General features: G+C 66.7%; 54 protein-coding genes and 1 tRNA gene (1 of these 55 only partly in view). 29 read left to right on the forward strand and 26 right to left on the reverse strand.

All coding sequences use genetic code 11. The features are described from left to right. The 4 genes from ABQ039_RS10755 to ABQ039_RS10770 form a co-directional block, all read right to left on the reverse strand. On the reverse strand, positions 1-1562 hold the 5' portion of the coding sequence (locus tag ABQ039_RS10755) for a TonB-dependent receptor (RefSeq protein ID WP_349777772.1). The gene continues 1417 nt to the left of window position 1, outside the view; 1562 of the gene's 2979 nt are visible here — the first part of the coding sequence; its start codon is at positions 1560-1562; its stop codon lies beyond the left edge, outside the window. A 121-nt stretch (positions 1563-1683) separates the two neighbouring features. Further along, positions 1684-2706: a LacI family DNA-binding transcriptional regulator gene (locus tag ABQ039_RS10760; RefSeq protein ID WP_184378248.1), complete on the reverse strand. Its 1023-nt coding sequence runs from the start codon at positions 2704-2706 to the stop codon at positions 1684-1686. A gap of 327 nt (positions 2707-3033) precedes the next feature. Then, a complete protein-coding gene (locus ABQ039_RS10765; protein ID WP_039521812.1) occupies positions 3034-3303 on the reverse strand; it encodes a BolA family transcriptional regulator in 270 nt (89 codons plus the stop codon). Then, positions 3300-3599, reverse strand: coding sequence for a YciI family protein (locus tag ABQ039_RS10770; protein ID WP_016904541.1), 300 nt, complete (start codon positions 3597-3599; stop codon positions 3300-3302). Before ABQ039_RS10770 ends, ABQ039_RS10765 begins: the two co-directional genes overlap by 4 nt. 350 nt (positions 3600-3949) lie before the next feature. Here ABQ039_RS10770 and ABQ039_RS10775 point away from each other — a divergent pair, with 350 nt between their 5' ends. Genes ABQ039_RS10775 through ABQ039_RS10785 form a run of 3 tightly spaced genes read left to right on the forward strand, consistent with a single transcriptional unit; the run spans position 3950 to position 7725 of the window. Continuing rightward, positions 3950-4855 carry a ScpA family protein gene (locus ABQ039_RS10775; RefSeq protein ID WP_024940608.1) on the forward strand — a complete coding sequence of 302 codons (906 nt, stop codon included), beginning with the start codon at positions 3950-3952 and terminating at the stop codon, positions 4853-4855. After that, positions 4833-6104 (forward strand): SMC-Scp complex subunit ScpB, encoded by a 1272-nt coding sequence (scpB, locus tag ABQ039_RS10780; RefSeq protein ID WP_349777771.1) that lies wholly within the window; start codon positions 4833-4835, stop codon positions 6102-6104. The genes ABQ039_RS10775 and scpB overlap by 23 nt, the downstream gene beginning before the upstream one ends. Beyond that, positions 6097-7725, forward strand: coding sequence for a pseudouridine synthase (locus ABQ039_RS10785; protein ID WP_102251915.1), 1629 nt, complete (start codon positions 6097-6099; stop codon positions 7723-7725). The genes scpB and ABQ039_RS10785 overlap by 8 nt, the downstream gene beginning before the upstream one ends. A 201-nt stretch (positions 7726-7926) precedes the next feature. On the opposite strand, the gene ABQ039_RS10790 is transcribed toward ABQ039_RS10785, so the two are convergent. Next, a complete protein-coding gene (locus tag ABQ039_RS10790) occupies positions 7927-8364 on the reverse strand; it encodes a hypothetical protein (RefSeq protein ID WP_016904973.1) in 438 nt (145 codons plus the stop codon). 165 nt (positions 8365-8529) lie between these two features. On the opposite strand from ABQ039_RS10790, the gene ABQ039_RS10795 reads away from it, so the two are divergent. After that, a complete protein-coding gene (locus tag ABQ039_RS10795) occupies positions 8530-9300 on the forward strand; it encodes a glutaminyl-peptide cyclotransferase (RefSeq protein WP_349777770.1) in 771 nt (256 codons plus the stop codon). Positions 9301-9386: 86 nt separating this feature from the next. Here the strand turns inward: ABQ039_RS10795 and ABQ039_RS10800 are convergent, their stop codons facing one another. Further along, positions 9387-10187 carry an amidohydrolase gene (locus tag ABQ039_RS10800; protein WP_024939977.1) on the reverse strand — a complete coding sequence of 267 codons (801 nt, stop codon included), beginning with the start codon at positions 10185-10187 and terminating at the stop codon, positions 9387-9389. Positions 10188-10332: 145 nt separating this feature from the next. Continuing rightward, positions 10333-11481 carry a pyridoxal phosphate-dependent aminotransferase gene (locus ABQ039_RS10805; RefSeq protein WP_102251913.1) on the reverse strand — a complete coding sequence of 383 codons (1149 nt, stop codon included), beginning with the start codon at positions 11479-11481 and terminating at the stop codon, positions 10333-10335. Between the two features lie 249 nt (positions 11482-11730). Between ABQ039_RS10805 and ccmA the strand changes: the two genes are divergently transcribed. From ccmA to ABQ039_RS10860, 11 genes are all read left to right on the forward strand, one after another. Then, positions 11731-12375: a heme ABC exporter ATP-binding protein CcmA gene (gene ccmA / locus ABQ039_RS10810; RefSeq protein ID WP_349777769.1), complete on the forward strand. Its 645-nt coding sequence runs from the start codon at positions 11731-11733 to the stop codon at positions 12373-12375. Continuing rightward, positions 12372-13067 carry a heme exporter protein CcmB gene (ccmB, locus tag ABQ039_RS10815; protein WP_054591972.1) on the forward strand — a complete coding sequence of 232 codons (696 nt, stop codon included), beginning with the start codon at positions 12372-12374 and terminating at the stop codon, positions 13065-13067. Before ccmA ends, ccmB begins: the two co-directional genes overlap by 4 nt. Positions 13068-13161: 94 nt before the next feature. Then, positions 13162-13914, forward strand: coding sequence for a heme ABC transporter permease CcmC (ccmC, locus tag ABQ039_RS10820; RefSeq protein WP_349777768.1), 753 nt, complete (start codon positions 13162-13164; stop codon positions 13912-13914). After that, positions 13911-14081 carry a heme exporter protein CcmD gene (locus ABQ039_RS10825; protein WP_349777767.1) on the forward strand — a complete coding sequence of 57 codons (171 nt, stop codon included), beginning with the start codon at positions 13911-13913 and terminating at the stop codon, positions 14079-14081. The genes ccmC and ABQ039_RS10825 overlap by 4 nt, the downstream gene beginning before the upstream one ends. Next, complete coding sequence (gene ccmE, locus ABQ039_RS10830) at positions 14078-14548, forward strand: cytochrome c maturation protein CcmE (protein WP_039515161.1); 471 nt, start codon at positions 14078-14080, stop codon at positions 14546-14548. Before ABQ039_RS10825 ends, ccmE begins: the two co-directional genes overlap by 4 nt. A 171-nt stretch (positions 14549-14719) precedes the next feature. Further along, the gene (locus tag ABQ039_RS10835; protein ID WP_349777766.1) at positions 14720-16657 is read left to right on the forward strand and encodes a heme lyase CcmF/NrfE family subunit; all 1938 of its coding nucleotides are present in this window, start codon (positions 14720-14722) and stop codon (positions 16655-16657) included. Continuing rightward, entirely contained in the window at positions 16650-17252 is a 603-nt protein-coding gene (locus tag ABQ039_RS10840) for a DsbE family thiol:disulfide interchange protein (RefSeq protein ID WP_024939984.1), read from the forward strand. Before ABQ039_RS10835 ends, ABQ039_RS10840 begins: the two co-directional genes overlap by 8 nt. After that, complete coding sequence (locus ABQ039_RS10845) at positions 17249-17683, forward strand: cytochrome c-type biogenesis protein (RefSeq protein WP_024939985.1); 435 nt, start codon at positions 17249-17251, stop codon at positions 17681-17683. The genes ABQ039_RS10840 and ABQ039_RS10845 overlap by 4 nt, the downstream gene beginning before the upstream one ends. Continuing rightward, entirely contained in the window at positions 17683-18696 is a 1014-nt protein-coding gene (locus ABQ039_RS10850; protein ID WP_349777765.1) for a tetratricopeptide repeat protein, read from the forward strand. Before ABQ039_RS10845 ends, ABQ039_RS10850 begins: the two co-directional genes overlap by 1 nt. Positions 18697-19036: 340 nt before the next feature. After that, a complete protein-coding gene (locus tag ABQ039_RS10855) occupies positions 19037-20239 on the forward strand; it encodes a homoserine O-acetyltransferase (protein WP_349777764.1) in 1203 nt (400 codons plus the stop codon). A gap of 152 nt (positions 20240-20391) precedes the next feature. Next, the gene (locus ABQ039_RS10860; protein ID WP_258071409.1) at positions 20392-20655 is read left to right on the forward strand and encodes a DUF1294 domain-containing protein; all 264 of its coding nucleotides are present in this window, start codon (positions 20392-20394) and stop codon (positions 20653-20655) included. A 74-nt stretch (positions 20656-20729) separates the two neighbouring features. Here ABQ039_RS10860 and ABQ039_RS10865 read toward each other — a convergent pair whose 3' ends face one another. The 3 genes from ABQ039_RS10865 to cydD form a co-directional block, all read right to left on the reverse strand. Beyond that, positions 20730-21491, reverse strand: a complete 762-nt coding sequence (locus tag ABQ039_RS10865) for a hypothetical protein (protein WP_349777763.1) — start codon at positions 21489-21491, stop codon at positions 20730-20732. A 63-nt stretch (positions 21492-21554) separates the two neighbouring features. After that, positions 21555-23231 (reverse strand): thiol reductant ABC exporter subunit CydC, encoded by a 1677-nt coding sequence (gene cydC, locus ABQ039_RS10870; RefSeq protein ID WP_349777762.1) that lies wholly within the window; start codon positions 23229-23231, stop codon positions 21555-21557. Next, positions 23228-24973 carry a thiol reductant ABC exporter subunit CydD gene (cydD, locus tag ABQ039_RS10875; RefSeq protein ID WP_349777916.1) on the reverse strand — a complete coding sequence of 582 codons (1746 nt, stop codon included), beginning with the start codon at positions 24971-24973 and terminating at the stop codon, positions 23228-23230. The genes cydC and cydD overlap by 4 nt, the downstream gene beginning before the upstream one ends. A 148-nt stretch (positions 24974-25121) precedes the next feature. On the opposite strand from cydD, the gene ABQ039_RS10880 reads away from it, so the two are divergent. The 5 genes from ABQ039_RS10880 to ABQ039_RS10900 all read left to right on the forward strand — a co-directional run bounded on the left by ABQ039_RS10880 (position 25122) and on the right by ABQ039_RS10900 (position 29602). Next, positions 25122-26744 carry a cytochrome ubiquinol oxidase subunit I gene (locus ABQ039_RS10880; RefSeq protein ID WP_349777761.1) on the forward strand — a complete coding sequence of 541 codons (1623 nt, stop codon included), beginning with the start codon at positions 25122-25124 and terminating at the stop codon, positions 26742-26744. A 16-nt stretch (positions 26745-26760) separates the two neighbouring features. Further along, the gene (cydB, locus tag ABQ039_RS10885; protein WP_349777760.1) at positions 26761-27912 is read left to right on the forward strand and encodes a cytochrome d ubiquinol oxidase subunit II; all 1152 of its coding nucleotides are present in this window, start codon (positions 26761-26763) and stop codon (positions 27910-27912) included. A 92-nt stretch (positions 27913-28004) separates the two neighbouring features. Further along, positions 28005-28115: a cytochrome bd-I oxidase subunit CydX gene (gene cydX, locus ABQ039_RS10890; RefSeq protein ID WP_024939993.1), complete on the forward strand. Its 111-nt coding sequence runs from the start codon at positions 28005-28007 to the stop codon at positions 28113-28115. A 60-nt stretch (positions 28116-28175) separates the two neighbouring features. Further along, positions 28176-28252 (forward strand) — tRNA-Pro (locus ABQ039_RS10895). A gap of 123 nt (positions 28253-28375) precedes the next feature. Continuing rightward, complete coding sequence (locus tag ABQ039_RS10900; protein WP_024939994.1) at positions 28376-29602, forward strand: MFS transporter; 1227 nt, start codon at positions 28376-28378, stop codon at positions 29600-29602. Here the strand turns inward: ABQ039_RS10900 and ABQ039_RS10905 are convergent. From ABQ039_RS10905 to ABQ039_RS10965, 13 genes are all read right to left on the reverse strand, one after another. Beyond that, positions 29583-31496 carry a CocE/NonD family hydrolase gene (locus ABQ039_RS10905; RefSeq protein ID WP_184609395.1) on the reverse strand — a complete coding sequence of 638 codons (1914 nt, stop codon included), beginning with the start codon at positions 31494-31496 and terminating at the stop codon, positions 29583-29585. The two genes, ABQ039_RS10900 and ABQ039_RS10905, sit on opposite strands and share 20 nt — an antisense overlap. Positions 31497-31623: 127 nt before the next feature. Next, complete coding sequence (locus ABQ039_RS10910) at positions 31624-32868, reverse strand: glutamate-5-semialdehyde dehydrogenase (protein WP_184609393.1); 1245 nt, start codon at positions 32866-32868, stop codon at positions 31624-31626. A gap of 158 nt (positions 32869-33026) precedes the next feature. Then, on the reverse strand, positions 33027-34181 hold the full coding sequence (gene proB / locus ABQ039_RS10915; protein ID WP_184518934.1) for a glutamate 5-kinase: 1155 nt from the start codon (positions 34179-34181) through the stop codon (positions 33027-33029). Between the two features lie 13 nt (positions 34182-34194). After that, positions 34195-34455 carry a YciI family protein gene (locus tag ABQ039_RS10920; RefSeq protein ID WP_043087828.1) on the reverse strand — a complete coding sequence of 87 codons (261 nt, stop codon included), beginning with the start codon at positions 34453-34455 and terminating at the stop codon, positions 34195-34197. Then, entirely contained in the window at positions 34455-34808 is a 354-nt protein-coding gene (locus ABQ039_RS10925) for a cupin domain-containing protein (RefSeq protein WP_016903209.1), read from the reverse strand. Before ABQ039_RS10925 ends, ABQ039_RS10920 begins: the two co-directional genes overlap by 1 nt. Further along, entirely contained in the window at positions 34808-36103 is a 1296-nt protein-coding gene (gene argH / locus ABQ039_RS10930) for an argininosuccinate lyase (RefSeq protein WP_184518930.1), read from the reverse strand. The genes ABQ039_RS10925 and argH overlap by 1 nt, the downstream gene beginning before the upstream one ends. A 176-nt stretch (positions 36104-36279) precedes the next feature. After that, positions 36280-37230, reverse strand: a complete 951-nt coding sequence (gene argC, locus ABQ039_RS10935; RefSeq protein ID WP_349777759.1) for an N-acetyl-gamma-glutamyl-phosphate reductase — start codon at positions 37228-37230, stop codon at positions 36280-36282. Then, positions 37227-37838 (reverse strand): GNAT family N-acetyltransferase, encoded by a 612-nt coding sequence (locus ABQ039_RS10940; protein ID WP_184431254.1) that lies wholly within the window; start codon positions 37836-37838, stop codon positions 37227-37229. The genes argC and ABQ039_RS10940 overlap by 4 nt, the downstream gene beginning before the upstream one ends. 5 nt (positions 37839-37843) lie before the next feature. Further along, positions 37844-39187, reverse strand: coding sequence for an acetylglutamate kinase (locus ABQ039_RS10945; RefSeq protein WP_024940003.1), 1344 nt, complete (start codon positions 39185-39187; stop codon positions 37844-37846). Positions 39188-39236: 49 nt separating this feature from the next. Further along, on the reverse strand, positions 39237-40337 hold the full coding sequence (locus ABQ039_RS10950; protein WP_349777758.1) for an acetylornithine deacetylase: 1101 nt from the start codon (positions 40335-40337) through the stop codon (positions 39237-39239). Between the two features lie 311 nt (positions 40338-40648). After that, on the reverse strand, positions 40649-41893 hold the full coding sequence (locus ABQ039_RS10955; protein WP_349777757.1) for an argininosuccinate synthase: 1245 nt from the start codon (positions 41891-41893) through the stop codon (positions 40649-40651). Positions 41894-41964: 71 nt separating this feature from the next. Next, positions 41965-42990 (reverse strand): N-acetylornithine carbamoyltransferase, encoded by a 1026-nt coding sequence (locus ABQ039_RS10960; RefSeq protein WP_104569960.1) that lies wholly within the window; start codon positions 42988-42990, stop codon positions 41965-41967. A gap of 312 nt (positions 42991-43302) precedes the next feature. Beyond that, positions 43303-43800, reverse strand: a complete 498-nt coding sequence (locus tag ABQ039_RS10965; RefSeq protein WP_024940007.1) for a hypothetical protein — start codon at positions 43798-43800, stop codon at positions 43303-43305. A 186-nt stretch (positions 43801-43986) separates the two neighbouring features. On the opposite strand from ABQ039_RS10965, the gene cysS reads away from it, so the two are divergent. From cysS to ABQ039_RS10980, 3 genes are all read left to right on the forward strand, one after another. After that, positions 43987-45411 carry a cysteine--tRNA ligase gene (gene cysS / locus ABQ039_RS10970; protein WP_164738903.1) on the forward strand — a complete coding sequence of 475 codons (1425 nt, stop codon included), beginning with the start codon at positions 43987-43989 and terminating at the stop codon, positions 45409-45411. Between the two features lie 301 nt (positions 45412-45712). Next, positions 45713-46150 carry a SufE family protein gene (locus tag ABQ039_RS10975; protein ID WP_349777756.1) on the forward strand — a complete coding sequence of 146 codons (438 nt, stop codon included), beginning with the start codon at positions 45713-45715 and terminating at the stop codon, positions 46148-46150. Beyond that, positions 46147-47397, forward strand: coding sequence for an MFS transporter (locus ABQ039_RS10980; RefSeq protein ID WP_039521872.1), 1251 nt, complete (start codon positions 46147-46149; stop codon positions 47395-47397). The genes ABQ039_RS10975 and ABQ039_RS10980 overlap by 4 nt, the downstream gene beginning before the upstream one ends. 187 nt (positions 47398-47584) lie before the next feature. Here ABQ039_RS10980 and dksA read toward each other — a convergent pair whose 3' ends face one another. Further along, positions 47585-48628: an RNA polymerase-binding protein DksA gene (gene dksA / locus ABQ039_RS10985; RefSeq protein WP_102251895.1), complete on the reverse strand. Its 1044-nt coding sequence runs from the start codon at positions 48626-48628 to the stop codon at positions 47585-47587. Positions 48629-48718: 90 nt separating this feature from the next. Between dksA and yidD the strand changes: the two genes are divergently transcribed. The 6 genes from yidD (at position 48719) to eutC (ending at position 55019) form a co-directional block, all read left to right on the forward strand. Next, positions 48719-49006 (forward strand): membrane protein insertion efficiency factor YidD, encoded by a 288-nt coding sequence (yidD, locus tag ABQ039_RS10990; RefSeq protein ID WP_054591576.1) that lies wholly within the window; start codon positions 48719-48721, stop codon positions 49004-49006. Beyond that, positions 49003-50352 (forward strand): dihydroorotase, encoded by a 1350-nt coding sequence (locus ABQ039_RS10995; RefSeq protein ID WP_104644345.1) that lies wholly within the window; start codon positions 49003-49005, stop codon positions 50350-50352. Before yidD ends, ABQ039_RS10995 begins: the two co-directional genes overlap by 4 nt. Continuing rightward, entirely contained in the window at positions 50352-51191 is an 840-nt protein-coding gene (locus tag ABQ039_RS11000; RefSeq protein WP_184431260.1) for a M23 family metallopeptidase, read from the forward strand. The genes ABQ039_RS10995 and ABQ039_RS11000 overlap by 1 nt, the downstream gene beginning before the upstream one ends. A 209-nt stretch (positions 51192-51400) precedes the next feature. Then, positions 51401-52765: an ethanolamine permease gene (gene eat, locus ABQ039_RS11005; RefSeq protein ID WP_024940405.1), complete on the forward strand. Its 1365-nt coding sequence runs from the start codon at positions 51401-51403 to the stop codon at positions 52763-52765. After that, positions 52762-54171 (forward strand): ethanolamine ammonia-lyase subunit EutB, encoded by a 1410-nt coding sequence (locus ABQ039_RS11010; RefSeq protein ID WP_039521883.1) that lies wholly within the window; start codon positions 52762-52764, stop codon positions 54169-54171. Before eat ends, ABQ039_RS11010 begins: the two co-directional genes overlap by 4 nt. After that, on the forward strand, positions 54168-55019 hold the full coding sequence (gene eutC, locus ABQ039_RS11015) for an ethanolamine ammonia-lyase subunit EutC (protein ID WP_349777755.1): 852 nt from the start codon (positions 54168-54170) through the stop codon (positions 55017-55019). Before ABQ039_RS11010 ends, eutC begins: the two co-directional genes overlap by 4 nt. Positions 55020-55028: 9 nt before the next feature. On the opposite strand, the gene ABQ039_RS11020 is transcribed toward eutC, so the two are convergent. Then, positions 55029-55319 carry a hypothetical protein gene (locus tag ABQ039_RS11020; RefSeq protein ID WP_016903771.1) on the reverse strand — a complete coding sequence of 97 codons (291 nt, stop codon included), beginning with the start codon at positions 55317-55319 and terminating at the stop codon, positions 55029-55031. A 176-nt stretch (positions 55320-55495) separates the two neighbouring features. Beyond that, on the reverse strand, positions 55496-55984 hold the full coding sequence (locus tag ABQ039_RS11025) for a pyridoxamine 5'-phosphate oxidase family protein (protein WP_024940409.1): 489 nt from the start codon (positions 55982-55984) through the stop codon (positions 55496-55498). Positions 55985-56011 lie beyond the last annotated feature (27 nt).

Consider the following 56011-nt stretch of genomic DNA (forward strand, 5'->3'; position numbering starts at 1 on the left):
TAGTACTGCGGGTTGGCCGGGTTGAACTGGGTGGAATCCAGATCGATGCTCTTGAACTTCACGCCCATCTTGACGGTGTGCGCGCCGTGCCATTCCAGGCTGTTCAGGGTCAAATCGTCCTGGAAGGTCCAGCCCTTCTGACCCTTGCGCTGGAAGCTGCTGCCGGCACCTGCGGCAAGCACGTCGGTCTCGTTACCGCGGTTGGGCGTATAGCTGAGGATGTAGCCGTTGCCGTTGTTGATCGGCGCCTGGTTCCAGAACGCGCTCTCGTAGCTGAGGTTGGCTTCGTTGAGGAAGTTGGCACCGCTGTACTGCCAACGCAGGTTGGCGCGCTTTTCTTCCTGGCCGTTGATGCTGCCGTGCTCCAGGGTCGAGGTGCCGCCGACGTCGTTGAGCTCGTCTTCCTTGCGGTACTTGCCGCTCAGCTCGAACAGGCTGTTGTCGCCGATGGTCCAGTCGATCTTGGCGAAGTACAGGTCTTCCTTGAACGGCGTGCTGTAGGTGGCGACCAGCGGCTGCAACTGCGTGGGCAGCTGATCGACGCGGTCCGAATAGATCGAACCGGGGATCACCACGTTCGGGGTGGTGTATTCCTTGGCTTCATAGGCGACGAAGAAATGCGCCTTGTCCTTGAGGATCGGGCCGCTGAAGGTGGCGCCGTACTGGGTTTCCTCGAAGTCGTCACGCACGCCGGCGCGCTTTTCCAGCGGGCTTTCTTCGCGCCAGCTGTCGTTGCTGGTATCCCAGAAGAAGCTGCCGTGGAAATCGTTGGTACCGGACTTGGACGAGGCCACGATGGCCGCGCCGCTGACCTGGTCGAACTCGGCCTTGTAGTTGGAGGTGATGACCTTGTATTCGCCGATCGCCGACTGCGGGAACGGGTTGCCGCGGCTGGAATCCTGGCCGCTGACGCCGCCGGTCAGCACGTAGTTCTTCTGGCTCACGCCGTCGATGTAGACGTTGGTGCCTTCGGCCGAGGTAGCGCCCGAGCGCACCTTGGTGGTGCCGTTGGCCTCGCGGGTGAACTGCACGTTCGGCACGGTGTCGGCCAGTTCCAGAAAGTTGCGCGTGGCACGCGGCAGGTTCTGGATCTGCACGTTGGAGATATAGGTGGCGTTCTCGGAGGTACGGGTTTCCACCAGTACCGGCGGGGCCTTGACCTGCACCGCGTCCAGCGTGGTGGCGTTACCACCGTCAGCCGTGGCCGGTTCGCCGCCGACGCCCAGGTTCAGGGTCGCGGTCTGGCCGACCTGCACGGTGACGTTCTGCGAGGTGGTCTGGCCGTTGGCGGTGACGTCCAGGCGGTACGAACCCGGCGGCAGGCCGCCGAGCGAGTAGCCGCCGTTGCTGACCTGCACGGTGCGGGTCAGGCCGGTGGCGAGATTGGTCGCGGTGACCTGGGCCTGGCTGGCAGGCGCCGAGTCGACGGTGACCTGGCCGCGGATGGTCGCCGCAGCACTCTGCGCAAAGGCCGGTGCGGCACCAAGCAGCAGGCAACTGGCCAGGGCGCAGCTGAGCAGCTTGCGCGCCGGACTGGCGGAATGGGGGTAGTGGTGGCGCATTGGTCCCTCCAGGGATCGGTACAGATTGTTGTTGTGGCGTTGCGACTTGCAGGAACGACCGCTGCGGGGGGCAGCGGGAGCGGACAGAACGTCCGCGAAAAGGGTCAGCGGGCAGGAAACCTCAGGGGCCGGGCTCGCCGGCGCCGCAGGAGGCGCGGATCACCAGCTCGGGCGTGAGCAGTTGGCGGATGCCGTCGTCGCGGCCGGGCTGGTCCACCAGCCGCATCAGCCTGGACATCGCCTGCTCGCCCAGGCGCGCGATGCTGACCCGCATCGTGGTCAGCGCCGGATGGACGAAACGGGCCAGCGGAATATCGTCGAAACCGGCCAGTGCCACATCGCCGGGCACCGAGACATCGGCCTGGACAAACGCGTACAGGCAGCCCAGCGCGGTCATGTCGTTGGCGGCGAAGACCGCGTCGGGCAGCGTGCCGCCGGCCAGCATCGCCTGGCCGGCGCGGTGGCCGGAGGCCTCGTCGAAGTCGCCGGTGAATTCGATGCCCTGCGCGGTATCGCCGTGGGCGGCGATCGCATCGCGGAAGCCACGCAGGCGTTCGCGCGCATCGAAATTCAGCGCTGGCCCGCCGATGAAGGCGATGCGCCGATGTCCGGCCGACAACAGATGTTCGGTCATCGCCATCGCGCCGGCATGGTCGTCGATGCTCAGCACCGGATAGGCGTCGCCGGGAACGTGCGCGTTGATCAATACCGTGGGCAGCGCCTGCGGCAGGTTGTCGGTGAGGAACCCGGGCTGCTCGGCATACGGCGACAGCACCAGCAGACCATCCACGCGCCCGCGCATGGACTGCAGTGCCCTGCCCTGCGCCTCCGGGTCGCCGTGGTAACTGGACACCAGCAGATGCTGGCCGGCGGCACGCGCTGCACCATCGATTCCGCGGATCAGCTCGGAAAAGAATTCGCCATACAGATCGGGCAGCACCACGCCCAGGGTCTGGGTGCGTCGGCTGCTGAGGCTGCGGGCTGCCGCATGCGGGCTGTAGCGCAGCCGCGCGGCCACGTCCTGCACCAGCTGGCGCACCGGCCCGGCGACGTTGTCATGCCCATTGAGCGCACGCGACACCGTTGCAACGGAGACCTGTGCTTCCCTGGCGACATCTTTGATGGTGACCGCACCCTTGGCCATTCGTGTCGCCCTCCGCGACCGAGTTCCCAAAACTGGCGCGGACTGTAAGCGTTTTCATGCGAAGGCGTAAACCCCTGTCTTCACGCCCGTGAAAACGCTTACAGATCAAGCATCTGCAAGTGATGAATACGTGAAGCGATGTGTTGCGACGCAACAAATATCGCTCATGTGTCCACGGATGAAGGTCGACGGCGATCACGGTTGGGCGGTTTGGCGCTCCGGAGGGAACGGTCCCTCGCGTAGGAGCGCACCCGCGCGCGACGGTGGCTATGGGATAAGGCAGTCGCGCCCGGGTGCGCTCCTACGACGGCTGGTTGAGTGGCCCGGTTATCCCGCCTCGCCGGGCGCGATCGCCTCGATCGACAGCGCGTGGATATCGGTCTGCATCATCTCGCCCACCGCGGCATAGACCGCGCGGTGCCGCGCCAGCGGCGGCTTGCCGGCGAAGGCGGCGCTGACCACGCGCACATTGAAATGCCCACGCCCGTCGCGCGCGCCGGCATGCCCGGCATGGCGATGGCTGTCGTCCACCACGTCCAGTTCGGTCGGCGCCAGCGCCGCCTGCAGCGCGGTGCGGATCCGCTCGACCCGGCTCATGGCAGCACCCGGCGGAACGGACGCACCTCGGTGCGCACGTACACGCCCGCCTCGACATACGGATCGGCATCGGCCCAGGCGCGGGCGTCATCCAGCGCGTCGAATTCGGCGATGACCACGCTGCCGCTGAAACCGGCCGGGCCCGGATCCTCGGCATCGATCGCCGGACATGGCCCGGCCACCAGCAGGCGCCCTGCCGCCGCCAGCGCCTGCAAACGGGCCAGATGCGCCGGTCGCGCCTGCTGCCGGGCCGCCAGTGCGTCGGCCCGGTCATACCCCTCGATTACGTACCACATAGGCCACCTCGCCCAAGACGTGAAGAACAGCCCCGTGATTCTAGCCGCCTCGGCGCTGGACACCGCCCCCGCGCACGCATTACCCTTGCCACCACTGCACACGCAATCGGACGCAGCGGCCCGTCGGCCCAGGCCCCACGCCTCCTCGACGACCGATTCGCTGCCCACCGCCGACCCGCGTAGACGACCTCCTCGCTGTTCCGTCGCCGCATGCCACGCGGCGCACGTTGTATGTGGATTTGTAGGATCGTGCCGGCACGGGCACGACATTGATCGCAATAACTCAAGGCAAAGCCCTGCAGGCGCGGCTCCGACCGTGGCCGGCGACCGTAAGACCCGATGTCGACCTGATGAATTCCGAACTCGCGCACGACGCGAATCCGCCAGCCACGAGCGCGCCGCCACAGCAGCAGGAAATGCGGCTGGCGGTGGTGCATGGGCAAGCGGTGCTGCAGATCCCGCAGGATCTGTATATTCCGCCGGACGCGCTGGAAGTCATCCTGGATGCCTTCGAAGGTCCGCTGGACCTGCTGCTGTATCTGATCCGCCGCCAGAATCTGGACATCCTGGATATCCCCGTCGCCGAGATCACCCGGCAGTACGTGGATTACATCAACGTGATGCAGGAGCTGCGCTTCGAACTGGCGGCGGAATATCTGGTGATGGCCGCGATCCTGGCCGAGATCAAGTCGCGCATGCTGTTGCCGCGCCCGCCCAGCGAGGAAGGCGAAGAAAACGATCCGCGCGCCGAGCTGGTGCGCCGGCTGCAGGAATACGAACGCTTCAAGCAGGCTGCCGAGGATCTGGACACGCTGCCGCGCATGGGCCGCGACAGCGCGCCGGTGCAGGCGCATCTGCCCGAGCGCGCCGCGGTCAAGCTGCCGCCGCCGGTGGAACTGAAAGAAATGCTGATGGCGCTGTACGACGTGCTCAAACGCGCAGAACTGTTCACCGGCCATGCGATCAAGCGCGAGGCGCTGAGCGTGCGCCAGCGCATGGGCGATGTGCTGAGCCGGCTGGACGATGGCAGGTTCTACCGTTTCGAATCGCTGTTCACTGCCGAAGAAGGCAAGCTCGGCGTGCTGGTCACCTTCCTGGCGCTGCTCGAACTGGCCAAGGAGCAATTGCTGGACATCGTGCAGGAGGCGCCGCTGGCGCCGATCTACGTGAAGTCGCTGGCCTTGGGCAATACCAATGCGCCGCTGCAATTCTCCAGCGAATTCGACGACAGCGATGCCGCCAACGAACCCCTCTGAAGCCGATCACCGAATGGATCAAGCGTTGATCACCCGCATTATCGAAGCCGCCCTGCTGGCGAGCAGCCAGCCGCTGACGCTGGCGCAGCTGCAGGGCGTGTTTCCCGAAGAAGAACCGGCGCCGCCCGGCAGCGTCGAGCGCGCGCTGGAACTGCTGCGCGACGGCTGCGCCGAGCGCGGCGTGGAGCTGGTCGAGGTGGCCTCCGGGTTCCGCTTCCAGGTCAAGGCGGACGTGCATGGCTGGGTCGCCCGGCTGTGGACCGAGCGCCGCACCAAGTACACCCGCGCCACGCTGGAAACCCTGGCGCTGATCGCCTACCGCCAGCCGATCACCCGCGGCGAGATCGAGCAGGTGCGCGGCGTGGCGGTCAGCAGCAACATCATCCAGGCGCTGGAAGAACGCGAGTGGATCCGCGTGGTCGGCCACCGCGACGTGCCCGGCAAGCCGGCCCTGTTCGGTACCACCAAGGGCTTCCTGGATTACTTCGGGCTCAAGCGATTGGACGAGCTGCCGCCATTGTCTGAGTTGAAGGACATTGCCGAGCTGGAACCGCAGCTGCCGCTGGACCGCGACGGCCAACTGGATGGCGCGGTGCCGGCGTCGGCGGCGATGGGTACGGAGCATGCTGAAGCGGGTCCGGATACGGATCCAGACCCGGATAGGGCGGATGCAGACGGCGCCGGCGCCGATGCGGCGATTGCCGCCCGGACTGACGCGGCGGCGGATGCAGATGCTGACGTGGATGCCGACCCGGGCGACGCCGCGCAGGAACAGCGCGATGCCGAGAAGGTGCTGCCGGCATCGGACAGCACCACCGACGCAACCAGCGACAGCGACGACGCAACGCACGCCGATGCCGATGCCGAGCTGGCCGTTGATGCCGATGGCGATGGCGATGGCGATACCGATGTTGATGTAGACAACAGCGACCAGATCGCCAGCCCAGGCACTGCAGTCGACGACGAACACGAACACCACGCCGACGCGGTCGATGACCAGGCCAGCGCCGATGAATCGAGTAACGACACACCGCAACACCCCGAGCATGCCTCGGCGCAGGACCCAAAACCGTTGAACCCAGATGACGCCCGTGAGGGCGACCCCGACACCGCGCCGGGAACGCGCGCGGATGCAGTGAACGAAGACGAAGACAACGCCGTCGCGACGACGACCGTGGCTGTTGACGAAGCCGATTCCGAACCAGAGGCCGACCCAGAACGCGTCGGCCGGAGCCAGACACATGAGTGACACCCCCCGCAAGCTGTCGTTGAACAAGCTTTCCCTCAAGCGCGACAGCGCGCCCGAAGCGCCCAAGCTGGAAGAGCGCCTGCACAAGGTGCTGGCCCAAGCCGGACTGGGGTCGCGCCGCGCGCTGGAACAGCGCATTGCCGATGGCCTGATCAAGGTCAATGGCGCCGTCGCGCAGACCGGCATGTCGGTGCGCAGCGGCGACAAGATCGAGCTGGATGGCCGCAGTTTCGTGGCCAGCGCGCTGACAGAGCCCTCGCGCGTGCTGATCTACAACAAGCCCGAAGGCGAAGTGACCACCCGCGAAGACCCCGAAGGCCGCCCGACCGTGTTCGAGTCGCTGCCGGCATTGAAGGGCTCGCGCTGGATCGCCATCGGCCGCCTGGACATCAACACCACCGGCCTGCTGCTGCTGACCACCGACGGTGAGCTGGCCAACGCGATGATGCATCCCTCCTACGAGGTCGAGCGCGAATACGTGGTGCGCGTACGCGCCCCGGAAGGCGAGGACAAGGTCTCCGACGCCATCATCGAGCGCCTGTCGCGCGGTGTGCTGCTGGAAGACGGCGGCGCCAAGTTCGACGAGATCGAACGCATCGGCGGCACCGACTCGCACGACTGGTTCCGCGTGGTGGTCAAGGAAGGCCGCAACCGCGAAGTGCGTCGCCTGTGGGAGTCGCAGGGCTGCCAGGTCAGTCGCCTCAAGCGCAGCCGCTACGGCAAGATCTCGCTGCCGCGCGAATTGCTGCGTGGGCAGTCCATCGAAGTGGCGCAGGACAAGGTCGACAGCCTGCGCGCCGAACTCAAGCTGGAAGAAGGCGCGCCGTCGGCGCTGACGCTGCAGCCGGTGATCGGCCAGCGCCGCGCCGCCAAATCCACCGTTCACGTCTCGCGCGATGGCCGCAGCAATGCGTACGTCAACGGCCAGACCTCCGGCGCCGACGAAGGACGCGAACTGCGCCGCTTCGACAACCCGCGCGAAGATCGCGGCGGCCGTGGCCGTGGCAAGCCGGGCGGTTTCCGCGGCGGCCTCACCGTCAGCGGCGAAGCGGCAGCCAAGCAGTCGCAGCAGCGCCCATTCAAGCAACGCGCCCCCGCCAAGGGCGACCGCGGCCTTCCGGACGGCAACCCGGCCGCGTTCCGCAGCTGGTACGTGCCCGATGGCGTGAGCACCGGCCCGAGCGGCCACCGCAATGCCGGCCCCGGTGGCCCTGGCACCGGCCAGGCGCGCCCGTACGCGAAGAAGGGTCCGGGCGGTGCACGCCCTGGTGGCGGCGCGGGCAATGCACGCCCTGGCGCGGGCGGCGCGGGACGTGGCGGCGCCGGTAGCGGACAGGGCCAGTCGCAGGGCCAGGGTCAGCGCAAGCACCCGTACGGTCATCCGGGCAATGCGCCGAGCTTTCCGTCCGATCACGCCAACCCGGGTTTCAGCCCGTATGGCGCGGCACGTCCGGCGGCCGGTCGCCCGACCGGCGCACGCGCGGGTGGCCCCGGTGGCAACCGTGGTCCGGGCGGCAATCGCGGTCCGGGTGGTCCGGGCGGCGCGCCGCGTGGACCGGGTGGTCGCCCGCCGGGTGGCGGCAATCGTCGTCCGCCAGGCGGCGGTAATCGCGGTCGCTAGGCTGCGACGCGCGCAATAAAAAACGGCCCTGCAAAGGGCCGTTTTTTATTGGTGTTTCCGTTCGCGCCCGGCATCGCAGTTGCTGGAAACAGCAGCGACACCGAGTTCGTACAGCAACAGCGCAGAGCCCACTGTCTGGGGGCGCTGCGCGTTCACGCAGGCGTCGACCATTGGCGACGCTTGCGCTGCATGCACAGCGTCTTACTTGCGACGCTCGATGACGAAGTTGCCCACCGCCACGCCCAGATCGACGCCCTCGCCCGTGCCGGCCAGGGCCAGCGAAATGTCGCCCTTGGTGACCACCTGTGCCGTGCTGGACTTGACCACGCCGGCATGCGCTTCGGCCGCCGCGTAGGTGCCGAACAGATCATTGAGGCTGTAGGCGCCGGAGAAGGTGCCGCGGCCGCCGACGATCTTGGACTTGCCGACGGTCAGGCCGCCGCCCTTGCTGGAGATCTTGACCGGGATCACCGCGCCGTTGTCGCACTTGATGGTGCCGGTGCCGCTGGCGGTCTTGTAGAACACCGACCAGCCCGACAGGTTGAACGACAGCTGGCAGTCGATGTTGCCGGCGGCCTGCGCCTGCGGTGCGAGCGTTGCGGCGCCCAGCAGCGCGAAGAGGGAAAGGGACTTGATCATGCGGGCATTCCGGTTGGTGAACGTGGCGCCGAGCCTAGCAGCGCCGATGTGGCAACCGCGACAACATGCCGGCACCGCGCATGCGACCGTTCAGCGAATCATTATTTCGCCGGCCGGCGGCCTGCGCAGCCATAGTCTGCGATGGCGGCATGGGATGATTGCGGCATGCCACGCACCGCCTACAGCCTGCTCTTCGCCGCCCTGCTGCTGCCCACCCTCGCCCACTGCGGCGAGACCATCCCGACCCAGGGCTATACCGTCGTGCGCACCTATCCGCACGACACCGCCGCCTTTACCGAAGGCCTGTTCTATCTCGACGGCTACCTGTACGAGAGCACCGGCGAACTGGGCCAGTCCAGCGTGCGCAAGGTCGAGCTGGAGACCGGCCGCGTCCTGCAGCAGGCCTCGACACCGGCGCCGTTTTTCGGCGAAGGCATCGTGGCCTGGCACGACCGCCTGATCCAGCTGACATGGCGCAACCAGCGCGGGTTTGTCTACGACCTGGCCACGCTGACGCCGCGCACGCAGTTCAGTTATTCCGGCGAGGGCTGGGCGCTGACCCGCGACGACAGCAGCCTGTACATGAGCGATGGCACTGCCCGCATTCGACGGCTGGATCCGCAGACGCTGCAGCAGGTCGGCAGCATCAAGGTCACTGCCGGCGGCAGGGCGCTGGACAATCTCAACGAGCTGGAATGGGTCAACGGCGAGCTGTTGGCGAACGTCTGGTTGACCACCCGCATCGCACGCATCGACCCGGCCAGCGGCAAGGTGATCGCCTGGATCGACTTGAAGGCGCTGGTGCCGGACGCCGACACCCTGAGCGACCCAAGCAACGATGTACTCAACGGCATCGCCTACGACGCCGAGCACGATCGCCTGTTCGTCACCGGCAAGCGGTGGCCGAAGATCTACGAGATCAAATTGGGTGAGTAGCCGGGATTGGGGATTCGGGATTGGGGATTCGCAACGGCGGGCAAGCAAAGAGCTGTGCCTTGCCTGCTTGCACCAATCCCTAATCCCTAATCCCTAATCACAAATTCATCCGCATCCAGCATCGCCGGGAAGCGTGCGCGGTGTTCGGCCAGGGCGGCAGCGCTGAGGGTGGTGGTGACCACCTGTGGCTGCTCGCGGATCTCCACCTGCGGCTGGCCGAGGAAATCGATCACGGCGCTGTCGCCGGCGTAGTGCAGCTGATTGCCGTCGACGCCGACGCGGTTGACCGCTGCCACAAAGCACAGGTTCTCGATCGCGCGTGCGCGCAGCAACGTCTTCCAGGCATAGGCGCGCGCGGACGGCCAGTTGGCGACGAACAGTTGCAGATCAAAATCCAGCTGGCCCGGCCGCTCGACATCGAAGCGATTGCGGCAGAACACCGGAAAGCGCAGGTCGTAGCAGACCTGCGGATTGATCCGCCAGCCCTTCCACTCCACCGTCAGGCGATCGCGCCCGGCCGCGTAGCGCAGGTGCTCGTTGCCGAAGCGGAACAGATGGCGCTTGTCGTAATACTGCAGCGCCCCGTCCGGCGTGGCCCACAGCAGCCGGTTGAACACGCCTTCGGGCGTGCGCAATTGCACGCTACCGGTGACGGCAGCATCCAGCCGCGCCGCCTGCGCACGCACCCAGGCCACGGTCGGCCCGTGCATGTCCTCGGCCTTGTCGATGGCGTCGTTGGAGAACCCGCTGGTGAAGGTCTCCGGCAGGATCACCAGATCGGTCTGCCCGGCCAACGGCTCCAGCAACGCACCGTAATAGTCGCGATTGCCGGCCGGGTCATGCCAGCGGGTGTCGCCTTGGATCAGGGAGATGCGCAGGTCGTGCATTAAAGGCTCGGGATTCGGGAGTGGGGATTTGGGATTCGAACGGCGGGTTTCGGGTGGCTTCCTGTCATCGGCATTCTGCGAACTCGTCAACAAACGACCAACCGCTTTTACGATTCCCGAATCCCCATTCCCGATTCCCAGCTCTTCAGAGCTGCTGCAACCGCGCGATCGCCGCATCCAGGGTTGCATCGTTCTTGGCGAAGCACAGCCGCGCCAGTCGTTGCCCTTGTGGCGCGGTCTCGTAGAACGGCGACAGCGGAATCGCGGCCACGCCCTTTTCCACCGTCAGCCACTTCACGAACTCGGTGTCGGGCAGGTCGCTGATCGCCGAATAGTCGACCAGCTGGAAATAGCCACCGGGCACTGGCAACGGCTTCAGGCGCGTGGTCAGCAACTGTTCGCGGAAACGGTCGCGCTTGGCCTGGTAGAACGCGCCGAGGTGTTCGTCATGTTCGGGTTCGTCGCGAATCATCGCGGCGAACGCGTGCTGGGCCGGACCGAAGCTGGTGAAGGTGTTGTACTGGTGCACCTTGCGGAACTCGGCGCTCAGTGCCGGCGGCGCGATGGCGTAGCCGATCTTCCAGCCGGTGCAGTGATAGGTCTTGCCGAAGCTGGAAATCACGAACGCGCGCTCGCGCAGTTCCGGCCAGCGCAACACCGATTCGTGGCGGCGGCCGTCGAACACGATGTGTTCGTACACCTCGTCCGAGAGCAGGAAGATGTCGCTGCCGCGCAACAGCTCGGTCAAGCGCTGCATGTCATCGGCAGACAGCATCGCGCCGGACGGATTGTGCGGCGAGTTGATCATCAGCAGGCGCGTCTTCGGCGTGATCGCCGCGCGCAGCGCCGGCCAATCGATGGCGAAGGTCTGCGGGTCCAGCGCCACGTGCACGGCGCGCGCGCCGGCCAGGTCGATCGCCGGCTCGTAGCAGTCGTAGGCCGGGTCCAGCACGATGACCTCCTCGCCTGCGCGCACCACCGCGTGGATGGCGTTGAAGATCGCCTCGGTGGCACCGCTGGTGACGGTGATCTCGCTGTCGGCATCGACCTGCGCGCCGTAACAGCGCTGCGCCTTGCCGGCGATGGCCTGGCGCAAGGCCGCAACGCCGGTCATCGGCGGGTACTGGTTGTGGCCGGCCGCCATGGCCTTGGCCAGTTCATCGACCAGCCGCTGCGGCACCGCGAAATCGGGAAAACCCTGGCCCAGATTCACCGCGCCGTGTTCGGCCGCCAACTGCGACATGACGGTGAAGATGGTGGTGCCCACCTTGGGCAGCTTGGTCGTGAGGGGCATCGGGCCTGTCCGGGCAACAAACGGGGGGGACCGCGAGTGTACGCAAAGCCGCCAGGCGGTTGCGCCCAGGCGATGCAAAACAGCGTTCCCGGACACATCACGCCGCCGAACGCGCCCCCGGCAGCGCGCCATCGTCGCTACAATGCGCGCCCTGCCTCACAGCGTGTCGTGCCGGCTGCCTCATGGCGATGGCATGACACCCGCTCGCCTCCACCCCATGCCGTCCTGCGACGGGAGCCCGCTGCGCCGATGATCGAACCGCTGCACACTGCGCCACCGCTGCTGTCGGCGCGCGCGCTGGCTTTCAGCCGCAACGAGGAGCCCGTGTTCGGCCCGCTGGATTTCCATGTCGATGCCGGCGAGGCGCTGCTGGTGCAAGGCGACAACGGCGCCGGCAAGACCACGCTGCTGCGGGTGCTGGCCGGGCTGCTGCATGTGGAGCGCGGGCAGATCCAGATCGACGGCAAGACCGCGCGGCGCGGCGACCGCAGCCGCTTCATGGCCTATCTGGGCCATTTGCCGGGGCTGAAGGCCGATCTCAGCACGCTGGAGAACCTGCACTTCCTGTGCGGCCTGCATGGCCGCCGCGCCAAGCAGATGCCGGGCAGCGCGCTGGCCATCGTCGGCCTGGCCGGCTACGAGGATGCACTGGTGCGGCAGCTGTCGGCCGGCCAGCGCAAGCGCCTGGCGCTGGCGCGGCTGTGGTTGTCGCCGGCCCCGCTGTGGCTGCTGGACGAGCCCTACGCCAACCTGGACCTGGACGGCATCACCCTGGTCAACCGGATGATCTCCGCGCACCTGCGCGGCGGTGGCGCGGCGCTGGTCACCACCCACGGCGCCTATGCGGCGCCGCCGGTGCGCACGCGCATGCTCACGCTGGAGGCGGCGGCATGAGCCTGCATTCGCCACAACCCTCGCTGTGGCAGGCCGCGCGCGCGCTGCTCAGCCGCGACCTGCAGCTGCTGTGGCGCCGTCGCAGCGATGCCTTGCAGCCGGCGCTGTTCGCGCTGCTGATCGTGGTGTTGTTCGCGCTGGGCCTGGGCGGTCGCCCGGACCTGCTGGCGCAGGCCGCACCGGCGGTGCTGTGGCTGTCTGTGCTGCTGGCCGGCCTGCTGTCGCTGGATGCGTTGTTCCGCAGCGACGTGGAAGACGGCTCGATGGAGCAATGGTTGCTGGCGCCGGTGCCGTTGGCGTGGCTGATCGCGGTGCGCGTGCTACTGCACTGGGCGACCAGCGCGCTGCCGTTGATCGCGGTGACGCCGCTGCTGGGCGAATTGCTGCACCTGCCACATGACCTACTACCGGTGCTGCTGGCATCGTTGGCGCTGGGCACACCGCTTCTGAGTCTGCTTGGTGCCGTGGTCGCGGCGCTGACGGTGACGATGAAACGCTCTGGTATTCTCGTGGCGTTGCTGGCGTTGCCGTTGTACGTGCCGGTGCTGGTGTTCGGTGCCGGCAGTGTCGCGGCCAGCGGACAAGGGCAGGATGCGGTGGGTGCGTTGTTGTTGCTGGGCGCCGGATTGGTGATCGGCGTGGTGCTGGCACCGCTGGCTGCGGCTGCCGCAATCCGGATTTCCTTGAGTTGAGCCCTGCGGTCGATGCGCTGTCGACAAGACGCTCCACTCATTGCGTTGTTGCTGTTTCGAGAGCCAATGCCATTCCAAAGGCTGCTGCCATCGCATGAACGTCGTCGCCCGCTGGTTCCACCAACTCGCCTCGCCTCCGATCTTCGACCGTTTCACTGCGCGCTGGGCGCCGTGGTGCTACGCGCTGGCCGCGGTGTTGCTGGGCGTGGGCATCTGGCAGGCCTTGTTTGCGGTCCCGGCCGACTACCAGCAGGGCGATAGCTTCCGCATTCTGTATATCCATGTGCCGAGCGCGTGGATGAGCCTGTTCGTGTTCGGGCTGATGGCGGTGTACGCGGCGATCGCGCTGATCTGGCGCATCAAGATCTGCGAAATCCTGGCCATGGCCTGCGCGCCGATCGGCGCGGCGTTCACCGTGATCACCCTGCTGACCGGCAGCATCTGGGGCAAGCCGATGTGGGGCGCCTGGTGGGATTGGGACCCGCGCCTGACCACCGAGCTGATCCTGCTGTTCCTGTATCTGGGCGTGATCGGTCTGTACCAGGCCATCGACGATCGCCGTCAGGCCGCGCGCGCGGCCGCCTTGCTGGCGATCGTCGGCGTGGCATTGCTGCCGGTGATCCGCTATTCGGTGGTATGGTGGAACTCGCTGCATCAGGGCCAGAGCATCCGCCTGCTCGGCCCCTCCAGCATCGATGCAAGCATGCTGCTGCCGCTGTGGCTGATGGTGATCGGCACCAAGTTCTGGTTCGCCGGTTCGCTGCTGACGCGTGCGCGCGCCGACAACCTGCGCCGCGAGGCCGGCAAGGCCTGGATCCTGCGCGATGCGCCGGAGCGCGCGGCATGAGCTACCTGCCCTACGTCATCGCCGCCTATGCGGTATTCGTGCTGGTGCTGCTGTGGGACCTGATCGCCGGCCGCTGGCAGCTGCGCCGCGCGTTGAAGATCGCGCAGGCGCGGCGTTTGCGCGAGCGCAAGCGCGCGGTGCCCAGCGATGCGGAGCTGATCCAGTGAACCCGCAACGGCGCCGCCGGATCTGGCTGGTGATCGCGCTGGTGCTGGCCGGTGGCCTGGCGACCGCGCTGGTGGCGATGGCACTGCAGCGCAATGTGGCCTACCTGTACACACCGTCGGAAGTGCTGCGCGGCGACGCCGGCGAGCATGCGCGCTTCCGGCTCGGCGGTATGGTGGAGAAAGGCTCGTTTCAACGTGCGTCCGGTTCGCTGGAAGCGCAGTTCCGCGTCACCGATGGCGATGCACAGTTGCCGGTGCGCTACGACCGCATCCTGCCGGACCTGTTTCGCGAGGGACAGGCGGTGGTGGCGACCGGGCGCATGCAGAACGGCGTCTTCGTTGCCGAAGATGTGCTGGCCAAGCACGACGAGACCTACATGCCGAAGGAAGTCGCCGACAAGATGGGCAGCGCACACCGCAAGCACGATGTGCCGGCGGCCGCAGACCAGGCCGGAGCGCTGCGTTGATGGCAGGGGTCAAAACGTTCGCCTTGCTGCGCTGTGATCGCTTGCAGCTCGCTTGCGTGGCCGACGATGTCGCGATGCCTGGGCAGGCGCATGCAGACGCTGCCCGGATGCCGCCCCTGCATTGCGCCGGCAAGCGTCGCACCACTGCCTGCCCGCCAACGCGCCAACCCGATGCTGCCTGAGCTCGGCACCTTCCTGCTGATTCTGGCCTTGCTGGTGGCCCTGGTGCAGGCCGCGCTACCGCTGGCCGGTGCGCAGCGTGGACGCAGCAGCTGGATGGCGGTCGCGCGGCCGGCCGCGTTGCTGCAGCTGGGCCTGATCGCAGCGGCCTTCGCGCTGCTGACGCATGCCTTCCTGGTGCAGGATTTTTCGGTGCGCTATGTCGCCGAGAATTCCAACAGCCTGCTGCCGGTGATGTATCGCTACTCGGCGGTATGGGGTGCGCACGAAGGCTCACTATTGCTGTGGACGCTGGTGCTGGCGCTGTGGACCGGGGCGGTGGCGCTGTGGTCGCGGCAGTTGCCCGCGCAGGTGGTGGCGCGCGTGCTGGGGGTAATGGCGCTGGTCAGCATCGGCTTCCTGGCGTTTTTGCTGTTCACCTCCAATCCGTTCGCGCGCTTGTTGCCGGTGCCGCTGGAAGGCGCCGACCTGAATCCGCTATTGCAGGACCCGGGGCTGATCATCCATCCGCCGATGCTGTATTGCGGCTATGTCGGCTTTGCGGTGCCGTTCGCCTTCGCCATCGCTGCGTTGCTGGAAGGTCGCATGGATGCGCGCTGGCTGCGCTGGACGCGGCCGTGGACCAATGTGGCCTGGGCCATGCTCACCGTCGGCATCGCACTCGGCAGCTGGTGGGCGTATTACGAGCTGGGCTGGGGCGGCTGGTGGTTCTGGGACCCGGTGGAAAACGCCAGTTTCATGCCATGGCTGGTGGGCACCGCCTTGCTGCATTCGCAGGCGGTCACCGAAAAGCGCGGCAGCTTCGCCAGCTGGACCTTGCTGCTGGCGATCGCCGCCTTTTCGCTGTCGCTGCTGGGCACCTTCCTGGTGCGCTCGGGCGTGCTGACCAGCGTGCATGCGTTTGCGGCCGACCCGTCGCGCGGCCTGTTCATCCTGGTGTTCCTGCTGGCGGTGGTCGGTGGTTCGCTGCTGCTGTACGCGTTGCGTGCGCCGCGCCTGTCGCTGGTCGATGACCCGCGCCGCGCGTTCGCCGGCAGCTCGCGCGAAACCTTGCTGCTGTTGAACAACCTGCTGCTCGCCTGCGCCTGCGCAATGGTGTTGCTGGGCACGCTGTATCCGCTGCTGGCCGACGCCTTGGGCCTGGGCAAGCTGTCGGTGGGGCCGCCTTACTTCGGCACCTTGTTCATGGTACTGATGGCGCCGCTGGTGGCGCTGTTGCCGTTCGGCCCGCTCACCCGCTGGCAGCGCGAGCAGGCCTCGCGTCCGCTGGCGATGCTCGCACCATGGGCAGGCCTGGCGGTTGCCGCAGGCGTGCTGGCCTGGTTCGCCGCGCCGCAGGGCCAGTGGAAGGCGGCACTCGGCGTGGCCGGCGCGGCCTGGGTGCTGCTGGGCACGCTGCGCTTCCTGTGGACGCGGCGCGCAGCCAAGGGCCGGAAGCTCACCGCCGAAATGCTGGGCATGCTGCTGGCGCACCTGGGCGTGGCGGTGTTCCTGGCCGGTGCGTTGCTGGTGGAATCACTGAGCCTGCAGCGCGAGGTCGCACTGGCGCCCGGGCAGCAGATGCAGATCGGCCGCTACGCGCTGCACTTCGATAATGTCGAAGAGCTGCGCGGGCCCAATTACGTCTCCGACCGTGCCAATCTGCAGGTGTTCAAGGACGATGCGCCGGTCGGCCTGCTGCATGCGGAAAAACGCCGCTACGCCAGCGGCGGGCAGACCTTGACCGAGGCGGCGATCCGTCCCGGCCCGTTCGGCGACCTGTATGTCGCGCTTGGCGAACCCCTGGGCAATCAGGCCTGGGCGGTCCGCGTCCACCTCAAACCGTTCGTCCGCTGGATCTGGCTGGGGGCGCTGCTGATGGCGCTTGGCGGCCTGGTCACCGCGGCCGACCGGCGTTTTCGTCGTTCTCCGGAGATCCAAGATGGTTGAGTCACGTTCACCCCGCCTGCCTACTGCGGTTCTGGTAGGTGCCATCGTGCTGCTGCTCGCGCTGGCAGCGCTGCTGGTCTATGCGGTGGTGCGCTCCGGTCAGGACGATCGCGATGCCCTGCCCTCTGCGTTGATCGGCAAGCCGGCGCCGGAGTTCGCGCTGCCGCTGCTGCACGACCCCAGCATCGTGGTGCATGCGCGCGAACTGCGCGGCGCGCCGTACATCATCAACGTGTGGGGCAGTTGGTGCCCGGCCTGCCGCGAGGAGCACCCGGTGCTGAGCCGCTTTGCGCTGACCAAGCGCGTGCGCGTGATCGGCTACAACTGGAAGGACGAGCGCAACGATGCGCTACGCTGGCTCGAACAGCTGGGCAATCCCTACCTGCTGGTGGTCGCCGACAAAGACGGCCGTACCGCGATCGACTTCGGCATCGCTGCGGCACCGGAGACCTTTCTGGTCGACGGGCGCGGCGTGGTGCGCTGGAAGTACAGCGGCATGCTCACCCAATCCATCATCGACACGCAGCTGATTCCGGTACTGAGCAAGATCGAGCGCTCGCCCAGTGCCGCTCCGGACCTACACGCCAAACAATGATGCGCGCCTGGCTGCTGACGCTGCTGCTGTTGCCCTGGCTGGCCCTGGCCCAGCCGGTCGGCGACCCGGCGCCGCTGCGCTATGCCTCGGCCGAAGAAGAAGCGCGCTTCCATGCGCTCACCGCCGAGCTGCGCTGCGTGCAGTGCCAGAACCAGTCGCTGGCCGACTCCAATGCGCAGATCGCCCAGGACCTGCGCCGCGAAGTGCTGGCGCTGATGCACGCAGGCCGCAGCGATGCGCAGATCCGCCAGTTCCTGGTCGCGCGCTATGGCGAGTTCGTGCTGTACCGCCCGCGCGTGGAATCGCGCACCTGGCTGCTGTGGTTCGGCCCGCTGCTGGTGTTGCTGCTGGGTGCTGGCGCCATTGTGCTGCTGGTGCGCCGACGCAGCGTGGCTGCGCCCGCCCTGCCCGCCGATGAGCAGGAGTGGTGATGGTCAGCTTCGTCAGTGCGGTGGTGGTGCTGACCCTGCTCGTCTTCGGCGTGGCGCTGCGGCCGCTGTGGCGCGAAGCGCGCGGGCTGACCGCCAGCATCGCGGTGTTGCTGCTGGCGGCGAGCGCGGCGCTGTACTGGCTGGTCGGTACGCCGAGCGCGATTCAGGCGCCGGCCGAGCGGCCGGCCACGCCACGCTCGCTGGATGAGGCCATCGTGCAACTGCGCGCCGCGTTGGCGCGCAATCCCGATCAGGCCGAAGGCTGGGTATTGCTGGGACGCTCGCTGTCCAGCCAACAGAAATTCGCCGAAGCGCGCGATGCGTTTGCGCGCGCGGCCGCGCTGCGTCCGGACGAGCCGGATGTGCTGGTAGCTGCCGCGCAGTCGCGCATGCTCGCCGACGACAGCGGGCGCCCGGATCCGCAGGCCATGCGCCTGCTGGAACATGCGCTGGCGGTGCAACCGGACCATCAACGCGCACGCTGGTTCCTGGGCGTGGTGCAGCGCCAGGCCGGTCAGCCGGCCAAGGCCAGCGAGACCTGGGAGCCGTTGCTGCGCGTGGTGGATGCCTCTACCCGCCCCGGCCTGCTGGAACAGATCAACGCCGCGCGCCAGGAAGCCAGGCTGGCGCCGATCCAGACGCCGGCTACGCCTGCCGCCGATGCAGCCAGCGGCAAACGCATCCAGGTACGCGTGACGCTGGATGCCGAGTTCGCCAAACGCGCCGGGTTGCCGGGCGACACCAGCGTCTTCGTGATTGCGCGCGCCGCCGACACGCCGATGCCGGTGGCGGTGGAAAAACACGCGCTGCGCGAGCTGCCGTTGACCATCACCCTGGACGACGGCGACAGCCCGATGCCGACGCGCCGGCTGTCGTCGCTGGACACCGTGCAGGTGCTGGCACGGCTATCGCGCAGCGGCAACGCAATGCGCCAGGCCGATGACGTCGAAAGCGTGCCGTTGATGGTGGAACTGCCCACTGCCGCGCCGGTGGAGCTGGTAATCGGTCGCTGATTGCCCGCCACGTGTCGACGCGACGCAATCAACGATGACGCCGCACCGGAGTGAGTCGGCCGCGGTGTTGAAAACCATGCACACCCAACATCTCCACTGGTCCTTGCCCGCCCATCGTCGCGGGACCTTACGCGGCATGGATGCCGCGTAAGAGCCTACACGGACGTACTTGCGGCGTGTCCTGCGATGGTGGGCGGGCAAGGGCCCTGCAACCAAACCGCAGATCCGCCGCTCTGCAGAGTGGCATCACACAGAGCAACGACTCAAACCGATTCCCAATTCCCGAATCCCCATTCCCATCCTGCCCCCCGGCACCTGCCATGGCAGATAGAATTGCTGCATGACCGAATTCATTCCCCCCGGCACGCTGTTCCACGCGCTGCCCTCGCCGTTTCCGATGAAGCGCGGTGGTGTGCTGCTGCAGGCGCGTGTCGCCTACGAAACCTGGGGCACGCTGGCAGCCGATCGCAGCAATGCGGTGTTGATCGTCACCGGTCTGTCGCCGAATGCGCATGCCGCGGCAAATCCGGCCAATCCCGAGCCGGGCTGGTGGGAAGCAATGCTCGGGCCTGGCAAGCCGATCGATACCGAACGCTGGTTCGTGGTCTGCGTCAATTCGTTGGGCAGCTGCAAGGGCTCGACCGGCCCGGCGTCGATCGACCCTGCCACCGGCACGCGGTATCGCCTGGGTTTCCCGGAACTGTCGATCGAAGATGTGGCCGATGCCGCAGCCGACGTGGTGCGCGCGTTGGGCATCGAACAACTGGCCTGCCTGATCGGCAACTCGATGGGCGGCATGACCGCACTGGCGTTGTTGCTGCGCCACCCCGGCATCGCGCGCAGCCATATCAATATCTCCGGCAGTGCGCAGGCGCTGCCGTTCTCGATCGCGATCCGCTCTTTGCAGCGCGAAGCCATCCGCCTGGACCCGCACTGGAACGGCGGCCATTACGACGACACGCATTACCCGGAATCGGGCATGCGCATGGCGCGCAAGCTCGGCGTGATCACCTACCGCTCGGCACTGGAATGGGACGGCCGCTTCGGCCGCGTGCGGCTGGATTCCGAACAGGCCGCCGACGATCCGTTCGGCCTGGAATTCCAGGTCGAAAGTTATCTGGAAGGCCATGCGCGCCGCTTCGTGCGCTTCTTCGATCCCAACTGCTACCTGTATCTGAGCCGCTCGATGGATTGGTTCGATCTGGCCGAGTATGTCGACAACAGCCCGGCCATCGACGCACGGGGCGATGGCACGCAAGCCGACAACGCCGCGGTCGCCGCCAGGCCGGATACAGGCATCTCGACCGACGCCACGGTGCTGGCCGGACTGGCGCAGATCCGCATCGCGCGGGCGCTGGCGATCGGTGCCAACACCGACATCCTGTTCCCGGTGCAGCAACAGGAACAGATCGCCGAAGGCCTGCGCGCCGGCGGTGCCGAGGCACACTTCATCGGGCTGGATTCGCCACAAGGCCACGATGCCTTCCTGGTCGATTTTGCGCGCTTCGGGCCGGCGGTACGCAACTTCCTGGACGCTTGCTGATTTCCAGACCTGCGCAACGGCGTCGCGGCACGTCCCAGCAGCAGAGCCTGCCGCGCAAGACGCTGGCGCTGCTGTTTGTAATCGGCATGGCAACGATGGTGGTTGCAGGTCGCCTGCCGGCGCTGCTGGCGCTGTGGTACGCGGCTGCAAGCATGCTGGCGATGCTGGTCTACCGGCTCGACAAGAGCGCGGCCCAACGCGGCCGGCAACGCACACCGGAAGCCACCCTGCACCTCATCGCACTACTCGGCGGCTGGCCGGGCGCGTTGCTGGCGCAGGCGCTGTTCCGGCATAAATCCAGCAAGGCAGCCTTCCAGCTGCGGTTCTGGATCACTGTCGTAGCGAACGTCGCCGCCTTGTATTGGGCATGCCGCCAACCTGCGCTGATGGCTGCGTTGGACGCACTGCCTGATTAAAAGCAACACACGCGACAAACCATAACCGAGCGTTGCCCGCATTCATCAGCATTGCCTCGCTCGGTTGGCCACGACTAGCCCCTGGGCAGAAGCTTTATCGGCGAGTCCACTACCACGGTCTGGTCTGCGGTGTCTCCAAGCGCCTGGAGGCATTCCGGCGACAACGCCTGCCGCGTCAGCTCCAACGAGCGCTGGTTGTTGAGATCGCGCGGAGTGGTCGGGCCGCCAGACAAGGTGATATTCGTCTGCATGCGGGTGGACACCGGCACATTGTTCAACTGCTCGGGTTTGAAACGCTGCGCCCTGACCCATTGCGCCGCCATTCCCTCCAACCAGCGCGCCCCGCGTGCGTCGGTCGGACTGCTGATGTGAACCTGCTCGAACGTTGCGTGCCCGTTCGCCAGCACGTTGTAGTCAATTGTCAGCTGCAACGCCGTGGCGGACAGCAGGCCCGGTGGTGGAGCTGATCTGGGCTGGAACTGCACAAGTGTCGGCCGGTAAGGACCATTGCCTGCATTGGCGATCGCCAGATTGACTGCATCTTGTTTCGGCACCAGACATGCTGCGACCTGCACATAAGTGACCGCTGAGACTGGCTTGCCTTGCTCGGTTGGCGGTGAGAATGTCCACGCGCCGACTCGACGCTCAATGGAGTCCCGCAATTTTTCGTGCAGGCCCTTATCGGCCTGCGCCGAAACGATGGAACCATCGGGGCCGACCTCGACCCTGACCTGTGTCATGAACGCCGAAGGCTTGCCGACCTCGGCCACTGCGGCCTGCGACAGGCAAGCAGCCACACAGAGCACTCCCTTCATCCATCCTTGCATGTGCTGCATCATCGATTCCTGTCGAAGTGGTTACACGATCCTCGCTGATGGCAGCCGCCCAGGCAAGGCCATCTAGGCCAACGGCTCCAGCGCACCGGCCCGCAGGCGATAACGCCGCTGCACCACGCCATCGGGCACGCTGTCGTGGGTGATCATCACCAGGCTGCGCTCGCCCAGCGCGGCCGATAGATCCAGCAGCAAGGCGTGCGCGGTATCCACGTCCAGGCCGTCGGTGGGTTCGTCCAGCAGCAGGATCGGCGCGTCGCGCAGCAAGGCGCGCGCCAGCGCCAGCCGGCGCGCCTGGCCGGCCGAGAGCGTGGCGCCGTTTTCGCCGACCCAGGTGTCCAGGCCGTTCTGCGCGGTGGCCCAGGCGCGCAGGCGCACCTGGTCCAGCGCGTTCCACATGGCCGCATCGCCTGCGCCGACGTCGCCGATGAGCAGGTTGTCGCGCACCGTGCCGGCAAACACCGGGGCATTCTGCGGCAGCCAGGCGATGCGTTGATGCCATTGCGCCTGCGCGAAGTGGCACAGGTCGATATCGGCGTAGCTCACCTGCCCGGCCTGCGGGTCCCACAGCCGCAACAGCACTGCGGACAAGCTGCTCTTGCCGCTGCCGCTGTCGCCGCTGATGGCGATGCGCTCGCCAGGCGCCAGGCTCAGATCGAGCGCCTGCAGCAGCGGGCGTCCACTGCCCGGCCACGCAAAACTGACCTGCTGCAGGCGCAGCGTGCCGCTGCGCGGCGCATCCACTGGCTGCGACGGATCGACGACCGACGGCGCCTGGTCGACGATGGACTGCAGGCGCCTGGCCGCAACGCGCGCGCTCTGCAGCGCCTGCAAGGCGAGCCCGGCGCCGGCCCAGACCTCCAGCAATGCCATGGTCAGGAACACCAGCCCGGCCGCCATTTCCGCAGCAATCAATCCGCGTTCTGCCGCGCTCAACCCAAGCCACAACATGCCGGCCAGACCAATACCGCCGCAGACCGCATGCAGCAGATTGCCGCCGATCAGGCGACGGCGTTGCAGGCGATCGCCATCGACCACCGCCGCCGCCGTTGCATCGACCTGATGCAGCCAGGCACCTTGCGCATCCACCGCAGCGAGATCGGCCGCACCTTCCAGCCCCTCGAACGCCTGCGTGCGCAAGGCGGTGCGTTGCCGGGCGCGCAGCTGTTCGCGCTGCGCACCGCCGCGCGCCACCTGCCACGGCACCATGCCGCCGATGACCACGCCCAGCACCACCAGCAACACGCCAGCCGGCGGATAGATCAGCGCCGCTGCCACCACGCCGGCCACCCAGATGCCGAGCAATGCGCTCAACGGCGCCAACGCGCGCACGCTCACGCCATCGACCTCGCCGATGTCGGACATCAGCCGCGCCAGCAGATCGCCGGTACGCGTGGCCGACAGGCGGCCCGGCGCCAGCGGCAACGCGCGGCGGAAGAACCACACGCGCAGATCGCGGGCGATGCGCAGCGTGGCGTCGTGGCCGATCATTTTTTCGCCATAACGCGAGACGATACGCGCGAAGGTCAGCGCGCGAATGCCGGCCGAGGGCGAAAAGAAATTGAAGCCGCTGCCCATGCCGGCGACACCGGCCAAAGCAGCGGCGGTCAGGAAACTGCCGGACAGGCCGAGCAAGCCCACGCCGGCCAGCATGGTGACAAGCACCAACAGCGCCGACAGCAGCAGGCGCCAGGCATGCCGGCGAAACACATCGCGCAGACGGTCGGGCTGTGTGCCGTTCATGGCAGCTCCGCTGTGACGGTGGCGCCGCGCAGGTCGATCACCGTGTCGGCCCAGCGCATCACCGCGGCGCTGTGCGTGGCCAGCACCACCGCGCGGCCGCGTGCGAACACACCCAAGGTGCGAAGCAACTCCGCTTCGGTGTCCGGATCGAGGAAGGCAGTGGGTTCGTCCAGCAGCAACAGGTCCGGCTCGCGCAGCAACAGCCGCGCCAGGGCCACGCGCCGCGCTTCGCCACCAGACAGCCCGAAGCCGCGTTCGCCGATCTGCGTGTCCAGGCCTGCAGGCAGCTGCGCGGCAAAGCGCAGCACCTGTGCGGCGTCGGCCACTGCATGCAGGCGCGCAGCGCCGGCCTGCGGATCGGCCAGGCGCAGGTTATCGGCAATGCTGCCGTGAAACAGATACGGCCGCTGCGTGGCATAGCCGATGCGGGTTCCCGGCCGCAGCACCACGCTGCCGGCCTCCGGCGCCAGCCAGCCGGCCAGGCCCTCCAGCAAGGTGCTCTTGCCGCTGCCGCTGGCACCGATCACCGCCACGCGCTGCCCGGGCTGCAAGGTCAGCGAAAAATGCGCGACCACCGTGTGCGGCGCGCCCGGCGGCCGTAGCGCAAGATCGCGCGCCTGCAGCAGCGGGGCGTGTGCCTGGGCCGGTTCCAGTGCGCGCAAGGGCGGCACCGTCACCGCTGGCGTTGCCGATGGCGGTGCGAATCCTTCCAGCAGGCGCTCGGCTTCGGCCACCGCCGCCAGCGCATTGGCACGGTCGTGGTAATGCGCCGCCAGCCGCCGCAACGGCGCAAAGAATTCCGGCGCCAGCAGCAGGCAGAACATGCCCGCGCCCAGCGTCGGCAAGCCGTGCAGATCCAGCATGCCCAGATAGGTCAGGCCGAAGTACAGCGCCACGATCGCCACGCTCACCGAGGCGAAGAATTCCAGCACCGTGGACGACAGGAAGGCGATGCGCAGCACCTTGAGTGAGCGCTCGCGCACGCCTTCGGCCGCGGCGGCAATGCCGCTCAACTCGGCCTTGCCGCGGCCATACACGCGCAGCAGGCCCAGGCCCTTGAGGCGATCGGCAAAGTGCCCGCCCATGCGTGCCAGTTCGCTCAGCTGGTCGCGCCCGGCGGCTTCGGCGCCCCAACCCACCAGCATCATGAAGAACGGAATCAGCGGTGCGGTCAGCAGCAGCACCAGGCCCACCACCCAGTCGACCGAAAACACCGCGACCAGGATCAGCGGCGGCACCAGCAGCATCTCGGTGCGTGCGAGCTGGTAGCCGACGAAGTAGCCCTCCAGCGCATCGGTATGCGCCAGGCTCAATTCGCCCAGTTCGCCGCTGCGCTGCCGGCGCAGCCACACCGGCCCATGCTGCACCAGGCGGCGCGCGATGCGGGCACGCAGTTCGCGCCTGGCCACATCGGCCACCTCGCCGGTCAGCGACTGCGCCCAGGCATTGAGCAGCGCGCGCCCTACCAGCGCACAGACCAGCCCCGCCCCCACGTCGCGCAATTGCGCCAGCGCCAGATGCTGCACCAGCACCGCCTGCAGCAACCACGCGATCGCCGCCGCCTGCGCCAGCAGCAGTACCCCAGACACCGCCACCGCCACGCCGGCCAGGCGCCGCGCACGCGTGGCCGGGGCCGCCAGTGCATCCAGCCATTGGCCGCGTTGACGGCGCTGGGCTGGCGTTTCGCTGGCTCGCACGCTGGGCTGGCTCACATCGCTCTCAAGGAAGACATCGTGTTGCAAGCGATTGTAAGTCGCCACTTCCCGCTACGGGCTGCGCATTGTGCCGCACCCGCCCGCCGCGGCATTGATCTGGATCAACGCGCGTGTCGCGGCAAGCGCAGATGATCGACTGCATTCCTTCATCGACACCCAACCAGGCCCACCCGCCATGATCGACTCGACAGTTGTTGAACTGTCGCGGCTGCAGTTCGCAGTCACCGCGATGTACCACTTCATCTTTCCGCCGCTGACCATGGGCCTGTCGTTCCTGCTCGGCATCATGGAAAGCGTCTATGTGATGACCGGCAAGGACATCTGGCGGCGCATGACCATGTTCTGGGGCGTGCTGTTCGGCATCAACTTTGCCATGGGCGTGGGCACCGGCATCGTGATGGAATTCGAGTTCGGCATGAACTGGTCTTACTACAGCCATTACGTCGGCGACATCTTCGGTGCGCCGCTGGCGATCGAAGGCCTGATGGCGTTCTTTCTGGAAGCGACCTTCCTGGGCCTGTTCTTTCTCGGCTGGAACCGGCTGAGCAAGGTGCAGCACCTGGCCACCACCTGGCTGGTGGCGCTGGGCAGCAACTTCTCGGCACTGTGGATCCTGATCGCCAACGGCTGGATGCAGAACCCGACCGGCGCGGTGTTCAACCCGGACACCATGCGCATGGAAGTGGTCGATTTCATGGCGGTGCTGTTCAACCCGGTGGCACAGGCCAAGTTCGTGCACACCGTCAGCGCCGGCTACGTGCTCGGCGCGGTGTTCGTGATGGCGATCAGCGCGTTCTATCTGCTACGCGGCACCCATGTGGAGATGGCGCGGCGCTCGTTCGCAGTGGCTGCCGCGTTCGGCCTGTTGTCCTCGCTGTCGGTGGTGGTGCTCGGCGACGAGAGCGGCTATGCCGCCAACGAACACCAGAAGATGAAGCTGGCGGCGATCGAGGCGATGTGGGAAACCGAAGCCGCGCCAGCCGACTTCACCGCATTCGGTATTCCCAACCAGCAGACCCATCGCAACGACTACGCGGTCAAGATCCCGTACCTGATGGGCTTGATCGCCACACGTTCGCTGGACCAGCCGATCCCCGGCATCCTGGAACTGGTCGGCCGTGCCGAGCATCGCATCCGCGGCGGCCAGATCGCCTACGGCGCGCTGCAACGCATCCGCGCCAACAAGGACGATGCCGAAGCACGCAAGGTCTTCGAGGCGCATTGGCAGGATCTGGGCCACGGCCTGCTGCTCAAGCGCTATCGCGACGATATCGGCAATGCCACGCCGCAGCAGATCGCCCAGGCCGCGATGGACACCGTGCCGCGGGTGCTGCCGCTGTTCTGGACCTTCCGCATCATGGCCGCCATCGGCATCTACCTGATCGCCTTCTTCGCCATCGCGTTCTGGTTCGCCTGCAAGCACAACTTCCAGGAAAAACGCTGGTTCCTGACCCTGGCGCTGTGGAGCCTGCCGCTGCCGTGGATCGCGATCGAGTGCGGCTGGTTCGTGGCCGAGTACGGCCGCCAGCCGTGGGCGGTGGAAGGCGTGCTGCCGACCTTCTATGCCGCCTCGGGACTGGATCTGTACGAAATCGTGTTGACCCTGGTCGGCTTCACCACGCTGTACACCACGCTGCTGGTGATCGCGATCAAGCTGTCGCTGAAGACCATCCGCAAGGGCCCGGATGCGCTGTTTCCACCGAGCCAACGCACCCCGTCGCCACACAACAGCTCGCCCCACGCGTCCTCACCCGACGCCCCATTGAGCACCGGCGCACTGGCCGGCGGCGCACCGTAAGCCAGGAGAGACAACCATGGATTTCATCTTGCTCGACTACACCACATTGCGCGTGATCTGGTGGCTGTTGCTCGGCGTATTGCTGTCCGGCTACGCGGTGATGGGCGGCTTCGATCTGGGCGTCAGCACCCTGCTGCCGCTGGTGGCCCGCAACGATGCCGAACGCCGGCTGGTGATCAACACCATCGGCCCGGTCTGGGAAGGCAGCCAGGTCTGGTTGATCCTGGGCGGCGGCGCGATCTTCGCCGCATTCCCGCCGTTGTATGCGGTGAGTTTTTCCGGGTTCTATCTGGCGATGTTCCTGATCCTGTTCGCACTGATCCTGCGCCCGGTCGGGTTCAAGTTCCGCGGCAAGCTGGCCGACCAGCGCTGGCGCAGCAGCTGGGACTGGGCGTTGTTCGTCGGCGGCTGCATTCCGGCGCTGATCATGGGCGTGGCGGTCGGCAATGTGCTGCTCGGCGTGCCGTTCCACTTCGACGACAGCATGCGCATTTTCTACACCGGCAATCTGTTCGGGCTGCTGACGCCGTTCGCGCTGCTCGCCGGCCTGCTCAGCGTGGCGATGTTGATGGCGCACGGCGCGGCGATGCTGGTACTCAAGACCGACGGACCGGTGGCCGAGCGTGCGGCGCGTTTCGGCAGCATCGCCGCGCTCTGCGCGGTGGCGCTGTTTGCCGCCGCCGGTGCATGGGTGGCGCTGGGTCTGCCGGGCTACGCAGTGACTTCGCTCCTGGCCACCGATGCGCCGACCAATCCGCTCGGCAAGACCGCCGCACTCACCGCGGCCGGCGGCTGGCTGCACAACTACAGCAGCATGCCGGCCACATTGATGGCACCGCTGATCGGCCTGGTCGGACTGGCAATGAATGCGCTGCTATTGCGTGTGCGTCGCGGCGGCCTGGCGTTCATCGCCTCGGGTTGCGCCATCGTCGGCATCGTCTTTACCGTCGGCTTTGCGTTGTTCCCGTTCCTGTTGCCCTCGTCCACCGCACCGAGCGCAAGCCTGACGCTGTGGGATGCCTCCAGCAGCCACCTGACGCTGTGGATCATGCTGCTGGCGACCACGCTGTTCATGCCAATCGTGCTGGCCTACACAAGCTGGGTCTATCGCGTACTCAAGGGGAAGGTCACCGCCGACGAACTCTCGGCCAATCCAAACGCCTACTGAGCATGCCCGCTGCGCGTTGCGATGCACAGCTGCATCGCGCTCGCAGCAGGCCTCAACCTCGCACCTGCTTCAACAACTCAAGGAGAACGACAATGTGGTACTTCGCCTGGATCCTCGGCACCGGTCTGGCCGCACTGGCGGCGGTGCTCAACGGCATGTGGTTCGAAGCACGCGAGCCGGAGCGTGGCCAACCGCATCAGTAAAATTATTTTCGCTAGATGCTTGCCGATTCCGCATTCCCTATGTAACATACGCGGCTCCTTCGGGGTGTAGCTCAGTCTGGTAGAGCGCTACGTTCGGGACGTAGAGGTCGCAGGTTCGAATCCTGTCTCCCCGACCAGTTTCAAAACACAAAACCGGCCTCGTGCCGGTTTTGTGTTTTCAGGCGCTGGCGCATGCATGCGCGCAGTGCGGATGGTCTGTCATGTCTGTTGTCATTGCCGCTGCCTCCCCGTCCGCCCGGTTGCGTGGTCGCGGCTTGGTGCTGGCTGCCATTTTGTTGTCCGCCTTCAACTTGCGTACCGCGGTGACGTCGTTGACGCCGCTGCTGGAACGCATTGCCGACGAGTACGCATTCGGCGCGCCCACCATGGGTGCGCTCGGCATGTTGCCGACGGCTGCATTCGCACTGACCGGTGTGGCCACGCCGGCCTTGCTGCGCCGCTTCGGCCTGCTGCGCACCGCGCTGCTTTCGATGGCATTGGCCACTGTCGGCCTGGTGTTGCGCCCGCTGCTGCCGGGCACTGCCGGACTGCTGATCGGTTCGCTGGTGGCACTCGCCGGCATGGGCATGGGCAACGTGGTGTTGCCGCCGCTGGTGAAGCGCTATTTCGGCGATCGCGTCGGCGGCGTCAGCACGCTCTACATCACCGTGCTGCAGGTCGGCACCCTGCTGCCGGCACTGCTGGCGGTACCGGTGGCCGATGCGCTGGGCTGGCGCAGCTCGATGGTGGTGTGGGTGTTGCCGGCACTGCTGGCATTGGCGGCCTGGGCCATGGTGCACACCAGCCACCGCCGCATTCACGCGACCGGGCCGGCACCGGTCACACCCACGCCCGAGGCCGAGGGCCGCGTGGCACGCACCGCCCTGGGCTGGAGCATGGCGGTGACCTTCGGCATGACCTCGCTGGTCACCTATTCGATGTTCACCTGGTTGCCGACGCTGCTGCGCGAAGCCGGCGCCTCGCCCGCGTTCGGCGGCACCATGGTGGCGCTGTTCGCGGCACTGGGCATGGTCGGCGCCTTGACCATGCCGGCGCTGGCGGTGCGCATGCGCAACCCGTTTCCGATCGTGCTGCTGTGCGCGGCCTGCCACCTGGTCGCGTTTGCCGGGCTGTGGTGGGCGCCGCTGGCTGCGCCGATCCTGTGGGTGACCCTGCTCGGCCTGGGGCCGAGCACGTTCCCGCTGGCATTGGTGCTGGTCAATCAACGCAGCCGCACCGCAGCCGGTTCGGCGGCCCTGTCCGGGTTCTCGCAGGGCATGGGCTATGCGGTGAGCTGCCTCGGGCCATTCCTGTTCGGCTGGCTGCATGCGCACCACGGCGGTTGGACCTCGCCGTTCGTCTTCCTGGTGATCTGCATCCTGGTGCAGCTGGCGGCCGCCTGGGTGGCCTGCCGTCCGCAGTTGCTGGAAGACGTCTGGGCGCCGCCGCCACGCGGCGCCCGCGCGGTCAACGTACCGGCAGACTGATGTAGCTGGGCTGCTCGGGGCTCACATAGACGCGCTGGGTGGCCTTTCGATAATCGCCGGGCTTGGCGAAGAAGATGTTGTCCACGTAGGTCTGCGGATTGCGGTCGTACAGCGGAAACAGGCTGGACTGCACCTGCACCATCACCCGGTGGCCCGGCTGGAAGGTGTGGTTGGCGGTCGGCAGGCCGAACTGGAACGCCAGCGGCTGATTGGATGCCAGCGGCTTGGGCGTGCTGAAACTCTCGCGATAGCGGCCGCGGAAGATCGCCAGCGACACCGGCAGCTCGTAGCCGCCCATCTTGGGACTGGACGCCATCTCGTCCGGATACACGTCGATCAGTTTCACCACCCAGTCGCTGTCGCTGCCGCTGGTGGAGGCCTGCAGATGCACTTCCGGTGCACCGGCGATCTGCAGGGGTTCGGTCAGCGGCTCGGTGACGAAGGTCAGCACGTCCGGGCGGCCGTCGACGAAGCGCTGGTCCTGCACCAGCCAGGTGGTCCACATGCTGCGATCACCGAAGTCCACCGGGCGCGGCACGAACGGTACCGGCTTGGCCGGGTCGGCCACGTACTCCTCGAAACCCGGCTGGCCTGCCGCCGGCCGCTGGAACGACAGCTTGCCGCCGGCCTGCAGGTACAGCGGTTTGCTGCTCGACGCACAGCCCTTGGCGCAGCTGCGCGGCCAAGCCTGCAGACGGTCCCAATGATTCTCTCCGGTGTTGTAGATGAACACCGGTGGCGTGCTCGCCTTGGGCGCGCCATCGACCAGGTATTGATCGAAGAACGGGCGCAGCACGTCGTGGCGGAACTGGCGCGCGGTATCACCGTCGAAATTCAATGCGCCCAGCGCGCTGCCGTCGTAGTTGACCTGGCTGTGCCGCCACGGCCCCATCACCAGGTAGTTGAGCGTATTGCTGCGGTCGCGTGGCTCCATCGCCGCGTAGCTATGGATGGCACCCCACATGTCCTCCTGGTCCCACAGCCCCTGCAACCACATGGTCGGCACCTTGAGCGGGGTGCGCGCCATCACCTTGTCCAGCGCCTGCTCCTGCCAGAACGTATCGTAGGCGGCGTGTTCGGTGAGCTTGTGCCACCACGGCAGCTGCTCCAGGCCGGCAGCCCTGGCGAAATCGCCGGCCGAGCCGGCGCGCAGCAGGTTGCTGTAGTCGTCATGGCCCTGGCGCGCGATGCCGCTGCCCTTGCCGCGCTGGGTGAGCTGGCCGGTGAAATAGTCGAAGTTGACCTGGCGGAACGCGCCGTAGTTGAACCAGTCGTCGCCCATCCAGCCGTCGATCATCGGGCTTTCCGGTACCGCGACCTTGAGCGCCGGGTGCGGGTTGGTCAACGCCATCACCACGGTGAAGCCTTCGTAGGACGAGCCGATCATGCCGACCTTGCCGTTGGATTCCTTGACGTTTTTCACCAGCCAGTCGATGGTGTCCCAGGCATCGGTGGCATGGTCGACCTCGCTGGGATTGAGCGCACCGCGCAACGGCCGGGTCATCACGTAATCGCCTTCGGAGCCGTACTTGCCGCGCACGTCCTGGATCACGCGGATATAGCCGCCTTCGACGAACACGTCGTCGCCCTGTGCGAGCAGGTCCTTCATATGCGGCGAGGCCATGCGCTCGGTGCGGCCGCTGGCGTTGTACGGCGTGCGCGTCAGCACCATCGGCGCATTGCGCGCGTCCTTGGGCAGCACGATCACCGTATGCAGCTTGACCCCGTCGCGCATCGGAATCATCACCTCGCGCTTGATGTAGTCGTTGGCGGCATCACCTGCCACGAACGGCTTGCCGGTGATGTCCGGCGTCATCGGCGAGGTTTGCGCCAGCGCGCTGCCGGTGGCGGCGGCAATGGCGGTGGCGAGCAGGCAGGCGGCAAAACGGCGCATCGACGACTCCGGAACGTGCGGGGGCAGTCGTCGACTGTAGGCAGAGCGCGGCCTGCCGGGGGAGTGTCAAAGGTCGTGGTTGCCGGGTAGGTCGTGATTGCCGGGTGGCTGGCCTGCGTATCGCCGATCAGTGCCGTACCTGGCCCTGGCCCCGCACCACGAAGCGCTCCACGGTCAGCGCCTCCAGGCCCATCGGGCCGTAGGAATGCAGGCGCGTGGTGGAGATGCCGATCTCCGCGCCCAGGCCAAGCTCGCCGCCATCGGAGAAACGCGAGGAGGCGTTGACCATCACCACCGCCGAGCGCAGCGACTGCACGAAGTTCTCCGCGTTGGCGGCGTCCTGGGTGGCGATCACCTCGGTGTGGTCCGAGCCGTACTGGCGGATATGCGCCAGCGCGGTGTCCAGATCCGGCACCACGCGGATGGCCAGGATCAGGTCGAGGAATTCGGCGGCGTAGTCGTCGTCGCTGGCAGCTGCGACGTCGGGCAACAGTGCGCGCGTGGCCGCATCGCCACGCAGCTCCACCTTGCGCTCGCGCAGGGCTTGCGCGGCCAGCGGCAGAAAGCGCGCCGCGATATCGGCATGCACCAGCAAGGTCTCCAGCGCATTGCAGGCCGACGGCCGGCTGGCCTTGCCATCGACCAATAGACGCACCGCCAGGTCCACGTCCGCCGATGCATCCACGAACAGATGGCACACGCCCTTGTAATGCTTGATCACCGGCACGCGCGCATGCTCGGCCACGAAGCGGATTAGCCCTTCGCCACCACGCGGAATCGCCAGATCGACGATGTCGCTGAGTTGCAGCAGCTCCAGCATGGTCTCGCGGCGCAGATCCTCGACCAGGGTCAGCGCCGCTTCCGGCACGCCGGCCTCGCGCAGGGCGCGCTGCAGGGCGCGCGCGATCGCGGTGTTGGAGTGAATTGCTTCCGAGCCGCCACGCAGGATCACGCCATTGCCGGCCTTGATGCACAGTGCTGCCGCATCGGCGGTCACATTCGGGCGCGCTTCGTAGATCATCGCGATCACCCCCAGCGGCACCCGCACCTTTTGCACAACAATGCCGTTGGGGCGAACGTCCTCGCGCGTGACCTGGCCGACCGGATCGGGCAGTTGCGCCACCTCGCGCAGCGCGGCGGCGATGCCGGCCAGGCGCTTTGTGTCCAGCGCCAGACGATCCAGCATCGCCGTCCCCACGCCCTTCGCGCGCGCTGCCTCCAGATCGCGCGCATTCGCCGCCAGGATCACCGCCGCATCCTGTTCCAGCGCGGCCGCCATCGCCTCCAGCAAGGCCTGCTTGGCAGACGCGGACAGTTGCGACAGCACTTGCGCGGCATCACGGCATTGCAGGGCTAGGGTTTTGATGGTCATTGGAGGGCCGGGATTGGGGAGTCGGGATTGGGGATTGGCAAAAGCGGCAACACCGTTTTATCACCACAGGGAATCAGTCGTCGGGACACGGAGGCAACGTTAGGGAAACGCGGTGCACATGCGTTTGCAAATCCCCAATCCCGACTCCTCAATCCCCGCTACAAAAGCACCAAATCATCGCGATGCACCACATTCTCGCCGTAGCTGTAACCGAGCATGGGCTCGATCTCGCGCGAGTGGCGGCGGGCGATGCGGCGGATATCCACCGCCGAATACTGGCTGACGCCGCGTGCCAGGCAGCGCTCGCCGGCGTCGTCACGCAGGTGGATCTCCACCATGTCGCCACGCCGGAAGTCGCCCTGCGCACCGGCCACGCCGCCCGGCAGCAGCGAGGCGCCCTTGTCGGTCAGTGCGGCGGCGGCACCGGCATCGATCAGGATCGCGCCCGCTTCCACCGGCGCGTGCCGCAGCCAGTACTTGCGGGCGGCAATGCGCGTGCGTGCGGCGTGGATACGCGTGCCGTGCAGGCGATCCTGCGCCAGGGCACGCACCACATCGCCATTTCGGCCGTTGAACAGATAGGTTTCGATGCCGGCCGCGCCGGCCTTTGCGGCGGCTTCCAGCTTGGTGCGCATGCCGCCGGTGCCCACGCTGCTGCCGCTGCCGCCGGCCATCGCCAGCACCTCGGCGGTGAGTTCGGTCACCTCGTCGAGTGGCCGCGCCAGCGGATTGCTGCGCGGGTCGGCGCTGTACAGCCCGTCGATATCGGTGGCGATGAACAAGGCATCGGCATCGACCAGGGCGGCGACGATCGCGGCCAGGTTGTCGTTGTCGCCCAGCTTGAGCTCGTCCACCGACACGGTGTCGTTTTCGTTGATCACCGGCAACGCGCCCAGCCGCAACAACTCGCCCAGGGTGGCGCGTGCGTTGAGATAGCGGCGGCGATTACGCAGGTCGTCGTGGGTGAGCAACACCTGCGCCACCGGGCGCTCGAAAAAGCGCTGCCAGAGCGCGATCAACTGCGCCTGCCCCAGCGCAGCCAGCGCCTGCCGCGCGGCGATCGGCGCACCGGCCTCGGCAGCCCTCGGCAGGATCGCGCGGCCGGCGGCCACCGCACCCGATGACACGATCACCAGCTCGCGCCCGGCCATCAGGTTGGCCGAGACGAACTGCGCCAGCCCCAGCGCAAAACGCGGCGACAGGCCACCGCCATCGGCGGCGAGCAGGCTGCTGCCGACCTTGAGCACCGCGCGTCGCCATGGCGGCAGCGCCTGCTCGGTAAATGACGCAGCAGTGGCGATGGGCGTGCTCATGGCGACAACCTGCTCAGTGCGTGTTCCACTCATGGACGGTCAGCGTGGAGGCATCGCGCAGCGCCAATGGGTCGCGCGCGACGATCTGCTGTGCGTCCTCCAGGCTGGCGACGTTGATCAATACGTACGCGCCGCCGCTGCCATCGCTGAAGCCGCCGGTCAGTTCCAGCTGCCCGGCCGCCCGCAGCGTGTCGAGAAATGCACGGTGCGGCTGCACCACGTCGGCCGGAAAATCCGGCTTGCGCATCGCCACTACCAGATAGCGTGTCGCCATCAGCCTGCCTCCTTGTCGGGTGTTGCCTCGCTACGGCCGAACGGCGCGGAAATCACCAGAAAGCGCGCTTCCATCTCGGACAGGTTGTGCATCTGATGGGTGGAACCGGGCGGCACATGCAGGCCCTGCCCGACCCCGAGCACATGCTGCTCGCCATCCAGCTGCAGCATCACCTCGCCGGCCAGCACATAGAAAAAATGCCGCGCGCGGCTGTGCCGGTGACGCAGCTCGGCCGCGCCGGGCGGCATGTGCTCTTCGAGCACGCTCAGGTTGGGGTCGCGCAACAGGTGCCAGCCGTCGCTGGCTTCGCCCCAGGGGTAATGCTCGGCGGTGTCGGTGCTGATCACGGCCATCAGACCAGCGCCTGCCAGCGGGCACGCAGGACGTCCAGCTGCAGATCTGCGGCGGCGCCTGGCGAGACGCGGGCGGCCAGGCTGCCTTCCGGCGTGCGCCCCTGCCCTGCAGTGTCGGCCGATTCCGCGGCCGCCTTGTAGGCCTCGCGGAACGGCACGCCGGCAACCGCCGCTTCCACCGCCACGTCGGTGGCGTACATGCCCGAATCGATCGCCGCACGCAGCTTGTCCGGACGCCATTCCAGATTGGCCAGCAGGGCCGGCAGCAGTTCCAGTGCCGCCAGGCCACGCCCGAAGCCGTGCACGATGGCGCCCTTGCTGTTCTGCAGGTCGCGGTGATAGCCCGATGGCAGCGACAGCAGCTGTTCGATCTCGGTCCGCGCGGCGGCCACGCTGGCGTGGGTGGCACGCATCAGTTCGATCACGTCGGGGTTACGCTTGTTCGGCATGATCGAGCTGCCGGTGGTGTATTGCGCCGGCAACGCGACGAAGGCGAACTCGCCGCTGGTGAACAACGACAGATCCCAGGCGATCCGGCGCAGGTCCAGCGTTGCGCTGCCAAGCGCCTCAAGCGCGGCCAGTTCGTACTTGCCACGCGAGAGCTGCGCATAGATCGGCGACACCTGCAGCCGTGCAAAGCCCAGCTCGGCAGTGGTATGCGTACGGTCCAGCGGCAGGTTGACGCCATAACCGGCGGCGGTGCCGAGCGGATTGCTGTCCACCAGGCGCAAAGTATCAGCCGCACGCACCGCGTCGTCGATAAAGGCCTCGGCCCAGCCCGCCCACCACATGCCGGCCGAGGACACCACCGCACGCTGGATATGCGTATAGCCCGGCACTGGCAGCGCAGCTTCTGCCTGCGCGCGGTCCAGCGCCACCTTGGCGATCTCCGCGCCAAGCTCGGCCACGCGTTGCAGCTTGTCCTTCAACCACAGGCGCGTGGCGACCAGGATCTGGTCGTTACGGCTGCGCCCGGTGTGGATCTTGCGGCCGGCATCGCCCAGCCGTTCGGTCAGGCGCGCCTCGATCGCCGAGTGGCAATCCTCGTAGCGCTCGTCCAGCACGAACGCGCCACTGCGGAAATCGGCCGCCAGCAGGTCGAGCTGCTCGCTCAGTCCGCCCAGCTCCTGCAGCGACAGGATGCCGATGTGCTGCAGTCCCTGCGCATGCGCCTTGCTGGCAGCGATGTCGTACAGGAAGAACTCGCGGTCCAGGATGACGTCGTCGCCGGCCAGGAAGCTCTGGATCTTGGCGTCCACCGCCACGCCGGGTTTTTGCCACAACAGATTGGTCATCGGAAAGCGTCTCGAAATAAATTGTCAGCTTAAATCCCCGCACACGGAGGTGCGGGCTGTTGCGAGGGACTCGCATCTTTGAATCCCCGCACAAGGATGTGTGGGCTCTTGCGAGGGAATCGCACCTTTGAATCACCGCACAAGGCTGTGTGGGCTCTTGCGAGGAACTCGCATCATCAGCCAATCGCAGTCAATTCGTCCCAGCCCAACGCCAGGTTGAGATTCTGCATCGCCTGCGTCGCCGCGCCCTTGAGCAGGTTGTCCAGCGTTGCCACCACCACCACGCGCTTGTTGCCCGGCGCCAGCGTCACGCCGCCGATCTGCACGCCATGCCTGCCGGCGATGCGGCTGACCCACGGCGCTTCATCGACGATCTCGATCAACGGCTCGTCGGCGTAACGCTGCGTGTAGCACGCCTGGACCTGCTCGCGCGTCAGCGCTTGCTGCAGCCACAGGTTGACGGTCATGGTGATGCCACGGAAATGCGGCGCCACATGCGGCATGAACTCTACCGGCACGCCGAGCTGCGCAGAGACTTCGCGCTCGTGCATGTGGTTGGTCAGCGCATACGGCATCAGGTTATCGGCCAGCAACTCGGGGTTGTTCTTATCCGACGGCGTGGTGCCCGCGCCGGAATACCCGGACACGCCGAAACACTGCGGCGGGCCGGCCAGTTGGTCGAGCAAGGGCGCGATCGTCAGCTGCATCGCGGTGGCATAGCAGCCCGGATTGCTGATGCGTCGCTGCCCGGCGTAGCTGCCGCGCGTCAGCTCCGGCAGCCCGTAATACCAGGCCGGATCGAAGCGGTAATCGGCCGACAGATCGATCAGCAGCGTCTGCGGCCTGGCCGAGTCGATCGCCGCGACGAAGGGCTCGGCCTTGCCGTTGGGCAATGCCAGGATCACCACGTCGGCGGCCTTGGCGGCCACCGCATCGGCATCCAGGCTCTCGTAGCGCAGCTCGCCGCGATACGCCGCGTTGTGCTCGGCCACCGGTTGCCCGGCCAGCTCGCGCGAGGACACGAACAGCAGCTGCAGATGCGGGTGTGCCGCCACCAGCTTGATCAATTCCGATCCGGTATGCCCGCGGGCCCCGACGATGCCGATGGTCGTTGTTTGAACAGTCATGCGTTTGCTTCCAGGCGGAACTGCAGGTGGCGTTTGACCCCGGCCCATTCCGTATCGATGATGGAGAACACCACGGTGTCGCGCGGCGTGCCGTCAGGGTGGCGGGTGTAATTGCGCAGCACGCCGTCCTGCTTTGCACCGAGCCGCGCAATCGCCGCGCGCGAGGTGTGATTGAACCAACTGGTCTCGAACACCACGCTCAGGCAGCCCAGCGTTTCGAAGGCGTGCTGCAGCAGCATCCGCTTGGTGTCGGTATTGACGCCGCTGCGCTGCACGCGCGGCGCGTACCAGGTGTAGCCGATCGACAGCTTGGGCACTGTCGCATCCAGCCCGTAATAGCGTGTGCAGCCGACGACCTCGCCGGCCGCATCGCATACCACGTAAGGCAGCACCCGCCCGTCGGCTTGCGCATCCAAGGCCGCGCCCACGTAGTCGTCCACCTGCGCCGGTGCCGGCACGCCGGTGTACCACAGCCGCGACAAGGCCCCATCGCCCAGCGCAGCGCGCAGACCATCGGCATGCGCAGTCCGTAATGGTTCCAGTGTTGCGTGTTGCCCGCGTAGCGTGGGCAGCTCGCGCCAAAGCGCTGGCAATGCGACGGGCGCCATCGTACTCAGCCCAGCAGCGTCGGCTGACGCGTCGCGCAATGCGCCACGCAGTGCTGGATCTGCTCGAAGTTCTCCAGCCCGTACCAGAACACCTTCCACTTCTCCTGCTTGATGCAGCCGTCGGACTCGGCGTAGTAGAAAATGTTGACCTGGTTGTTGTGACGCGAGCGCCAGAACAGTTGCGGGGTTTCCTCGCGCATCACGTTCCACACCGCACGGCCCAGGCCTTCGCCCTGGGCGTCGTCGAGCACGGCGAACTTGTCCAGGTAGATCAGCGCGCTTGCACCCAGCATGCCTTCGTCGGTAAGGATCACCGCGGCGCGGTAGTTCTCGCTGACATAGGCGCGCAGCAACCTGGTGTTGCTGAAGTAATCGGGCACCAGCGTACGGCCGAAACTGGATTCGATCAGCGTCCTGAGCCGCGGTAGGTCCAGTTCGTCCCAGGAGGTCGCGCGCAGCACGCGCTCGCCGCGCCGCACCAGCGTGCCCGAGCCCTTGTGGGTGAACAGTTCCTTGGCCAGATCGGCCGGCCGGGTGATCGACACCGACGACTCCAGCGGCAGGCGATCGAGCAGATCCTTGATCTGTTCGATCTTCACCCGCATGCCACCGTTGATCCACGGCTGCTGCATCAGATGGTCGAACTCGGTGGACAGGTTGATCGAGTCGATCACCTTGCCATCGGCATCCAGCAGACCGCCGGTGCCGGTGAGGAAGATGATCTTGTACGGCTGCAGCTCTTGCACCAGTTCGTTGGCGGCAAAATCCGCGTTGACGTTGAGGATCTGCCCGCTCGGCGTCTCGCCTAGGCTGGTGATCACCGGAATCGAGCCGGCCTGCAGGCTGGCTTCGATCGGCGCCAGGTTGACCGCCTTGACCTCACCGACCAGGCCGTAGGTGTCGCGGTCCAGATACTGCGCTTCGAATACGCCGCCGGTGATCGAGGTCGCACGCGCGCCGTTCTGCTGCAGCGCCTCGACCAGCTTGAGGTTGGAGGCCTGGAACACCTTGCGCACGATCGCCAGCGCTTCCGGCGAGGTCACCCGCAAGCCGTTGACGGTGCGCTTCTCGATACCGGCCGCCGACAGTTCGGCATCCAGCTGCGGGCCGGCGCCATGCAGCACGATCGGGGTCAGCCCCACTTCCTGCAGGAACGACAGCGACGAGGTCAGCGCGTCCAGGTCGTCGCGCAGCACCGCGCCGCCCACCTTGACCACCGCAAAGCGTTTGGCATCCAGCTGCGAGAAACGCTTGAGGTACTGGCTGATTTCCTTGGCGCTGGCCATGCTCGAAAGCAGGCGCACGATGGTCTGGCGGGTCTGTTTGTGGGGCTGTGCGGAGAGGGACATTGCCGTGATCGAAGAGAGGAATGGCCGCGCCTGGGCGCGGAACGCGGCTTCAGCTTGAGCCGTTGATGATGCGATGTACCGACTCGGCGTAACGCTGCAGCTGCGCAAGCGTCACGAACTCGTCGGCGGTGTGCGCCTGGGCGATATCGCCGGGGCCATAGACCAGGGCTGTGTAACCGCCGGCCGAAAACAGCGAGGCCTCGGTCCAGAAATCCACTGCATTGCCGATCGGCAGGTCCAGCGCATCGGCCACATCGCGGGCGGCCAGGCGGCGTTCCTCGGCCCGCGCGATATCGCCGGACGGCAGGCTGGGGCCGCGGAAGGTTTCTTCGAAATGCGCCGCGTGTGGATCGGCAAATCCGGCAAACGTCGCCAGCAAACCGTCCACGTCCATCGACGGCAGCGGACGAAAGCCGAAACGCAGCTCGGCCGCCGGCGCGATCATGTTGGCCTTGATGCCGCCCTCGACCCGACCGATGTTGAAGCGCAGGCCGGTCAGGCCGCCGAAACGCGCATGCGCCAGCGACTCGACATGGTCCAGCGCCCTGCCGCCCCAACGCATCGCCTGATGCAATGCACTTGCGGAAGGATCCTGCTTGCCCGAGGCATGCCCGGCACGCCCGGCAAACCGCATCAGCACCGAGCTGATGCCGCGATGCGCCAGCACCGCCTCGCTCATGGTCGGCTCGGCGACCAGCACCGCCTCATACGGCACACCGCGCGCCAGGAACGCGGCGATGCAGCGCGGGTCGTTGGCTTCCTCGTCGGAGGAAAACAGGAAGGCCGCATCGCCCTGCCCGGCATTGGCCGCTGCCACCAGCGCCGCTGCCGCACCCTTGATGTCGCAGACGCCCAGGCCGATCACGCGATCGTCGGTACGCCGCATCACGTGCGGATCGGCACTCCAGTGCGGCGAATCCGGCACCGTGTCCAGATGCACGTTGAACAGATACTTCGGCGTTCCGCGCACCGCATACAGGCTGACCGCACCGGCACCGTGGTCGATCACCTCGACCTGGAAACCGGGCAGCTGCGCGCGCAGATAATCGAAGATGCCGCCCTCGGCAGCGATCGCCCGCGGCGGATTGCGGGTGTCGAAGGACACCAGCTGTTCCAGGTGTTCGAGAGTGGAGGCAAGTAGATCGGTCATGTCGGTTTGATCAATGGTCCGAAGTGGCGGCTAACAAAAGTCACAACTGCACCGTGGTGCGAGGCTGCGCGAACAACGTCTACAGCGCATCCAGGCCACCCTTCTCCCACCGGGAGAAGGTGCCCCGAAGGGGCGGATGAGGGGACGGGCGAAGCCGAGTGCACCGCACCCTGCGGGAGCTTCGCTCGCACCCTCACCTCAACCCCCGCTCCGCGCCCCGGCCCGCGCTTGCGGCGCGGGCGCTCCAAGGCACACGCGCCAGTGGCGCCTAAGCCGTGCCTTCTCGCCCCGGGGAAAGGGGCTTTAGATCCTCAGCGATTCACCTGGGCATACAGCGTCGAGCTCATCCCGAACAGCTTGATGAAGCCTTCCGCTTCCTCCACGCCCCAGTCGGCCGACTGCGCATAGGTCGCGCCCTTGGTGTTGAGCAGGTGCGGCGAACGCACCGCCACCGCATCGACGCGGCCACCGCGGGTTTCCAGCGTGACCTCGCCGTTGACCTTGGCCTGCGACGACTTCAGGAACGCCTCGATGTCGGTCTTGAGCGGGTCGTGATAGAAGCCCTCGTACACCAGCTCCACCCACTTGCGCGCCACATCCGGCTTGAAGCGGTTCTGCTGCTTGGTCAGCACCGCATCTTCCAGCGCGCGGTGCGCGGTCAGCAGCGAGATCAGGCCCGGCGCTTCGAACACGATGCGGCCCTTCAACCCGATTACGGTATCGCCGGTATAGACGCCACGGCCCACGCCGTAGGGCGCGAACAGCTTGTTCAGCTGGGCCAGGATCTGCTCGCCCGGCAGCGCCTTGCCGTTGAGTTCAACGGCCTCGCCTTCGACGAACTTCAGGGTGACGGTCAGCGGCTCGACCGGCCACTCGCTGCGCGGCGCGCACCAGCCACGCGCACCCTCGCCCGGCGCTTCCCAACGGTCGATCTCGCCGCCGGACATGGTCAGCCCGAGCAGGTTCTCGTTGATGGTGTAGGCCTGCTGCTTGGCGCGCACGCCAAAGCCGCGCTCTTCCAGATACCTCTGCTCGTAGGCGCGGGTCTGGGTGTGTTCTTTCTGGATCTCGCGGATCGGCGCCACGATCTGGTAATCGCCCAGTGCCTTCACTGCCAGGTCGAAACGCACCTGGTCGTTGCCCATGCCGGTGCAACCGTGCGCGATGCTGCGCGTGCCCAGTTCCTCGGCGCGCTTGAGCGCGGCGTCGACGATCAGGTAACGGTCGGACACCAGCAACGGATACTGGCCCTGATAGCCCTCGCCCGCCCACACGAACGGCTTGACGAAGCCCTGCCAGATGGCCGGACCGCCATCGACGGTGACATGGCTGGCGGCACCGAGTTCGGCCGCGCGCTTTTCGATGAAATCACGCTCCTCGGCATCCACCCCGCCGGTATCGGCAAACACGGTGTGCACCGCGTAGCCCTGCGCCTGCAGATACGGAATGCAGAAGCTGGTATCCAGGCCACCGGAGAACGCCAGGACGATGTCCTTCTTTGTGCCGGGATTGGAGAGTGGGGATTCGGGATTGGTGGAAGCGGTCTGCTGCGACATGGGGGTCTCTTTAGAAGTTGACTAGGTTGGGTCGGGAGCCGGGTTCGCCGTTGCGAATCCCACATCCCCAATCACGAATCCCGGCTGCCCTGGCCCACCAGGGCAGCCATGATCGCCTTCTGCACATGCAGGCGATTCTCGGCTTCATCGATGGCGATGCAGTTGGGCGAATCCATCACCGCGTCGGTGGCCTTGACGTTGCGACGCAGCGGCAGGCAGTGCGAGAACACGCCGTTGTTGGTCAGCGCCATCTTGCGTTCGTCGACGATGAAGTGCTGGTACTGGTCGCGGATCGGCTTTTCCGGCTCCCAATTGCCGAAGAACGGCAACGCGCCCCAGCTCTTGGCATACACCACGTCGGCACCGGCGTAGGCACTGTCGATGTCGTGGCTGACCTGCAGCGAGCCGCCGCTTTCGGCCACGTTCTGCGCTGCCCAGTCCATGTAGCGCGGGTCCAGGATGTAGTCAGGCGTCGGGCACAGCAGGGTCACGTCCATGCCCATGCGGGTGGCGATCGTCAGCGCGGAATTGGCCACCGCGGTGTTCAACGGCTTGGGGTGATAGGTCCAGGTCAGCACGTACTTCTTGCCGCGCAGATCCTGGGTGCCGAAGTGTTCCTGCAACGCCATCGCGTGCGCCAGCTCCTGGCACGGGTGGGTGATGGTCTCCATGTTGATCACCGGTACCGGCGAATACTTGGCAAAGCTCCTGAGCACCTGGTCCTCGCGGTCCTTGGACCAGTCGACGAACTTCGGGAACGCGCGCACGCCGATCAGGTCGACATAACGGCCCAGCACCCGCGCCACTTCGGCGATGTGCTCTTCGGTGTCGCCATCCATCACCGTGCCCAGATTGAACTCGATCGGCCAGGCGTCCTTGCCCGGCTGCAGCACCACCGCATGCCCGCCCAGCTGGAACGCGCCCAGCTCGAAGCTGGTGCGGGTGCGCATGGACGGGTTGAAGAACACCAGCGCGATCGACTTGCCCTTCAGCTCGCTTCCCAGCTTGTTGCGTTTGAACAACGCGGCCTGGGTCAACAGCGCGTCCAGTTCGGCGCGGCTCCAGTCCTGGGTGTTCAAGAAGTGCTTCAGTGACATCGATCGATCCTTGTGCTGCGTGCTTCTGCTGCGTGGTCCGCCAGGAGCGGCGGGGTGCGCGACATGCGCGTTTCTTGCGGTTGAAACTTTTGTGACGTCAAAACGAAAAAACCCAGCCTGCGGGCTGGGTTTTCAACGGCGGAACAGCAAAACGCTCCGGTTACCCAGCGAAAATGTGGGATTCCGGTCGGCGGGCACGCGAGGTCATGCCGGAGGCCATCCGGGCGGCGCTGGTGTCGTGCTGAAAGGCGTTTGCGTACATAGGGCGCGAATCCTCGCATGCATGCGGGCACGGCGCAACCGCCGCGCGGCTCAGCGCGGCGGCGCGACGATGGCGTCGGGGATGTAGGGGGTGACCGACACGCGGACGCGCAGCCGGTTACCCGGGTCTTCCGGCAGCCGCGAACGGTACTTGGTGCCCTTGTAGACGTAATCCACATCGAAGGCGATCGGCCGCCGGAACTCGCGCGGCACTTCCACCACCCGGCAGTTGCGCCGTGTGCTGGTCGGCGGCACCGCCATCGGCACGGACGCCGGCTCGGGGCGACGGGAGAACATCTCCTTGACCGAATCCACCATCCGGTTGATACGGCCTTCGTCCTCGACCGGTGCCGCTGCTACCGGCGCGACCTGCTCGGCCTCGCACTGTTCCTCCATGCGGGTGGCACGCAGGGTCTGATAGACCGGCTCGACATTGAGCACCTGCGCGTAATCCAGCTTCACGTTCTCGATCACCACCACCCGGTTCTTGGGATCGGTTTCCGCCGCGTGCGCTGACGATGCCTGCCAGGCGAACACACAGAGCAGCAGGAAGAACGGGGAAGGTCGCATCAGTACCAGGAGGGCGCAGCCAGGCAATACGTAAGTGTATGGAGCTTGCGATCCCTTGGGCTGAACGCAGCCCATCCGGTCACCGGCGCTGCTGCGCGCGTGCGGTTGGTTCGCCACATCGCCGCGACCGGCTAGAATCGCCCGGTTATCCTTTTTCAGATGCCGATGAGCCTGCGCCTGCACAACAACCTGACGCGGCGGGTCGAGCCGTTCGCACCGCTCGATCCGTCCAGCCCCACTCTGTATGTGTGCGGCCCCACCGTCTACAACTACGCGCATATCGGCAACGCCCGCGGCCCGGTCGTGTTCGATGTGCTGGCCGCCCTGCTGCGCCGGCGCTATGGCGCGCTACGCTACGCGCGCAACATCACCGACGTGGACGACAAGATCAACGCCGCCGCGCAGGCGCAGGGCGTGCCGATCTCGACCATCACCGACCGCTTCGCCGCGATCTACCGCCAGGACATGGCCGCGCTCGGCGTGCAGCCGCCGGACATCGAACCGGAAGCGACCGCGCATATCCCGCAGATCGTGGCGATGATCGAGCAGCTGATTGCCAACGGACATGCCTATGCCGCCGAAGGCCATGTGCTGTTCGCGGTGGCCAGCTTTGCGCACTACGGCAAGCTCTCGCGCCGCGACCCGGACGAGATGCTGGCCGGCGCGCGCGTGGACGTGGCGCCGTACAAGCGCGACCCCGGCGACTTCGTGCTGTGGAAGCCCTCCAGCGACGAGCTGCCCGGCTGGGACTCGCCCTGGGGCCGCGGCCGCCCGGGTTGGCATATCGAATGCTCGGCGATGGCTGCCGCGCACCTGGGCCCGACCATCGACATCCATGCCGGCGGCGTGGACCTGCAGTTCCCGCATCACGAGAACGAGATCGCGCAGAGCGAATGCGCGCATGGCGGGGCGACCTTTGCACGGTTCTGGCTGCACAACGGCATGCTCAATTTCAGCGGCGCCAAGATGAGCAAGTCGCTGGGCAACATCGAGACCGTGCACGACCTGATCGCCCGCCACCCGCCCGAGGCGCTGCGCTACGCACTGCTGAGCGCGCATTACCGGCAGCCGCTGGACTGGTCCGATGGCCTGATCGACCAGGCCAAGAACACGCTGGACCGGCTGTACGGCACCTTGCGCGACCTGGCCGCGGCCGAACACGCTGCCGGGATCGCCCCCGTGCAGCCGGCCACGATTCCCGACGAGGTGGAAGCCGCGCTCGACGACGACCTCAACACCCCGCTTGCGCTGTCGGTCATCGCCAGCATTGCCTCCGAGGCCCGCGCGCTGCGCACCCAACTCGCACAGGGCAGCGACGCATCGGCAGGTGTTGCCGCGCTGTCCGGGCTGAAGTCGCGGCTGCTCGGCGCAGGCCTGGCGCTGGGCTTGCTGCAGCAGGACCCGGCCGCCTGGTTCTCGCGCGGCACCGACGCCGGCGACGATGCGCGCATCACGGCGCTGGTCGAGGAACGCAATGCCGCCAAGAAAGCCAGGGACTTCGCCCGCGCCGACGCCATCCGCACGCAGCTGGCCGACGAAGGCATCGTGCTGGAAGACACCCCGCAAGGCGTGCGCTGGAAGCGCGCATGACCCTCCGCCCTTCTCCCTTTGGGGGAAGGTGCCCCGTAGGGGCGGATCAGGGTGCGAGCGCAGCCACATGCACCTTCCTTGCGGTAAGGGCGAAGCCACCCGCATCGAATTCCAGCGAGGCTTTGCCCGTACCCTCGCCCCAACCCCCGCTCCGCGCCCCGGCCCGCGCTGGCGGCGCGGGCGCTTCAAGGCACGCGCGCCCATGGCGCGCAAACCGCGCCGCCTTCTCGCCCCGGCGGGTGATGGGCGCCATTGCGGTGTCGCCGGGCAGCGCTACCACCGACCGAATCTGGATTTTCTGATGACCACCACCCCCTTCCCGCTTGAACCCACCGCCGTCGACGCACAGGCCTCCATTGCCGAGGAGTTCTCCTTCTTCGGCGACTGGTCCGAGCGTTACCAGTACCTGATCGACCTGGGCCGCAAGCTGCCCAGCTTCCCCGAACAGTGGAAGACCGAAGAACACCGCCTGCATGGCTGCCAGTCGATGGTGTGGATCGTGCCGGAGGGCAATGCCGAGCGGCTGGACTTCCACGCCGTCAGCGACTCGGCGATCGTCTCCGGGCTGATCTATCTGGCCTTGCGCGTTTACTCCGGGCGTAGCGCGCAGGAGATCCTGGCCACCGAGCCGGACTACATCGCCGGCATCGGGCTGGCCAAGCACCTGTCGCCGACCCGCAGCAACGGCGTGGCGGCAATGCTGGCTTTCATCCGCGACACCGCCCGCGCCCAGCAGTGAGCACGCCGACGCCCTCACCTGCCGCTTCGCTGCGTACGCTGCTCGCCCACCCCGGCTTCGGCCTGGTGCTGCTGTACCGCGTGGCGGCGATGCTGTCGTACCAGATCGTCGCGGTCACGGTCGGCTGGCATATCTACGAGATCACCCGCAATCCGCTCTCGCTCGGGCTGATCGGCCTGGCGGAGATCCTGCCGTTCTTCTGCATCGCGCCGTTTGCCGGCTATCTGGTCGATCATCTGCCGCGCCGACGCCTCGGCATGGTCGCGGTGCTGGGCCTGGTCGCCACCGCGTTGCTGCTGTTGGCCATCACCCATGGTTGGCTGCCGGTGCAGGGCGTGTGGCCGATCTACGCGGCCATCGCGCTGACCGGTGCGGCGCGCTCATTCCTGTCGCCGGTCTACAACGCGCTGTTCGCGCGTGCGCTGCCGCGCGAGGCGTTCGCGCGCGGCGCCAGTATCGGCAGCGTCACCTTCCAGGCCGGCATGGTGATCGGCCCGGCGCTGGGCGGCGTGCTGGTCGGCTGGGGCGGCAAGGGCCTGGCCTATGGCGTGGCCGCCGGCGTGGCGCTGGTGGCAATCCTGGCGCTGGCGCTGCTGCGTGTCAGCGAGCCAGTCAACGCAGGCCCGCGTGCGCCGATCTTCCGCAGCATCGCCGAAGGCGCGCAGTTCGTACTGTCCAACCAGATCATGCTGGGCGCGATGGCGCTGGACATGTTCTCGGTGCTGCTGGGCGGCGCGGTGTCGATGCTGCCGGCCTTCATCCACGACATCCTGCATTACGGCCCGGAAGGCCTGGGCATCCTGCGCGGCGCCCCGGCACTGGGCTCGATCGTGGTCGGCGTGTGGCTGGCGCGGCACCCGCTGCAGCGCAATGCCGGGCGCATCCTGATGCTGTCGGTGGCCGGCTTCGGTCTGTGCACCATCGCGTTCGGCCTGTCGCGGCATTTCTGGCTGTCGGCGGCGATCCTGCTGGTCTACGGCATGTGCGACGGGGTGTCGGTGGTGGTGCGCCAGACCATCCTGCAGCTGGCCACGCCCGATGCGATGCGCGGCCGGGTGTCGTCGATCAACGGCATCTTCATCGGCTCGTCCAACGAGCTGGGTGCGTTCTACGACGGGGTGATGGCACGCCTGGTCGGCCTGGTGCCGGCGGTGGTGATCGGCGGCTGCGTGACCCTGGGCGTGGTCGCCACCACCGCCTGGAAGGCGCCCAAGCTGCGCAAGCTGGATCTGCGCGACCTGCAGTGAGGTCTGCGGCAGTGAGGTTTGCGACGGTGCCCGCAGGTCTGATCGATATCACCTGATCGATGCCTGCCTGGCCGCATGACACGCGCCAGGCGTGTCGACCACTGCAACGTCCGTTGCGCTGGCACGATGCGCATAAAAAAACCCCGCACATGGCGGGGTCTTTCAGTCGACGGACAAGGCCTAACGATCAGTCGCCCTGCTGCTTCTGCAGGTGCTCCCAACGCTCCTGGGCGTCGATGGTGCGTTCGGCGGTCAGGCGCGCTTCCAGCCGGTCCAGGCCGATCTCTTCGCCGGTGTCCACGCAGTAACCGTAGTCGCCGTCTTCCAGACGCTTGAGCGTGCTGTCGATCTTGCCGATCAGCTTGCGATGACGGTCGCGGGTGCGCAGCTCCAGCGAGTTCTCGGTCTCGCGCGTTGCACGCTCGGCTTCGTCGCCGATGTCGCGCACTTCTTCGCGCAGGTTTTCGATGGTCTGCTTGGACTCTTCGATCAGGTCGTTGCGCCAGCTCTGCAGACGCTGACGGAAGTACTCCTGCTGCAGCTTGCTCATGTACTCCTCATCGGCTGCAGGCTTGTAGCCCTGCGGCAGGATCGGACGGCCGGTTGCCTCATCGGTCTTGTACTCGACCACCTTGTACTTGGTCTTGGGGGTCGGGCTGGACGGCTTGGAGGTCACGGCCACAGCCACCTTGCCGACCGGACGGGTCGCGGCGGGCTTGGCGGGGGCTTCGGTTTTGGTTGGCGTTTTTGCTGAAGATTTCGAAACGGGCACGGGATTCTTGAGTGACGGGGTCGCAGGCTTTGCCGGCTTCGCAGGGGCGGCCTTGGAGGCCGGTGCGGGCGCGGGCTTTTCAGCCTTGACCGGGACTGACTTGGCCGGAGTCGGCTTGGTAGCCGGCTTCGGTACGGACTTGGGCGCCACCGGCTTGGCGGCCGGTTTGGCGGCAGCCGGAGCTGCCTTGTTCGCCGCCGGCTTGGCAGCACGCTTGGCGACAGAAGATTTTACAGGTTTGGCGGCCGCGGGTTTGGACGCTGCGGTCTTGGCGACCGGCGCCGGCTTGGCCGCGGTCTTGCTCGCAGCTGCCTTCTTGGCAACCGCTTGCTTGGCAGCCGGCTTGACCTGCTTGGCGGCCGGTTTTGCAGCGGCAGGCGCCGCTGCCTTCTTCGCAACGGGTTTGGCGGACTTCTTGGCGGCCTCTACGGCCTTTTTTGCAGGTTTTTTAGCAGCCACGAAACGCTCATCCTTGGTTCCCCCGGGGCCCGGGAAAGCGGGCCTTTATAGCTTACCCCACGGACCCCCGGCAACCACGTATTAATCCAAGTGGCATATCATTGGCAAGTGATCTCACGCCTGCTCATCGCGCTGCTGCGCTTCTACAAGCGGTTCATCAGCCCCCTGCTGGGGCCGCGCTGCCGTTTCGCGCCCAGTTGCTCGGAATACGCGATGACCGCGATCGGCCGCTTCGGCCCGCTGCGCGGTTGTTGGCTGGCAATGCGCCGGCTCGGCCGCTGCCATCCCTTTCATCCGGGCGGGTTCGATCCCGTCCCCGACGCGCCCGCGTCCTCGCCCGCTTCCCCTTCCTGTAGTTGCAAAGGACCTCATCCATGAGCCGAACCCTCATCGTCAACGCCCGCCTGGTCAATGAAGGCAAGGAATTCGACGCCGATCTGCTGATCGAAGCCGGCCGCATCGCCAAGATCGCCAGCAAGATCGCCCCAGCCGCAGGCGACACCGTGGTGGACGCGGCCGGACGCTGGGTGTTGCCGGGCATGATCGACGACCAGGTGCACTTCCGCGAGCCGGGCCTGACCCACAAGGGCGATATCGCGACCGAATCCGGCGCCGCGGTGGCCGGTGGCCTGACCAGCTTCATGGACATGCCCAACACCAACCCGCCGACCCTGGACGCGGCCGCACTGCAGGCCAAGTACGACGCGGCAGCCGGGCGCGCCTGGGCCAACTACGGCTTCTACATGGGCGCCAGCAACGACAATCTGGCCGCGATCCAGACGCTGGACCCGAAGACCGCCCCGGGCATCAAGGTGTTCATGGGCGCCTCCACCGGCAACATGCTGGTCGACAACCCCGAGACGCTGGACGCGATCTTCCGCGACGCGCCGACGCCGATCATCACCCACTGCGAAGACACCCCCACCATCGATGCGACGCTGGCGCAGTACAAAGAGAAGTACGGCGACGCGTTGACCCCGGAGATGCATCCGGACATCCGCTCGCGCGAGGCTTGCCTGAAATCCTCGCTGCTGGCGGTGTCGCTGGCGCGCAAGCACAACACCCGCCTGCACGTGCTGCATATCTCCACCGCCGACGAGCTGGCGCTGTTCGAAGCCGGCCCGCTGGTCGATGCCGAGGGCAAGCTGCGCAAGCGCATCACCGCCGAGACCTGCATCCACTTCCTGCGCTTCGACCGCAGCGACTACGCGCGGCTGGGCAACCTGATCAAGTGCAACCCCGCGATCAAGGACGCCGACGACCGCCTGGCACTGATCCAGGCGCTGGCCGAGGACGTCATCGACGTGCTCGCCACCGACCACGCGCCGCATACCTGGGAAGAAAAGCAGAAGCCCTACGCACAGGCGCCCTCCGGCCTGCCGCTGGTGCAGTACGCGCTGGTCGCCGCGCTGGAGCTGGTGCACGAGGGCAAGCTGCCGATCACCCGTATCGTGCAGAAGTTCGCGCATGCGCCGGCACAGTTGTTCGATGTGGAAGAACGCGGCTTCCTGCGCGAAGGCTATTTCGCCGACCTGGTGATGATCGACAACACTCCGTTCACCGTGAAGCGCGAGCAGGTGCTGTCCAAGTGCGGCTGGTCGCCGTTCGAGGGCACCACGTTCCGCTCGCGCATCGCCGCGACCTGGGTCAACGGCCAGCAGGTGTGGGATGGCGAACAATTGGTCGGCACTGCCGCCGGTCAGCGCCTGACCTTCGACCGCTGATGCGCGCAGCCCTGATTGGCGCCTGGCTTGCGCTGGCGCCGCTCTCGCTCGCTGCCGGCAGCGTCGCTGCGCAGTCCGCCGACGCCATGGAGGTGGTATTTCCGCAAAGCGCTTCGCAGGGCGCGCTGGTGATCGGCAAGGTGCCGGCGGGCAGCCAGGTGCAGTACGCCGGCCGCAGCTTGCGGGTCAGCGGCTATGGCAGCGTGGTGTTCGGCATCGGCCGCGACGCCAGCGGACCGTTGCAGGTGCAGATCACCCGGCCCGATGGCAGCAAACAGACCGCCAGCATTGCGGTGACGCCGCGCGACTGGCCGGTGGAGCGCGTCAACGGCGTGCCGCCCAAGACGGTCAATCCGCCTGCGGCGATCGCCGAGCGGATCAAGCGCGAGCAGGCGCAGGTCACCGCCGCGCGCGACCGCGACGATGCCCGCACCGATTTTGCCCAGGCCTTCATCTGGCCGGTGCAGGGCCGCATCAGCGGGCGCTTCGGCAATGCGCGGGTCTACAACGGCCAGCCCGGTGCCGGCCACTCGGGCATGGACATCGCCGCGCCCACCGGCACGCCGGTCAAGGCACCGGCTGCCGGCGTGGTGACCTTTGCCGCGCCGGACCTGTATCTGACCGGCGGCACCGTGCTGTTGGACCATGGCTTCGGGGTGAGTTCGAATTTTCTGCACCTGTCGCGCATCGACGTAAAGGTGGGCGACCGGGTGGAGCAAGGTCAGGTGATTGCCGCAGTCGGTGCCACCGGGCGCGCGACCGGGCCGCATCTGCATTGGGGGATGAACTGGTTCGATGTACGCATCGATCCGCTGCTGGTGCTTGAGCGCAGCAAATAGCTAGCGCGCGCGGTGTGCCGGCAGGGCCGGCGCGCGGCGGCATGGTGTCTGCGACCCACCCGTTGCGCTTGTGTTCGCCGCAGGGCTTTGGGGTATAACCGGGACGACCGTCGATCGTCACCGGGCATCGGTGGACGATCGGTCACTGGCCGTCGGTCCGGTGCCTAGCCGCCGGACCTGCGCCATCTCCCCTCCCCCGACCGCAGGAGATGTGCGACATGCGCAACGAGCAACTCAAACCCACCCTGGGCACCTGGCAACTGTGGGGGATCGCCGTGGGTCTGGTGATTTCCGGCGAGTATTTCGGCTGGAGCTACGGCTGGGGCACCGCCGGCACGCTGGGTTTTCTGGTGACCACGCTGCTGGTCGCGGTGATGTACACCTGCTTCATCTTCAGCTTTACCGAGCTGACCACCGCCATCCCCAATGCGGGCGGGCCGTTCGCCTACAGCCTGCGCGCATTCGGGACCTACGGCGGCATGCTGGCGGGCCTGGCCACGCTGATCGAATTCGTGTTCGCGCCGCCGGCCATCGCGATGGCGATCGGCGCCTATCTCAACGTGCAGTTCCCGACCCTGGACCCGCGCATCGCCGCGATCGGCGCGTATGCGATCTTCATGGGCTTGAACATCGTCGGCGTGGCGATCGCCGCCACCTTCGAGCTGATCGTGACCTTGCTGGCGGTGATCGAGCTGCTGGTGTTCATGGGCGTGGTGGCGCCGGGCTTCAGCGTTGCGCGCTTTGCCGCCAATGGCTGGGCCGGTAACGATGTGTTCGGCCCGGCCGCCATTTCCGGCATCTTTGCCGCGATTCCGTTTGCGATCTGGTTCTTTCTGGCGATCGAGGGCGCGGCGATGGCGGCCGAAGAGGCCAAGGATCCCAAGCGCACGATTCCGCGCGCCTACATCGCCGGCATCCTCACCCTGGTGGTGCTGGCGCTGGGCGTGATGGTGTTTGCGGGCGGGGTCGGCGACTGGCGTCAGCTCTCCAACATCAACGACCCGTTGCCGCAGGCAATGAAGGCCGTGGTCGGCAACAGCTCGACCTGGCTGCATATGCTGGTGTGGATCGGCCTGTTCGGCCTGGTGGCCAGCTTCCACGGCATCATCCTGGGCTATTCGCGGCAGTTCTTCGCGTTGGCGCGTGCCGGGTTCCTGCCGCACGGGCTGGCCAGGCTGTCGCGCTTTCGCACGCCGCATCGCGCGATTCTTGCCGGCGGCGCGATCGGCATCGCAGCGATCTGCAGCGACAGCGTGGTCAAGATCCAGGGCATGTCGCTGACCGCGGCGATGATCACCATGTCGGTGTTCGGCGCGATCGTGATGTATGTGATGAGCATGCTCAGCCTGTTCAAGCTGCGCCGCGCCGAACCCGGGCTGGAGCGCAGCTTTCGCGCGCCGGGCTATCCGGTGGTACCGGCAATCGCGCTGCTGCTGGCGCTGGTGTGTCTGGTGGCGATGGTCTGGTTCAACCCGATCGTGGCGCTGATCTTCGTGGGCCTGCTGCTGTTCGGTGCGCTGTGTTGCGTGCTGAGCTTGCGCAGCCAGGCCACGCCTGCGGCCAGTGCCAGATGAGCGGGTTCGCGTTTACCGCTGGCGGCGAGCGCTTCCAGTTTGCCGATCTCAAGACCTTGCTGGCCAAGGCCACGCCGCCGCGCTCGGGCGACCAACTGGCCGGGCTCGCCGCCGACTCCGGGCTGCAGCGGGTGGCCGCGCAGATGGCGCTGGCGGACCTGCCGCTGCGTCACTTCCTCGATGAAGCGGTGGTGCCGTACGAATCGGACGAGGTCACCCGCCTGATCGTCGACCAGCACGATGCGGCCGCATTTGCCGCGGTGGCGCATCTTACCGTCGGCGGCTTTCGTGATTGGCTGTTGAGTGCGCAGGCCGACGAAGCGGCACTGGCCGCACTGGCGCCCGGACTGACACCGGAGATGGTGGCGGCAGTCTCGAAGTTGATGCGCGTGCAGGACCTGATCCTGGTCGCGCAGAAGACGCGCGTGGTCACGCGCTTTCGCAATACGCTGGGCTTGCGTGGCCGCCTGTCCACGCGCCTGCAGCCCAACCACCCTACCGACGATGCCACCGGCATCGCCGCCAGCGTGCTCGATGGCCTGCTATACGGCAATGGCGATGCGGTGATCGGCATCAATCCTGCCAGCGACAGCCTGGCCGCCACCACCGCGTTGCTGCGCATGCTCGATGCGGTGATCACCGGCTACCAGATCCCCACGCAGTCCTGCGTGCTGGCGCACATCACCACCACCATCGACGCGATCAACCGCGGTGTGCCGGTGGACCTGGTGTTCCAGTCGATCGCCGGCACCGAAGCGGCCAATGCCAGCTTCGGCATCAATCTGGCGCTGCTGCAGGAAGGCCATGACGCCGGGGTGTCGCTGCGGCGCGGCAGCGTCGGCGACAACGTGATGTATTTCGAGACCGGCCAGGGCAGCGCGTTGTCGGCCAATGCGCATCATGGCGTCGATCAGCAGACCTGCGAGGTACGTGCCTATGCCGTGGCGCGGCAGTTCAAGCCGCTGCTGGTCAACACCGTGGTGGGCTTCATCGGCCCGGAATATCTCTACGACGGCAAGCAGATCATCCGTGCCGGGCTGGAGGATCACTTCTGCGGCAAGCTGCTGGGCGTGCCGATGGGCTGCGACATCTGCTACACCAATCATGCCGAAGCCGACCAGGACGACATGGACGTGCTGCTAACCCTGCTCGGCACCGCCGGCATCAACTTCATCATGGGCATTCCCGGCTCCGACGATGTGATGCTCAACTACCAGACCACCTCGTTCCACGATGCGCTGTATGCGCGCCAGGCACTCGGGCTGCGCGCTGCGCCCGAGTTCGAACACTGGCTGGAACAGCAAGGCATCCTGCGCCTGCGCGATGGCCGCTTCGAACTCGGTAGCGAGCTTCCCGCACCGTTCCGGCGTGCGCTGGAGCAATTGAACGCCGGCAGCGTGCAATGAGCAGCCCCACCACTCCTCCGCGCGATGCCTGGGCGCAGCTGCGTCAGCTCACACCGGCGCGCATTGCGCTGGGGCGCGTCGGCACCAGCCTGCCCACCGCGGCGCACCTGGATTTCCAGCTTGCGCATGCGCAGGCGCGCGATGCAGTGCATCTGGCATTCGACCCACAGCCGCTGCAGGCAGCGCTGCAACAGCGCGGGCGGGACAGCATTCTGCTGCACAGCGCGGCGGTGGACCGGCACACCTATCTGCAACGTCCGGATCTGGGCCGGCGCCTGGACGAGGATGCGGCCGCGCATCTGCGTGGCCTGACCGCGGTCCACGGCGGCGGGCGCGATATCGCGGTGGTGGTCGCCGACGGACTCTCTGCATTGGCGGTGCATCGACACGCAGCGCAGATGCTGGAGCATATCGACGCGCTGGCCGCACACGAAGGCTGGTCGTTGGCGCCGGCGGCGTTGATCGCGCAAGGCCGCGTCGCCATCGGCGACGAGGTCGGCGAACTGCTCAAGGCGCGTCTGGTGATCGTGCTGATCGGCGAGCGGCCAGGGCTGAGCTCGCCCGACAGCCTGGGCCTGTATCTGACCTATACCCCACGTGTTGGCCTGACCGACGCCGCGCGCAATTGCATTTCCAATATCCGCGCCGAAGGACTAAGTTACGCCGAAGCTACGCACAAGCTTGCGTACCTGCTGCGCGAATCGTTCCGGCGCAAACTGTCCGGCGTGCAACTCAAGGACGAAGCCGAGCAACCGGCGCTGCCGTCGTTGGGCGCGTCCGACGCCGCGCCGCGGACGTTTCTGCTTCCTGATGGCGCGCCATCAGACCCTGAAGCTGGGTGCGGCTAGCCGACCTAATTAGGTAAGCGCGCCATCGTGCGGATCGCTGGCCGCATAGGTGCTGGTCGGCAACTCGTTGTCGTGTGGATGGCGCAGGGCATTGCGTACATCTTCCGGCAGTTGCTCGACATCCAGCATCACCTTGCCGGAATGCACATCACGCACCACCGACGCAGGCAGCACGAAGTCGCCCCCGTTTTCGATATTGATGACCAGCTCGGCGCCATCCTTCCGCACCTCGCGGACGGCACCGACGCCGACTTCGCCATCGCGCAGAAATACCATCTGGCCGATTTCGATCTGTTGCATCTTGTTTCTCCTTTGGCAGGCAGCGCGTGAACGCGCAGTGCCATGAACGTTCTTGTGTGCAATCCAGGCTGACAACGCCGATCCAGCCTTACGACTGGATCGGCGCTTGCGCAAGCGACAGGACTGAATTTAGGACCGTGCACCATCGCGACGATCGTGCAGGCGTGCAGCAGGCCTCAGCGCAGCGGAACGTCCGCCACCTTGTCCTGGTAATCCTTTTTCGGATCGACACCGAACAACACCTTGATACCGGCCAGCAGACTGGAACCGTTGAGCCAGATCTGCGCGTGATCGGTGTCCAGACGCAGCAGCGCCAGCTTGGGATCGTCCTTGCCGCCTTCGTACCAGGCAGCCACATGCGGGTTCCACAGGCGCTCGACCACGGCCGGATCGGTGTCTTCGCGCAACGAGCCGCTGATGCTGGCGAACAGGTCATGCCCCTTGCTGCTGAAGGCGCCGATGACGCGGCGGCCCTGCCCCAGCATGGCAATCAGCGCATTGTCCTTGGAGGTGAAGAACCAGATCGGACCACCGCTATCGCCTTCGATCTGTGCGGTCATCGGGCGGGCATGCCCGTCTTCCACGCCATCCAGGCCAAGCATCACGGTGCGATCGGATTTCAGGGCTTTCCAGAATTTTTCCTGCAGCTCTTTGGGGTCTGCCATCTCGATGTCTCACATGCGCGTGTCTAC

The sequence above is a fragment of the Xanthomonas sp. WHRI 6108 genome, assembly GCF_040202385.2.
GTDB classification, from domain to species: Bacteria; Pseudomonadota; Gammaproteobacteria; order Xanthomonadales; family Xanthomonadaceae; genus Xanthomonas; species Xanthomonas arboricola.

What these genes read in the sequence shown, in the direction of transcription:
- ABQ039_RS10825 (WP_349777767.1), top strand. Translation starts at nt 13,911, where the DNA reads ATGAGCTACCTGCCCTACGTCATCGCCGCCTATGCGGTATTCGTGCTG.
- ABQ039_RS10840 (WP_024939984.1), top strand. Translation starts at nt 16,650, where the DNA reads ATGGTTGAGTCACGTTCACCCCGCCTGCCTACTGCGGTTCTGGTAGGT.
- ABQ039_RS10765 (WP_039521812.1), bottom strand. Translation starts at nt 3,303, where the DNA reads ATGAGCCGGGTCGAGCGGATCCGCACCGCGCTGCAGGCGGCGCTGGCG.
- ABQ039_RS10785 (WP_102251915.1), top strand. Translation starts at nt 6,097, where the DNA reads ATGAGTGACACCCCCCGCAAGCTGTCGTTGAACAAGCTTTCCCTCAAG.
- ABQ039_RS10860 (WP_258071409.1), top strand. Translation starts at nt 20,392, where the DNA reads ATGCTGGCGATGCTGGTCTACCGGCTCGACAAGAGCGCGGCCCAACGC.
- ccmC (WP_349777768.1), top strand. Translation starts at nt 13,162, where the DNA reads ATGAACGTCGTCGCCCGCTGGTTCCACCAACTCGCCTCGCCTCCGATC.
- ABQ039_RS11025 (WP_024940409.1), bottom strand. Translation starts at nt 55,984, where the DNA reads ATGGCAGACCCCAAAGAGCTGCAGGAAAAATTCTGGAAAGCCCTGAAA.
- ABQ039_RS10845 (WP_024939985.1), top strand. Translation starts at nt 17,249, where the DNA reads ATGATGCGCGCCTGGCTGCTGACGCTGCTGCTGTTGCCCTGGCTGGCC.
- ABQ039_RS10960 (WP_104569960.1), bottom strand. Translation starts at nt 42,990, where the DNA reads ATGTCACTGAAGCACTTCTTGAACACCCAGGACTGGAGCCGCGCCGAA.
- eat (WP_024940405.1), top strand. Translation starts at nt 51,401, where the DNA reads ATGTGCGACATGCGCAACGAGCAACTCAAACCCACCCTGGGCACCTGG.
- ABQ039_RS10920 (WP_043087828.1), bottom strand. Translation starts at nt 34,455, where the DNA reads ATGGCGACACGCTATCTGGTAGTGGCGATGCGCAAGCCGGATTTTCCG.
- ABQ039_RS10950 (WP_349777758.1), bottom strand. Translation starts at nt 40,337, where the DNA reads ATGACCGATCTACTTGCCTCCACTCTCGAACACCTGGAACAGCTGGTG.
- cydX (WP_024939993.1), top strand. Translation starts at nt 28,005, where the DNA reads ATGTGGTACTTCGCCTGGATCCTCGGCACCGGTCTGGCCGCACTGGCG.
- ABQ039_RS11020 (WP_016903771.1), bottom strand. Translation starts at nt 55,319, where the DNA reads ATGCAACAGATCGAAATCGGCCAGATGGTATTTCTGCGCGATGGCGAA.
- ABQ039_RS10795 (WP_349777770.1), top strand. Translation starts at nt 8,530, where the DNA reads ATGCCACGCACCGCCTACAGCCTGCTCTTCGCCGCCCTGCTGCTGCCC.
- ABQ039_RS10910 (WP_184609393.1), bottom strand. Translation starts at nt 32,868, where the DNA reads ATGACCATCAAAACCCTAGCCCTGCAATGCCGTGATGCCGCGCAAGTG.
- ABQ039_RS10760 (WP_184378248.1), bottom strand. Translation starts at nt 2,706, where the DNA reads ATGGCCAAGGGTGCGGTCACCATCAAAGATGTCGCCAGGGAAGCACAG.
- ABQ039_RS10805 (WP_102251913.1), bottom strand. Translation starts at nt 11,481, where the DNA reads ATGCCCCTCACGACCAAGCTGCCCAAGGTGGGCACCACCATCTTCACC.
- ABQ039_RS11000 (WP_184431260.1), top strand. Translation starts at nt 50,352, where the DNA reads ATGCGCGCAGCCCTGATTGGCGCCTGGCTTGCGCTGGCGCCGCTCTCG.
- ABQ039_RS10880 (WP_349777761.1), top strand. Translation starts at nt 25,122, where the DNA reads ATGATCGACTCGACAGTTGTTGAACTGTCGCGGCTGCAGTTCGCAGTC.
- ABQ039_RS11010 (WP_039521883.1), top strand. Translation starts at nt 52,762, where the DNA reads ATGAGCGGGTTCGCGTTTACCGCTGGCGGCGAGCGCTTCCAGTTTGCC.
- ABQ039_RS10975 (WP_349777756.1), top strand. Translation starts at nt 45,713, where the DNA reads ATGACCACCACCCCCTTCCCGCTTGAACCCACCGCCGTCGACGCACAG.
- cydB (WP_349777760.1), top strand. Translation starts at nt 26,761, where the DNA reads ATGGATTTCATCTTGCTCGACTACACCACATTGCGCGTGATCTGGTGG.
- ABQ039_RS10940 (WP_184431254.1), bottom strand. Translation starts at nt 37,838, where the DNA reads ATGGCGCCCGTCGCATTGCCAGCGCTTTGGCGCGAGCTGCCCACGCTA.
- ABQ039_RS10925 (WP_016903209.1), bottom strand. Translation starts at nt 34,808, where the DNA reads ATGGCCGTGATCAGCACCGACACCGCCGAGCATTACCCCTGGGGCGAA.
- eutC (WP_349777755.1), top strand. Translation starts at nt 54,168, where the DNA reads ATGAGCAGCCCCACCACTCCTCCGCGCGATGCCTGGGCGCAGCTGCGT.
- ABQ039_RS10955 (WP_349777757.1), bottom strand. Translation starts at nt 41,893, where the DNA reads ATGTCGCAGCAGACCGCTTCCACCAATCCCGAATCCCCACTCTCCAAT.
- ABQ039_RS10790 (WP_016904973.1), bottom strand. Translation starts at nt 8,364, where the DNA reads ATGATCAAGTCCCTTTCCCTCTTCGCGCTGCTGGGCGCCGCAACGCTC.
- argC (WP_349777759.1), bottom strand. Translation starts at nt 37,230, where the DNA reads ATGACTGTTCAAACAACGACCATCGGCATCGTCGGGGCCCGCGGGCAT.
- ABQ039_RS10905 (WP_184609395.1), bottom strand. Translation starts at nt 31,496, where the DNA reads ATGCGCCGTTTTGCCGCCTGCCTGCTCGCCACCGCCATTGCCGCCGCC.
- argH (WP_184518930.1), bottom strand. Translation starts at nt 36,103, where the DNA reads ATGACCAATCTGTTGTGGCAAAAACCCGGCGTGGCGGTGGACGCCAAG.
- cysS (WP_164738903.1), top strand. Translation starts at nt 43,987, where the DNA reads ATGAGCCTGCGCCTGCACAACAACCTGACGCGGCGGGTCGAGCCGTTC.
- ccmB (WP_054591972.1), top strand. Translation starts at nt 12,372, where the DNA reads ATGAGCCTGCATTCGCCACAACCCTCGCTGTGGCAGGCCGCGCGCGCG.
- ABQ039_RS10800 (WP_024939977.1), bottom strand. Translation starts at nt 10,187, where the DNA reads ATGCACGACCTGCGCATCTCCCTGATCCAAGGCGACACCCGCTGGCAT.
- ABQ039_RS10835 (WP_349777766.1), top strand. Translation starts at nt 14,720, where the DNA reads ATGCTGCCTGAGCTCGGCACCTTCCTGCTGATTCTGGCCTTGCTGGTG.
- cydC (WP_349777762.1), bottom strand. Translation starts at nt 23,231, where the DNA reads ATGAACGGCACACAGCCCGACCGTCTGCGCGATGTGTTTCGCCGGCAT.
- scpB (WP_349777771.1), top strand. Translation starts at nt 4,833, where the DNA reads ATGCCGCCAACGAACCCCTCTGAAGCCGATCACCGAATGGATCAAGCG.
- ABQ039_RS10865 (WP_349777763.1), bottom strand. Translation starts at nt 21,491, where the DNA reads ATGCAGCACATGCAAGGATGGATGAAGGGAGTGCTCTGTGTGGCTGCT.
- ABQ039_RS10850 (WP_349777765.1), top strand. Translation starts at nt 17,683, where the DNA reads ATGGTCAGCTTCGTCAGTGCGGTGGTGGTGCTGACCCTGCTCGTCTTC.
- ABQ039_RS10770 (WP_016904541.1), bottom strand. Translation starts at nt 3,599, where the DNA reads ATGTGGTACGTAATCGAGGGGTATGACCGGGCCGACGCACTGGCGGCC.
- ABQ039_RS10775 (WP_024940608.1), top strand. Translation starts at nt 3,950, where the DNA reads ATGAATTCCGAACTCGCGCACGACGCGAATCCGCCAGCCACGAGCGCG.
- ccmA (WP_349777769.1), top strand. Translation starts at nt 11,731, where the DNA reads ATGATCGAACCGCTGCACACTGCGCCACCGCTGCTGTCGGCGCGCGCG.
- ABQ039_RS10995 (WP_104644345.1), top strand. Translation starts at nt 49,003, where the DNA reads ATGAGCCGAACCCTCATCGTCAACGCCCGCCTGGTCAATGAAGGCAAG.
- ABQ039_RS10945 (WP_024940003.1), bottom strand. Translation starts at nt 39,187, where the DNA reads ATGTCCCTCTCCGCACAGCCCCACAAACAGACCCGCCAGACCATCGTG.
- ABQ039_RS10855 (WP_349777764.1), top strand. Translation starts at nt 19,037, where the DNA reads ATGACCGAATTCATTCCCCCCGGCACGCTGTTCCACGCGCTGCCCTCG.
- proB (WP_184518934.1), bottom strand. Translation starts at nt 34,181, where the DNA reads ATGAGCACGCCCATCGCCACTGCTGCGTCATTTACCGAGCAGGCGCTG.